Genomic DNA, 56404 nt, shown 5'->3' with positions numbered 1-56404 from the left:
GCGGCGTGGCAGCGCTGACATTGCCTGCAGCTCGAGAACTGGCTCGTCATGCAATCAGGGTCATGGCCATTGCACCTGGGATATTCGAGACGCCGATGATGGCTGGCATGCCGCAAGACGTTCAGGATGCTCTCGGCGCTTCCGTTCCCTTTCCGCCACGGCTTGGGCGACCTTCGGAATATGCGGCACTGGTGCGTCACATTGTCGAAAACCCGATGCTGAACGGGGAAGTCATCCGTCTCGATGGCGCGCTGAGAATGCCGCCGCGGTGACGCAAAATCATCAGGAGAAAATAGATGACTGAACGAGACCCAATCGTGATCGTCGGTTCCGCCAGAACACCCATGGGCGGTTTCCAGGGGGATTTTGCTGGCGTGCCTGCCGCGACACTCGGCGCAACCGCCATCGAAGCTTCGCTTTCGCGCGCAGGATTGGCAAAGGATGCGGTCCAGGAAATTCTCATGGGCTGCGTACTCTCCGCAGGGCAGGGTCAGGCGCCTGCGCGGCAAGCGGCGATTGCCGCCGGTCTGCCGCTTTCAGCTGGTGCTACGACCCTGAACAAGATGTGCGGGTCCGGCATGAAGGCCGTGATGCTGGCCCATGATCTCGTCCACGCGGGCTCTTCGGACGTCGTCGTTGCCGGCGGCATGGAGAGCATGTCGAATGCACCTTATCTCTTGCCGAAGGCGCGCACGGGTCATCGCATGGGGCATGGACAGGTTCTCGACCACATGGTTCTCGACGGCTTGGAAGATGCCTATGAGAAAGGTCGCCTGATGGGCACGTTCGCGGAGGATTGTGCCGAGGCCTACCAGTTTACGCGCGACGCCCAGGACGCCTACGCACTGGCGTCGTTGGAGCGCGCCAGGCGGGCAACGACCGAAGGCCGTTTCGTGTCGGAGATTGCGCCGGTGCTGGTTTCGGTAGGCAAGAGTGAGACACGCGTTTCCATCGATGAGCAGCCGGGAAAGGCGCAGCCGGAAAAGATACCGAAGCTTCGCCCAGCCTTCCGGGAAGGCGGTACCGTGACGGCCGCCAATGCCTCGTCCATTTCGGATGGCGCAGCAGCGCTCGTCCTGATGCGAGCATCGGAAGCCGAGCGGCGTGGTCTAACACCAAAGGCGCGCATTGTCGGTCACGCCAGCTACGCCAACGAGCCCTCCCTCTTTGCAACCGCTCCCATCGGCGCACTGCGTCGGCTCTCGGAGCGGACGGGTTGGGCGTTGTCCGATGTCGATCTCTTTGAGATCAACGAGGCATTCGCGGTGGTCGCCATGGCCGCCATGCGCGACCTCGATCTGCCGCACGATAAGGTCAACATCAATGGGGGCGCCTGCGCGCTCGGCCATCCCATCGGCGCCTCGGGTGCACGGGTTATCGTCACGCTTCTTGCAGCACTGGAGGATAAGCGGCTCGATCGCGGCATGGCATCCGTCTGCATCGGCGGAGGCGAAGCCACCGCCATCGCAATCGAGAGGATAAACTGATGTTGCTCGACGACGTACAGGAACAGATCCGCGAGACGGCACGCGAGTTTGCCGTCAATCGACTGGCCCCTGGCGCTGCCGCACGGGATCGCGATCATGCCTTTCCCCGGCAAGAGCTGACGGAGATGGGAGAACTTGGATTTCTCGGCATGCTCGTGACGGAAGATTATGGCGGCTCGCAAACCGGAACGGTCGCCTATGCGCTGGCATTGGAAGAAATTGCCGCGGCAGATGGAGCGTGTTCGACGATCCTGTCTGTTCACTCCTCCGTCGGCTGCGTGCCGATCTTGCGTTTTGGCACGGAGGAGCAGAAGTCTCGCTTTCTTCCGAAAATGGCATCCGGCGCGTGGATCGGCGGCTTCGCCCTGACGGAAGCGCATGCCGGATCAGATGCGTCCGCATTACGCAGCCGCGCGCGGCTTGATGGCGATCATTACGTTATCGACGGTTCGAAACAATTCATCACCTCGGGCAAAAACGGCAACGTCATCATCGTGTTCGCGGTCACCGATCCGGAGGCCGGCAAGAAGGGCATATCTGCCTTCATCGTGCCGACCGACACACCGGGCTACACTGTCGTTTCCGTCGAGCACAAGATGGGCCTCCATGGTTCCGACACCTGTGCGCTGGCATTCGATGGAATGCGTGTCCCGGTCGAAAACCGGTTGGGTGGCGAGGGCGATGGCTATCGGATTGCGCTCGCCAATCTTGAGGGTGGGCGCATTGGGATTGCGGCTCAGGCGGTGGGCATGGCGCGTGCGGCGTTTGAGGCCGCAACGGCCTATGCCAAGGAGCGCCAGAGTTTTGGCAAACCGATCATCGAGCATCAGGCCGTGGGCTTCAGCCTGGCGGACATGGCAACGCAGATCGAGGCGGCGCGCCAACTCGTGCTGCACGCGGCCAGCCTGCGAGACGCCGGACGGCCATGCCTGACGGAGGCCTCCATGGCCAAGTTGTTTGCGTCGGAAATGGCAGAGAAAGTCTGTTCCGCCGCAATCCAAGTGCATGGTGGTTATGGCTATCTTTCAGACTATCCTGTCGAGAGGATTTACCGAGATGTGCGTATTTGCCAGATTTACGAAGGCACCAGCGAGGTGCAGCGCCTGGTCATCGCAAGACAGCTCTAAGAGCCTCTGAGATCGGTCCGCCTGCAAAGAAAAGGGAGAGCGCTATGTCAGAATGTATCGAGATCAGCCGGGAGGGCCGCGTTGCTCTGATCAGGCTCAATCGTCCGGCGCAGCTCAACGCTTTGAATTCGCAGCTTGCACGCGACATGGTTTGCGCAGTGGAAGAACTCGAATCCGACAAGGACGTCGGGGCACTGGTCGTCACCGGCTCGGACAGAGCTTTCGCGGCGGGAGCAGACATTGCCGAAATGGCGGACAAGAGCGCACAGCAGATGATCGAGGAGGATTTCTTTGCGATCTGGGATCGCTTCACCGGTAGTCGGGTGCCGAAGATTGCCGCCGTAAACGGTTATGCGTTGGGTGGCGGATGTGAGTTGATGATGATGTGCGATTTTGCCATCGCGGGCGAAAGCGCGAAGTTCGGCCAACCCGAAATCAAGCTCGGCGTCATCGCAGGCATGGGTGGGACACAGCGCATGACGAAGCAGATTGGACGAGCGTTGTCGATGGATCTGCATTTGACCGGACGCATGATGGGAGCGGACGAGGCCCTGCGTGCTGGTCTCATTGCGCGCGTCGTCCCCGACGCCGATGTGGTGCCGACTGCCATGGCGGCTGCGACACAGATAGCGGACTATTCGCGTTCTGCGGTGCGTCTTGCAAGAGAGACCGTGATGAGGGCCGAAGAGCTATCGCTGCATGAGGGCATTCTTTACGAGCGCGCCATGTTTCATCGCCTGTTCGGTACGCCTGATCAGCGCGAAGGCATGGCCGCATTTGTCGAGAAGCGCAAAGCAAATTTTCAAAGGGAGCAATAGGATGTCCGGAGAGACCCCAACCGGCATCACACCCAATGAGACGGTTGTCGTCGGTCTGGACGGCGCGTTGGGGCGCATCCATCTCAACCGACCCGAAGCGCTCAACAGCCTCAACCTCGATATGGTTCGTAAAATCTCAGACGGGATTGACGCGCTGGAGAGCAATCCCGCGGTTCGCGCGATCGCCCTGACCGGTGAGGGACGGGCCCTGTGCGCAGGCGGCGACATCAAGATGATTTGGCAAGTGGGTCTAACCGCACCGCAAGAGGCTCTCGCGTTCTGGGCTGAGGAGTATCGCCTGAACGCCCGGATCAGCCACCTGCGCAAGCCCTGGCTGGCTGTTATGGACGGCATCTGCATGGGCGGTGGCGTTGGCTTGTCGGTTCATGGCAGCCACCGTATCGTCACGGAGATAACGCGTTTTGCGATGCCGGAAACCGGTATCGGCTATTTCCCCGATGTCGGCGGCACCTGGGCACTGTCGTGCGCGCCGCAACATCTCGGCTTCTGGATCGGTCTTACCGGGGCGACGATCGGTGCCGCAGATACGATTGCTGCCGGTCTTGCCGACGCCATGGTCCCGTCCGAAGCCCTCCCGGCTCTTTTGGCTGATATCGCATCGGGACAGACGGTGGAAAGCGCGATCAAGGCGCACGCCGGCGATCCCGGTGTTTCGATGCTGAAAGATAATGCTGTTCTGATCGACAGCGTGTTCGCTTCGGGCGACATGGAGGAAATTTTTGCCGCCCTGCACGCGAACGGGTCAGATTTCGCGAAAAGCACCCTGGCACTGCTCGAGGCGAAATCCCCTACAAGCCTGGTCTTGACCTTGCATTTGCTGCGCGCAGCGCAAAGCTCAGCCTCCCTCGAAGCCTGCCTTGATCGGGAATACGCTGCGGACGCATTGATCCTCAATGGCCATGATTTCTACGAGGGCGTGCGAGCCGCCGTCATCGACAAGGATCGCAATCCCATCTGGTCGCCCGCACGACTGGGAGACGTCGATCAAGAGGGGCTCGTTTCCGCCATCAAGCCGCTCCCCTCGCTGTTTGCAACAGCAACTGCGGACGATCTTTGAGGCAAGGAGAATAGATATGGTCCAGTCGATTGCCTTTATCGGTCTTGGTAACATGGGTGCGCCGATGGCCGGTAATCTCGTCAAGGCGGGTTACACCGTCACCGGTTTCGATGTTGCTGAGGCTGCGCGCAAAAACGCGACGGAGCGCGGCGTCCGGGTGGTTGAAACCATCGGTGGGGCGGTCGGCGGCGCGGATGCCGTCATTACCATGCTTCCGAATGGCGAACTGGTGCTGGATGTCTGGAGGCAGCTTGTCGGCATTCTCTCACCCGGAACGCTCGTGATCGACAGTTCAACAATCGATGTGGAAGGTGCTCGGGCCGCGCATGGATTGCTGCCGGAATGCCTCACGATCGACGCGCCGGTTTCTGGTGGAACGGGCGGTGCCGAAGCCGGAACGCTGAGCTTCATGCTGGGTGGAGACGCTGCTGCAATAGAGGCCGCGCGTTCGGTTCTGGAACCGATGGCCGGCCGTATCATCCCTTGTGGTGCGGCAGGTGCGGGCCAGGCGGCGAAGCTCTGCAACAATATGCTGCTCGGCATTTCGATGATTGGCGCGGCTGAAGCCTTCGTGCTTGGAGAGAAACTCGGTCTGGAACATCAGGCACTCTTCGATGTGATATCCACCTCATCCGGTCAATGCTGGTCGGTCAACACCTACTGCCCGGTGCCGGGTCCCGTTCCGACCTCGCCGGCGAACCGTGATTATGCCCCCGGATTTGCGAGCGCGTTGATGCTCAAGGACCTGCGCTTGGCAAACCAGGCCGCAACGGACTCCATGGCGACGACTCCGCTCGGTGCGCATGCCCTAAAACTCTATGAGGCTTTCGTTGCATCAGGCCACGCCCACGAGGATTTCTCGGCGATTATTGCGCTTCTCAGGGCCGCCAGGTCAGCCGATGATGGGAAGACCGGCTGATGGTAGCAAGCCTGCCGGCTCCTCGGGGTAAGATTGACGGCTGCGCATTTTCTTACTCTCCGCGTGGATAGCGCTGGTTTTCCTCAAGCACGTTGAGGTCCATGTGATTGCGCATGTATCGCTCCGACGCTTTTTGCAAAGGCTGGTAGTCCCAAGGATAATAGGCGCCGTTGCGCAGCGCCTTGTAGACCACCCAGCGCCGTGCTTGGCTTTCGCGGACTGCCTCGTCGAAGGCGGGCAGTTTCCAGCGTCGGTCGATCTCTGCTGATAGCGCCGAAAGCACGTCGCGAAAGGCGGGATCGCCGGCAAGATTGGTACGTTCCTCGGGGTCTGTCTCCAGATCGTAAAGCAGTGGTGGATCAGCGTCGCAGACCGAAAGCTTGTAGCGCCCGTCACGAAGAGCGACGAGCGGTGTAATCGAGCCTTCGGCCGCATATTCCATCGGCACGGGGCCACGTGTGCCCCCCCCTGCGGCCAGGGATGCCAGGTCCTCACCATCCGTCCAGCGCTTCAACGAAGTGATGTCGAGCCCGGCCAATCCGCACAGCGTCGGTGTCACATCGAGGGTCGAGACAGGTGCGTCGATCCTTGCAGGCATCCAACCGGGCGCTGCGATCATCAACGGCACGCGCGCGGAGCCTTCGAAGAAGCACATCTTGAACCACAGCCCGCGTTCGCCGAGCATATCGCCATGGTCGGACAAAAACAGGATGATGGTGTCCTCCTCCATCCGGGTGGCTTTCAGGACTTCCAGGATCTCGCCGATCTTCTCGTCGATGTAGGAGATGTTGGCGAAGTAGCCGCGTCGTGCGCGCCTGATTTGCTCCGGTGTAATGTCGAACGCCTTGTGATCGCACGCTTCCAACAAGCGTTTCGAATGCGGGTCCTGATCCTCAAAAGCGATTGCTTCGGACTGCGGATCGAGTGCCGGGCAATCTTCGTAGAGATCCCAAAACCTCCTTCGGGCCACGTATGGATCATGCGGATGGGTGAAGCTGACCGTCAGGCACCATGGCCGTTCATCGAGGCGGCGCGACAGATCATAGAGTTTGCGCGTGGCGTTATAGGCAACCTCGTCGTCATACTCCATCTGATTGGTGATCTCGGCAACACCCGCGCCGGTGACGGAACCGAGATTGTGATACCACCAGTCGATACGTTCGCCGGGCTTGGTGTAATCAGGCGTCCAGCCGAAATCCGCCGGATAGATATCCGTCGTCAGGCGTTCCTCAAAGCCGTGCAACTGGTCGGGCCCGACGAAGTGCATTTTTCCTGAAAGGCCCGTGTAATAGCCTGCCGCCCGCAGATGATGGGCATAGGTCGGTATGTCGGATGCGAATTCGGCGGCGTTGTCATAGACCCTTGTTCGACTGGGCAATTGACCGGACATGAAGGACGCACGGGCCGGCGCGCAAAGCGGGCTTGCCGTGTAGGTATTGGCAAAGCGGACGGACCGCTCTGCCAATGCTTTGAGATCGGGCGCGTGCAGGAAATCCGCAGGTCCGTCGGGGAAAAACGTCCCGTTGAACTGGTCGGCCATCAGGATCAGGATATTGGGACGGGCCATGTCGGGATTTCCGGCTTCAGAGCCCAAGCTTTGCCTTGACGGCGGCATCACCCGGCTTGCCGTCCAATGTCGTCACCCCTTGCAGCCAGCCGTCAACTGAGTTCGGGTTCGCCTTCAGCCAAGCCGTGGCCGCCGCTTTGGAGTCCTCGCCACCCAGAATCGAGCCCATCAGGCTGTTTTCCATATCTATGTTGAACGTCAGGTTTTTGAACAGCTTCGCCGCATTCGGGCACTCCTGAGGCCAGCCCGTGCGCGCCAGCGTATAGACTTCCGCGCCGCCAAAATTCGGACCGAAATAGGCGTCGCCGCCGGAAAGATAGGTGATGTCGATCTTCTTGTTCATCGGATGCGGAGCCCAGGCGAGGAAGACCACCGCCTTCTTGTCGCGACCTGCCCGCTCCACCTGCGCCAGCATGGCCTGCTCGCCGGATTCCACCAATTGCCATCCTTTGAGACCGAAGTCGTTGGCATCGATGATCTTCTGAATGTTCTGGTTCGCAGGCGCGCCCGGCTCGATCCCGTAAATCTTGCTTTCGAACTCCTCTGCATGCTTGGAGAGATCGGCGAAATCCTTCACGCCCTTCTCCGCCATATAGGCTGGCACCGCCAGCGTGAACTTGGCGCCTTCGAGATTCTTCGTCATCACCTCGGCGGCCTTGGCGGCTTTCAGGTCATCGACGAAGGATTTCTGCGCTGGCATCCAGTTGCCAAGAAAGACATCGATCTCGCGGTTTTTCATCGCTTGATAGCCGATCGGAACCGAGAGGGTTTTCACGTCTGCCTCATAGCCCAGCGCATCAAGCAGAACGGAAGCCACACCATTCGTCGCGGTGATATCGGTCCAACCCGGATCACTGAGGCGGACGGTCTTGCAGGCCGCATCATCGGCCGCTTGAAGTGGAGTTGAGAAGGCCACCACCGATAAAAACAGACCAGCGGCTATGCGATGCAGGCGATAATCGATTTTCATTGTGGTTCCCCTTTATTAGTCTCGTTTATTGAACGCAGCATTGTTTTTGCCTGTAAAGCAGGTATTTTTCGATAGTGGGCATAAGGAATTTTAATGTCAGAGCGACCGCTTGATCTTGGCTGGATGCGCATTTTTACCGAGGTGGCTCGTCGTGGCAGCCTAACAGCAGCGGCTGCATCGCTCAGGCTGACCCAGCCGGCTGTCAGCTACCAGATCCGCAGGCTCGAGGATGAACTCAGTGTTGCCCTGATCCGCCGCAAACATCGTGGGATAGAACTCACGGCAGAGGGGCAGCGGCTCTTCGAGGTCGCATCGCGCAGTGTCGACGCCATCGACCTTGTGGCGGGCCAACTGCGTAAAACGGACGAGCGTCAGACGATCCGCCTGCACACGGACTATGCGTTTTCGTCTCTATGGTTGATCCCGCGCATGCACGGCTTTCGTGTCCTCAATCCCGATATCAATATCCAGATCGTCGCGACACAGGATCCGCTGGGGCAGGGTAAGCACGACAGCGACGTGATGGTCATCTTCGGGACAAAGCAGGATGCAGGCGAGGGAGCGGTCCTGCTGCTCTCTGAAAAGGTCACTCCGGTATGTGCGCCCGCCTTGCTAGCGGATAAATCCGCACCTGCGAGCATCGCAGAGTTCTCCAGACGTAAGCTCATTCATCTCGAGAACAATTCTCATACGCACTGGTACGACTGGGCCGACTACCTCACTCAACTCGGCGTGGAGCGAGCACCTGAACACAGCGGCGGCGACATCAGCTTCAACAACTACGCGATGGTCGTACAGGCAAGCATCTGTGAACAGGGTTTCGCGCTCGGCTGGGCGGGATTGATCGATCCTCTGCTGGAGGCAGGTGTGTTGGTAACCGCGGGTCCTAGCCTTGATGCACCGAACCGCGGCTACTGGTTGATGCGACCCAAGAGCAAAGACGTGACGGTGGGTAAGCTGACAGAGTGGCTTATTGGCGAGCGGCACTAAAATCTTTGACGAAGCTTGTAGCAGAGACGCTCAATGCATTCGGCCACCGCCAGCCTTCGTATCGACGTTCCGCAGGATCAGTGCCAGCGGAACCGCGAGTATGGAAATGACCGCCAGGACAAAAAATACGTCGATATAGGCGAGGAAGCTCGCCTGAATTCCGACTTGCTGGCCGATGAGCGCCATGGCCTGGCTTTGTGCGTCCACTACAGAGGAGCCACGCTCCGCGAAGAAGCCCTGCAGGTTCTGCATGGTTTGGTGATAGGCGGGATCCGCGGGATTGACGTGTTCTACCAACCTGCTCTGATGCCACTGCTCGCGGTGAGCCAGTACGTTGGAGGCGATGGAGACGCCGATCGAGCCGCCGGTGTTGCGGGCTGCGTTGATCAGGGCGGACGCCTGGTCTGTCTGGTCGGGTCGCAGACCGTCGTAGGAGGCGGCGGTTATCGGGATGAAGATCAGCGGCAGGCCGAGACCTAGAATGCAGCGGGACCAGACGAAGAAGCTGAAATCCGCATCGGGACTGAGGCGCGTCAGGTCGTACATGGAGAGGGCAACCATCGTCGCGCCAACGGCGATCAGATATTTGGGCTGGATGCGGGACGTCAACTGGCCTGCCATGAACATCATGAACATGGTCACCAGACCGCCTGGGGATAGCGCCAGGCCCGCCCATGTGGCGGTATAGCCATAATTTTCCTGCAGCACCTGCGGCACGAATTGTGTGGTGGCGATGAGGATGGCGCCGATTGCCAGCATCACGATCATGCACGAGCCGAACTGCCGGGTTGCGATGAGACGCACATCGAGCACCGGGTTCTTCGCCGTCAGCAGCCAGGGAATTGAGGCCGCCAGTGCGGCAAAGCAGATGACCGCTGTGACGATGATGAAGGTCGAGTCGAACCAATCCTCGATCTGGCCGCGATCGAGCATGAGTTCCAGCGATCCGAGGAACGTCGCGACCAGCAAGAAACCGATAATATCGAAACGAATGCCGCGTTGGCGCATCTCTTCGCGCTTTTTCTTCTGGTCGTCGGAATCGTTGACCAGGAAATAGACGAGTAGGAAAGCAAAAATGCCGACAGGCCCGTTGATCAGGAAACACCAATGCCAAGAGAGATTGTCGGACAGCCAGCCGCCAAGTGTCGGGCCGACGACGGGTGCGACTACCACGGCGATGCCGAAAATCGCAAAGGCCTGGCCGCGTTTTGCCGGAGGAAAAGCGTCGGTGAGGATCGATTGCGACACTGGCACCATGCCGCCGCCGGCAAAGCCCTGGATCATGCGAAAGACGAGAAGCGACGGCAAATCCCATGCCAGCCCGCACATGACGGAGGCGACCGTGAACATGGCAAGGCAAACGAGGTAGAACCGCTTGCGACCATAACGCTGGGCAATGAAGCTCGAAGCGATCAGCGCGATGGCGTTGGAGACGAGATAGGTGGTGACGACCCAGGACGCTTCGTCGGAACTGACAGCCAACCCACCGGAAATATAGCGCAGAGCGACGTTGGCGATGGTGGTGTCGAGCACCTCCATAAACACGGCGAGCGCCACGACGACCGCCACCAACCACGGATTGGTGCTGCGGCCACTCGCCATTGCGCCGGTTCCGCCTGTCGCTGTCGCGGTTGCCATATCCGGTCCTCGATCCTGATGTCTGGATTAGCCTCTGGGGCGAACGGTCACGGTGGGCTCGACCGACATGCCCGGACCGATGGAGACATCCTTCGGCCAATTATCAACCGTGATCTTCACCGGCACGCGCTGGGTGACCTTCACATAGTTGCCTGTGGCGTTCTCTGCCGGGAGCAGCGAGAAGGCGGTGCCGGAACCCGGCTGCACGGAGTCGACCTTGCCGTGCAGAAGGTGATCTGGATAGGCGTCGATCGTGAGGTCCACCGGCTGGCCGGGGCGCATATCTGCCAGTTGCGTTTCCTTGAAATTGGCCGTGACCCAAATCTCATCCGGCACGAACATCCCAATGGCCTGGCCCGCCTGGACAAACTGTCCCTTCGCACCACTGATCTTCACCACGCGACCAGGCTGTGCAGCGGTGAGCGTCGTGTAGTCGAGGTTCTGGTCGGCGCTCTCCTTCTGGGCCTCTGCCTGCTTCAGGCTCGCCTCGGCGCTGGTGCGCTGTGCTTCTGCGGCGACCTTGTTCTTCATCGCCGAACTGATGTTGGCCTGGGCTTCCGCATATGCCGCCTGAGCCTGGCGCAAGTTTGATTCTGCCTGCTGGGATGTCTGCAGGCTGCCGGCGCCGCCCTGCTGCAATTGGCGCTGTCGGTTGGCCTCGTCTTTCGCAAACTGCAGAGCGGCGCCCGATGAGGCCTCGCGCGCCTTTGCTTCATCGATCGCAGCGGACGCGACATCTATCTGTGCCGTCGCGTTGATAATCGATGCCTTGGCCGCTTCCACCTGGGCCTCGGCCTGATCCACGGCGATCTGATAATCGCGCGGGGCTATTTTGGCGATCACGGCGCCAGCCGCGACATGGGCGTTGTCGGTAACGGCGACATCTTCCAGATAACCGGAGACCTTCGTCGCGAGCGCAAAACTGCGCGCGTCGACAAAGGCGTCGTCCGTCGTCTCGTAAGGATAGAAATAGACAAGCCAGACGAAGTAGGTAGCAATCCCGAGCCCAATCAGACCAACAATGATGAGCGCCGTCCAATAGGGATGTCGGCGTATCACCGATGGCTTCTTGTCTTCCTGCTTTGGTTGTTGACCGTCGGTTTTTGTCTGAAGCTCGCGATCCTGCGGATCGCCGTTTTGCTTCGCTTCGTTTTCGGAAACGGCGCGCTGAGCTTGAACCACGATATGCCTCTAAAAATAAGCTGAATATTCGACCTTAACGCAAGACGTCCTTAAAAGTTCCGGGCAAAGTTGCACCGCAAAAAAATCCTGAGAGTGCCTCGTTTTCTTTGACGCGACGTCCTCTCGGATGACGCTTGCGTGGTCAGAAAGGCACTGAGATTTCACGGGCTGGTGGTGTCCTTGCCGGCGTTGTGAAACTTGTTCTCGCGGCGTTTGCCGAAGAGCCGCAACGTTTCAAGATGCTCGCGCTGCGCGACGTAGAAGGCATTCAAAAACTCCAGTTCCTTGCCTGGCGTCACAGCTTCGGGGTAACCGATCTTTTTGATGATCGCCTGGGCGATCTCAGTGGCCTGCTTGTCGCGCAGACGCGTGTTTGGATCTCTGAGCAGGCCTTCCAGGGTCTGCAACTCATAGCTTCCGTAAATATCCAGCTGTTCCGGCCTGAACTCGAACCCCGCCTGGGTCGCCTTGATGGTGGATGTGGCGGCTGCAAGATCGGGCAGGAGGACTGAGCGGGGATTTTCAATGACGAGGGTCCCAGCCATGAGATCGCCGAGCCGTTGCCGCCGATTGCTGGATAAAGTGACGGCCACCACGATGACCAGCCAGAAAAGGGTTGTCCATGTCAGCCAAACGGGTGATTCTGAAAATATCAGGCCTAAAGGCGTGAATATTTCCACCTCCTTCATGAGATTTCGTGTGGCAATCTGATGCGGCGTCAGGCGGCGTCCTTCGACATTCACGACGCGGATACCGGCGATCCGTTTTCCCAGCGTGCGGCCATTCCAGATCAGTTCTGAGAAAATGTAATAGGGCGTCCGCAACAGGAATCCCAGAAGCGTAATCGCAGTTGCTCTGGCGCTCTCCTCCAATGCGCCACTCAGCGAAAGCACAATGATGCAGCCAAGCGCGATGACGAAGGTCATCACGAAGTCGATGAACTGCGCGCCGAGCCGCGATGCGACAGACGCGATGTCAAGGTGAAGCGCAACGCCTTCCGGCGGCATCAGTTCTTCTACGCGCTTACCGTCGCGAAAGATCAGGCTCATCGCTCGGTCTCTTTCGATGGCGTCCTGTCGCGGCCCGACAAGGTCAGCCAGGCCACCCACAGAGCCCCCACACCCCACCCGATCGCGATCCGCCACAATGGGTCTTGCATGGTCTGACGCAAGAAACCCTCCAGAAAAGCGGCAGCAATGAGCATGATGGCCGCAAGGAAGGCGAGCTTGACGGCATCATGGGCCTGCTGCCGCAAGGCATCTCTGCGGCGCAACGCGCCGGGCAGGAGGACGGCGAGCCCGAGACGTGCGCCACCCGCGCAAGCAATCGCAATTGCCGCAAGTTCCGTGACGCCGTGGATGGAAAGCCAGGCGAACACGTCGTAGCCCAGCCCGTGTTGGGAGAACATGGCGAAAAATACGCCCAGTATCATGCCATTGTAAAAGGTCAGTGCGAAGCTTGGAATGGCGGCGAAGATGCCAAGGGTGAAAATCAAAACGGCAATCGTCGTGTTGTGGGAAAAAAGGTAAGCCATAAAGGCCGCCAACTCGTCGGTGGCGTGCCCCCCATTTCCATAGATCGTCGATCGAAGCAGATCCGCCGAGGCGGAGGGCGTGCGATCACCCGCCAGATCGGCCGGCACAAGCGCATAAAACCAGCTGTGATCGTCGAGATAGAGTTTGTACCCAACGGCGGCCCCTAGGATCATTGCGAAAAAGCCGATGAACAAGGGGAGGTAGGACCGTCGTACGGCCTGCGGAATACCATGGATCAACAGCCGGCTTATCAGGCCACTCACGCTTTCCTGCGGTGCATAGACCACGAGATAGGCGCGCGCGCACAGGCTCTCGAGATAGGATATCAGCGCCTTGTCCAGCGAGATGTCGCGCGCGACGCTGAGCGAATTCATCGCCTGCCTGTAGCCGGAGGTGAGCGAGCGCACCTCATCATAGTTGAGTGTCGCCACGCCGCGCTTTTCGACCCGTGTCACAAGCTGGTCGAGCACCCGCCATTGTGCCTCCCGCTCGGCTCGAAACCGGGCAGAGCGCAGCATGTCCAACGGTGCCGGTGTCTGCGTCGGCACGCTTGGCATGGCTACATTGAGGTCGACATTTGGCCCGGTCATAGCATCTCGCGAGATTTGATTTCGATGTAGCGGCCAATCAGATCGGATGTGAGCGCTTCAGGCGTGCTGTCGAGGCACATCACGCCGAGACGGGAAAGCGTTTCCATGACGGTTCGACGCTCCTGCGAAATCTGTCGCGCGGCAACCGATCGTGCAACGCTGTCCAGCGTCAAGATGTCGGGTTCGATCAGCGTCTTGATACTGGAGTCACTCAGCGCGATGTAGAGGATGAAATGCTGCTTCGCCAAGGTGCGGATCGTTTCCACCATCAGTTCGGCCGTCGTACTGTCCACGAAGTCGGAAAAGATGATGATGAGCGAGCGCCGCTTCAATTGACCGGCGAGATAGGTAAGGCCGAGCGTATGGTTGGTTTCGTGCGCCTCGTAGCGCAATGTCGCACAGGCTGATTGCACCCTGGTGAAAGCGGCACGCCCAGGCGTGGCGGGCAGGAACAGGCGGGGCCGGCTGTCGAAATTGTAGAAGCCGACCAGATCACCGGCCTGTCCAGCTGCCCAACACGTTGCGAGTGCGGCATTGATGGCGCGGTCGAGCTTTGCGATACCGGCAATTTTTTCGGCCATCAGGCGCCCGGAATCGACGCATAGAATGATTTGCTGATTGCGCTCGGCCGTCAGGTCCCGCACGACAAGGCTGCGCATGCGCGCGGAGCGCTTCCAATCGATGCTGCGCGTGTCCATGCCAACTGCAAATTCGCGCAGTTGGTGGAACTCAGATCCTTGTCCACTTAGCCGCATGTCTTTGCTGCCAGCCTCAAGCGGCAGGATCTGTGTGTTGATCGCTCCCGACAGCACGGGCGAAATGTCGGGCGCGACGGTGATCTTGCGGGCGATGGGTGCGCGAACAACGACTTCAAGCAGCTTTAGCCGTGAAGTCCATTTCAGCCAGATCGTTTCGACCATGAACACCCCGCGGCGCGTCAGGCGGATATCCATGGACGACGTGGTTGTCGCTTTTCGGTTGGCTTCGTGATCAAAAGTGGTGACGTCCTGCGCCACAAGCTCGGGCGGCAGATCAAGCCGGGCTTCCATCTTGGAGGGCAAGGCGCCGCGATGCGGCGATAGCTCCACAGACAATTGCACATTGTGGCCGACGAAGCCTCGGCTCGGCAGATCAAAGGCGATCTCGATCCGCTTCGACCAGACCGATAGCGCAATATCGAGCAAGACCGCTGTCCCCACGATGCCCCAAAGACCCATGATCACGATATCGACGCCGGGCCACCACACGGCCGTCAGCACCGTCAGCGCGGTCATGATCAGAACGAGAGCAATGAGCGAGGAAGACGGGCGCATTTATCGCGGTGCATCCATACGGTTCAGGATGGTGCGAAGCACGTCTTCGGTCGTTCGGCCATCGATTTCCGCTGCGGGAGAGAGAATGATGCGATGGCGCAAGGCTGGCACTATCAGTGCCTGAACGTCGTCCGGTAGGCCGTATTGACGTCCCCCGAAAGCTGCCCGCACGCGCACCGCTGCCGATAGCGCGTCGGCTGCGCGTGTCGAGGCGCCTTGAAGGATCTCCGGATCGGAGCGCGTCGCCCGGACGAGATCGACAATATAGGTGAGGATGCTGTCGTCGAGATGAATGCTGTCGATCAGCGCCCGGCCTTCCGCAAGAATGGAGCTGGTGACGAGCGGCCGAATGCCCACTTCGTTCAGTTTCGTCTGGATCGGTTGACCCGCATGGCGTTTGAGGATGGCGATTTCTGTCTCGCGATTGGGAAAATCGATGACGAGTTTGAAGAGGAAGCGATCGAGCTGCGCTTCCGGCAGGGGGTAGGTGCCATGCTGCTCGATGGGGTTCTGCGTGGCGAGCACGAAGAAGTCCAGGCCAAGCGGATAATCGGTGCCGTCGATCGTCACCATGCGCTCATTCATTGCCTGCAAAAGGGCGGACTGCGTCTTTGGAGGCGCTCGGTTGATTTCATCGGCAAGCAGGATGTTGGTGAAGACCGGGCCCTTGGTCAGATGGAACTGACTGGTCTGGAAGTTGAAGAGGTTTACGCCCAAAACATCGCTCGGCATCAGGTCCGGCGTGAATTGAATGCGCCGGTACTGCAGGTCCATGACGGCCGAGACCGAACGTGCGAGCAAGGTCTTGGCGGTGCCGGGTGGTCCCTCGAGAAGGCAATGTCCGCGCGCAAAGATCGAGATCAGGATCATATCGATGAGGGCGTCCTGCCCCTGCACGGTCTTGGCGATCTCGCCGCGGATCGCGACAACCAGATTGCGAAACTCATCTAGATTCAAGCTTGATGCTCCCTAGTCGTTTTTTAAATGTTTCAAGATGCCGATGCAGATCGGGCTGGGTCATGGATTTGCCGCGGTTCATAAGCTCTTTCGATATCGCTTCGAAAGCCTCGGCACTGGAACGGTCGCGCAAGGCAAGATGGCGAAACATTCGTTCGATACCGGCATCGTTGGCTGCATGTGGTCCAAACAAGAGGCCGGCTTTGTCGGCTAGCAGGTTGTGAACAAATTGCGCGGTCATGCGTCCGTCATTGCCGGACAGGCGCAAAAGCCGCGCGGTCGCTTCGGTGGCCGCAGCTTTTGACAGATCGGATGTCGCCTCGTTCGTCAACGGTTTGCCGAAACGGACCGCGCCTCTCCAGAAACAGACAGCAGCCACGAGGATGATGGCACCCCAGATGAACCATAAGTGAAATGCGAGAAAACGATCTGGATCAGCGGCGTTGGACGCAACTGCGTCGGCTGTCGCAAGATAGACGGGGCGCCTGCCGAAAAGGCCGCGCAACTCGTCGATCATGGAGATGGCAAAATCGGCATTTTCGCCGAGCGCCAGCCCATGATTATTGAGGAGATCGGGATCAGAAAGAACATAGAACTCAAAGTCGAAAGTACATTTTAGCAGCAGCGGGCCCGCTTGAAGCCCAGCCATTTCCTCGCAGTTCGAGGGGGTTTGGTCGCGGGAAAAGACCTGTGCTTGATAGATCCTGATCGTCTCGACACGGTGTCTTAGAATGGACTGTTGCGCCTGCCTGAAACGCGGTCCCGTCCTTTTGATGTGAAGATTGGGGATACCGATCCGGGCGAGGGCGTCGGCAATGTCGGATGACGGTATCAGAGCGTCTTCACGCGCAACGCCTTGCTCAAGACGATCGGCTCGCCATTTTGGTAATACGATCAGAGTTGGGGTGATGCTGGGTTTGTCGCCGAAGACCGCTGAATGCGTACGTCTGTCGCCATTGCCTATTATCCGACCGGCTCTAGACCAAGGCAGCGGCACGATGCGGAGCGAGGCGCGCGAGACTGGCGAGTTGGTCGACGGGTCGGTGCGCGCAACCTGGATGCCCGAGGACCGCAGCCAGACTTCCAGTCCCCTATAGCCGGTGGGGGAGCGATCAAAATCTGCGTTCTCCTGAGCCAATCCTGCGCCGGCATGCGTCAGTGCGCTAAACAGCACGACCAAAAGGAGGATCAAGCGGGACCTAAACACGAGCCGAATCTCCACTGAAAAGCAGAGGCTGTGCTACCTGCAACAGTTCCGAAAAATCGCTTTCCGCAGGGACCTTCCCACCATAATGGGCGAGTTCAGTCTGTAAAAGCAGACGCCGCAACTCATCCCGATGCTCCATCTTCTTGGGCAGTCTAACAAACACCGTTCGTTCGGTATCCGAACGTAAGACATGCGTTCCCGTCCGCTTGGCCGATTGAAGCAGGCATTGCCTCAGCAATTGCACAAGCGCCTCCCTTCGATCCGGCATTGCGGCGATGTGTGCCAGGAAATCGCGTGGCTTTTCGTTGGCGTCACGTGCGGTGCTTTGCCAGTTTTCCGGTTTCTCGCTTCGGTTCGGCTGCGTCGCCGTCGGTGCGCGCGACAACAAGACACCGCCGCTGCCGAAAAACATCCACAGGACGATGATGGCAACGAGGACGATGAGGACGATAAGCACACCCAGAAAGCCGCCGAGGGCAGGCGGGCTCGACACCGCCGGTGGCACCTCGGAAGGCTTAGGGACCTCCGGCTTTGCCTGGGTCGGGCCCTCGGGATAGGTCAGCGTACAGCGCACTCCATTTTGGAGGCACTGTGCCTTGTAATTTTCGGCGCTCCCAAACGGCTCTTGAGCCACCGCTCCCACCGGAGCGGTCGCAACTGACCATAAGAGAGCCAGCCACAACAAAGGCTTCAACTGGCGTTTCAGGCAAACACCTCTGCGGAGGACAGCGGGGTCAGAGGGTCTAGGCCAAACTTGTTGGGACCTTTTGTTCCGGGAAGGATAACGAGTATAAGTATTGCAAGACCTATAATAGGGCTGATGGGGGGGATCATGCTCGCAACTATTAAGCCTAGATACCACCAGCCGGAAAGATTCCTGTCATGGAACCGGCGAACAGTAACGGATATCTGCGGCAGAAACATTCCGAGGAACAGTAGCCCCGATACGATCATCATTACGATGACGGAGGATGGAATACCTTCTTCTTGATTGTGGCCCAGTGAAAGCAATCCCATGATCACCAAGCAGAAGAACCCCACGAGATAGTAGAAAAGCTGAAACCACCAAAATTCAGATCGGCTGGCTCTGCCAGAGAAGGTGGCATATTTCTCTTTAAGAACCGTCCGAACCGCTTCTTTAAAACCCATTTTACACCCCGTTTGCCCCAATCGCTGATCGTCAGCGACCTATCAAGATTTTTGTCTCTATAGCCTTTCGGCCCTTGCCGAAGTCTCACGCAGTTTGCGCTCATCTTTCTCAGCCGCCGCAACGCACGCAAGACGGCATAAGCGTGAATGTCTTTCCACATCTCGCGACGAACGAAGCCAACCTTTGCTCCGATCCTGCATCGATGCACGTCAAAACACGCTCAGATTGTGTTTAAGACACTTCGATCATTCAGCATTACGTTTTACTGCCAGCGGGTTTGGCTGCCCCGCGTGTCTTCAATCATTAGTGCAAAATCGTGATACTTCAACAGGAAGACACTTTATTTTCCAACGAAAACACAGGATTAGCTGCGCGAAATATAAGTGTAATCTCACGATATTTCTGCGTAATAGCGCTAATCGCCGAAGAATAAAAACATCAAAGATTATCAATTTCGGGTTGATATCAATAAAGGTCGGAATCGAAGAATTGAATTGTTTGCCTGTATTACCATGCGCCAACTTTTGTTAAATTATTTATATTTGCCTCCCAAAGTTTTGAGACGGATTTGCATGGTTCGCTGAGCCTTCATCCACCGTAATATCTGTACCACCTGCCGCGACCTTCCATTGGTTCGAAAGGGTACGAAAGCGCCTGATAGCGAATATCATGGTTGATGAGGTGGAACCGACTTTCGTTGGGTCCATTGTAGCTTTGAGCTTGGCTTCGCCAACGCCTCTGCATCGCGCACGCGTGCAGTTCTTCCATTCATCAAACCACAAAGGATTTGGCTATGACCGAGCGTAAGCAAGGGAACCATTCGCCGAGCACTGACAATTCTCTTCACGAGCTCGCGCCCGGCTCCGGCCAGGCAAGCTTTGAAGAGCAGCGTGGCAAAGGCGACGAACTGCAGCAGACGATTGGTGCGGATGGTGGGGAAGGCGCAGCCTATCTGACCGACAATTTCGGCCACCGTATTTCGGACAATCAGAACAGCCTCAAGGCGGGGAGTCGGGGTCCCACCCTGCTGGAGGATTTTGTCCTTCGCGAAAAGATCTTTCATTTCGACCATGAGCGGATCCCTGAGCGGATCGTGCATGCCAGAGGGTCGGGCGCGCACGGCGTGTTCGAATGCACCAAGGCCATACCACACCTGACCAAGGCGTCCATCTTCCAGGAGGCAGGGAAGAGCTGTCCTGTTTTCGTGCGTTTTTCGACGGTCGCCGGTGGTGCCGGCTCTGTCGACACGCCACGTGATGTCAGAGGCTTCGCTGTGAAGCTCTACACCGAAAGCGGCAATTGGGATCTGGTCGGCAACAACATTCCGGTCTTCTTTATCCAGGATGCCATCAAGTTTCCGGATCTCATCCACAGCGTCAAAATGGAAGCGGACCGGGGTTACCCTCAAGCGGCTTCGGCTCATGATACGTTCTGGGATTTCGTCAGCCTGATGCCGGAATCGATGCACATGATCATGTGGGCAATGTCGGATCGCACGATCCCGCGGTCCTTCCGCCACATCGAGGGCTTCGGCGTTCACACCTTCCGTCTGGTGAACGCTGAAGGCGAAAGCAAGTTCGTTAAGTTTCACTGGAAGCCCAATCTTGGCCTGGCGTCTACCACCTGGGACGAAGCCGTAAAGATTGCCGGTGCCGACCCGGATTTCCAACGCCGCGATCTTTTCGAATCCATCGACCAGGGCGATTTCCCTTCGTGGGATCTCGGGATCCAGGTGTTTGATGAAGAATGGGCTCAGAAGCAGCCCTATGACGTACTGGACGCCACCAAACTTATTCCGGAAGAGGACATTCCTGTCGAGATCATCGGTCGGATGACGCTCAACAGAAACGTCGACAACTTCTTTGCCGAGACCGAGCAGGTCGCGTTTCTGCCCAGCAACATCATTCCGGGTATCGACTTCAGCAACGACCCACTGCTTCAGGGCCGACTGTTCTCATATCTCGACACGCAGAAGTCCCGGCTCGGCACGACGAACTTCCATCAAATCCCTGTCAACGCGCCGAAGTGCCCCTTCCATAACTTCCAGCGCGACGGCATGATGCAGACGCTGGTTCCCAAGGGCAGGGCCAACTACGAGCCGAACAGCCTGAACCAGGCAGGCGAAGACAGCGGACCACGCGCGTCTGTCGCAACCGGCTTCTCGACATTCGAGACCAATGACGAGCGAAACAATCCGGCCCAGAAGCTTCGCCAGCGTGACGAACTTTTTGCCGATCACTACAGCCAGGCTCGTATGTTCTTTCGGTCGCAGACGGAGAGCGAGAGAACGCATATCGTCTCCGCGATCGTGTTCGAACTCTCGAAAGTGCAACTCGCGCATGTCCGGCAAAACGTCGTGTCGAACCTGCGTAACATCGAGGAAGACTTGGCGCGTCGGGTCGCGGATGGTCTGGGTATCGATCTTCCCGCAAAGTCCTCGCCGAAAAGAGAGCCGATCGACATGCCGGTCTCAGACGCCTTGTCGATCCAGAAGAACGCTCTGGAGACCCTGGAAGGGCGAAAGATTGGCGTGCTGATCGATGATGGCTCCAACAAGAGCGCGGTCGACAAACTCCTGAACGAGATCAAGCAGCAAGGTGGAACACCCTTCGTTGTTGCCAGGAAAGTCGGCGGCGTCAAACTCAATGGCGGTACGATGCCCGCCGATGGTCAGCTTGCAGGATCGCCTTCCTTCCTGTTCGACGCGGTCGTTTCCATTCTCGCTCCGGAGGCTGCACAGAAGCTGACGAAAGAGGCCGCGGCAATCCAGTGGTTCATGGATGCCTATGCTCACTGCAAGACGATCGGTTACTGTCCTGCCACCAAGGCATTGCTCGACAAAGCAAATGTCGAAATGGATGAAGGTGTCGTCCCAGTCGACGATTTTCTGACGGTCGGCGCCAAGCGCCACTGGGATCGTGAACCGCTGGTGCGCGATCTTCCCTGACAAATGCATGAGAGGGGTGGCGTTGCTTCACGCCACCCCTCTAACGTTTTTCGCTCTTTTATCTTTCGGGCAACTCGTCCGATAGACGAAAAACTTAAAGCGCCGCTCGCACAGAGGCGCGTTCAACGATCTCGGTTTTCAGGACAACCTTACGCGCAGTTTCCGTTGCCCCATTCAAGCGCCTGACGAGAAGTTCGGCCGCTGTCGCGCCGAGATCGTAGACAGGCTGGCGCACCACCGTCACTGGCGGCGACGTCACCGATGTCCAGTCCGCATCGTGGAAGGACACAAGCGACACGTCGTCCGGGATTGTAAGACCCAACTGGCGGTGGACTTTGAACGCTTCGAGCGCGATCATGCTGTCCGAGGCAATAATGGCCGTTGGGCGTTGCGGCGATTGAAGCATGTCGGTGACGATCCGCCGGGTCTGGTCGGGTGTCACGGCACCGACGCGCACCCATTTCGCCATATCGCTCAGGCCGGCCTCTTCGCAGACACGGAGGTACCCTTCTATGCGCCGTCGCACGGAAGCGGTGCTGATATCCTGAAGGGTGCGGAAGTTATGGTCCGGTGTGTCGCAGGCGGTGACATAGGCAATGCGGCGGTGGCCGAGTGAAACCAACTGCCGCGTAATGCTCTCTGCAGCATGCCGGTCATCAGCAATTACGGTGTCAACAGCAAGAGTATCGCTCCCACGGTCGAGCAGCACCAGCGGCAACCCCGAACGCACAGCCTCGTGCAGATGCTCGACGTCATCATCCTTGGCTGGCGAAACGATGAGACCATCCACCCGCTTGGAGAGCAAAGTGCGAATGGCTGCCTTCTCCGCGTCGATGTCCTCACCGGAGTTGCTGAGAATGACCGTAAAGCCAGCCTGTCGTGCGATGTCGGTGATACCGCGAACGGCAAGGCTGAAAAACGGGTTTTCGATATCGCCGACCACGACACCGATCGAACCCGAGCGGCCGGTGGTCATGCTGCGGGCAAGCTCGTTCGTTCGATAACCAAGAGCGCGGGCTGCCGCCGTGACGACCTCACGCACGCGGTCGCTGACAGTTCCGTATCCGCCTAGAACACGCGCGGCCGTTGCTTTCGAGACGCCGGCTTTGCGCGCGACGTCGGCCACAGTGACGGAAGAGTTCTTGGGCGGGCTTTTGTCCATAAATGACAGCCTTACAAGAGAACTTGACGACTGGCAAATGCGAAGCTAACAATTGCTAAATATGAAAGAGACCGGTCTCTTTTAAAATGAGACCGGTATCAATCCAATAAGAAGACTTTCAGCATGCGAACTGCATGGGCCGGGATTGGTGGCTTCGCGCCGTCTTCCGGATGGGACCCACGCGCCTTGACGACATCGCAAACAACAACTCCAGAGGACACGACGCCAATGCGACTGACTGAAGCTTTTACATCTCCACTGACCAAGATGCGTGCCGCGGCCGTCGCGCTCACCTTCGGTTTGATCGCCGCCGCAACACCAGCGCTCGCCGATAATCCGTTGGGCCTTATCGACCAGAATACCATCAGCGTCGGGACCATGGGCGACGCCAAGCCCTACGCTTTCACTACGGCAGACGGCAATTTCACTGGTTTCGACATCGAACTGTTTCTCAATATTGCCGAGCGCATGGGCTTCAAAAAAGACCAAGTGATCTTCACGGGTCAGGAATTCTCGGCATTGATGCCGTCAGTGGCGAACGGCCGCTTCGACGTCGCTGCAGCCGCGATCGGTACAACGGCCAAGCGCAAGGAGACCGTTGATTTCTCCGACGGTTATCTTGCCGGCTTCCTCAGCGTCCTGACCTCCGAGGATATCAAGGATGCTGCGGGTCTCAAGGGCAAGCGCCTCGGCGTCGTCCAGGGCACACTTCAGGAAATCTATGCCGAGAAGAACTTTGCCGGCACCGATCTCGTGAAATTTCCGGACAACAACTCCGCCGTTTCGGCCCTGAATAACGGCACGGTCGATGCCCACTTCCTCGATTTTGAGGCGGCAAAGGATTATTCCACCCGCTATCCGGCACTGAAGATCGCCGTCAACATTCCAAGCTTCGATGCGCCTGCTGGCTTCGTCATTCGCAAGGGTAATGACGCCCTGCGCGAGGCGATCAACAAGGCGCTGAAAGAGGCGATGCAGGACGGGACCTGGAAGAAGCTCCACGAAAAGTGGTTCCCGGGAACGCCCATGCCTGCGACATATCTTCCCAAGCAGTAATGCCACCTTCCGGTTCGGCCTTTACCGGTCGAACCGGCCTTTCTTTCTAAAGTGTGTGGCGATCATTTGAATTCGCTCCTTCCACTTTAGGTCCTTCTTCTGTCGCGTGTCGTTACCGCAAAACCGGTGGCCACTTTTGGGCGACATGCTCTAGGGATTTCTGATGAACTGGCTTGAAAACCTGCGCCGCAGCTTCCTTGACTGGAACGCCATGGCCGAAGTGCTGCCAACCATGATCACGGTTGGTTTAAAAAACACGCTGATCCTTGCTGCGACCTCGACGGTGCTTGGGGTGGTCATTGGCATGGTGCTTGCCATCATGGGTATTTCCCGCTCGCCTTGGCTGCGCATTCCCGCCCGGCTCTACACCGACATCTTTCGTGGCCTTCCGGCGATCGTTACCATCCTGTTGATCGGGCAGGGCTTTGCCCGCATCGGCCGCGAACTTTTCGGTCCATCCCCTTATCCGCTCGGCATTCTGGCGCTCAGCCTGATCGCCGGCGCCTATATCGGCGAGATTTTCCGCTCCGGTATTCAGAGCGTCGATCGTGGCCAGATGGAAGCGTGCCGCGCCCTTTCGATGAGCTATGGTCAGGGCATGCGCATTATCGTCGTGCCGCAGGGTGTTCGCCGTGTGCTGCCGGCACTGGTCAATCAGTTCATCGGTAACGTCAAGGATTCGAGCCTTGTCTACTTTCTCGGCCTTCTGGCCTCCGAGCGCGAGATTTTTCGTGTCGGGCAGGACCAGGCGGTTGTGACTGGCAATCTTTCCCCCTTGCTGCTGGCCGGTGTGTTCTACCTGATCGTGACCGTACCGCTTACCCACGTCGTCAATATGATCGATAATCGGCTGCGGCTTGGCAAGCAGCGTCCTTCGACCATCACCAGTGGCCTTGAGGAAGTGAGTGAGCTCGATGGTGCGTCCCGCGCCACCGGCACCGTCTTCAAGGGCGGTGGCCTTGATGTGCGCAGTCTTGGGATGGCGTATGGCGATCTCGATGTGCTGAAGGGCGTCGATCTTTCGGTAAAGCCGGGCAGCGTCACCTGCATCATCGGTCCCTCTGGCTCAGGGAAATCCACCCTGTTGCGTGGGATCAACCGGCTCGTCGAGCCGAAGAGCGGCGATATTCTCCTCGACGGAGAAAGCATTCTGGGCATGAAGCCGGAGAGGCTGCGCCGTCGGGTCGGCATGGTCTTCCAGCACTTCAATCTTTTTCCCGATCACACGGCGCTGGAAAACGTCATGTTGTCTCTGACGAAGATCAAGGGTCTGCCCGCAGCCGAGGCTGAGCGTATCGCCAAGGCGAAGCTCGCCGAGGTCGGCCTCGCAAGCCGCCAGCATCATCGCCCGGGCGGTCTGTCCGGCGGGCAGCAGCAGCGCGTCGCCATTGCGCGTGCGCTGGCCATGGAGCCTGAAGTCATCCTTTTTGATGAGGTGACGAGTGCGCTTGATCCGGAACTGGTCAAGGGCGTTCTCAATCTCATGGCAGATCTTGGCACGCGTGGCATGACCATGGTCGTCGTGACGCACGAGATGGGTTTTGCCCGCCGTGTCGCTGATCAGGTTGTCTTCATGGATGAGGGACGTGTGGTAGAGGCAGGCACGCCGGAGGCAATATTCGACAACCCGCAGAGCCCGCGCCTTCAGCGCTTCCTCGCGGAAGTGCTCTGAGTATCAGGAGAAAATAAGATGACACAAATGATCAAATGGGGAGTGCTGGGCTGCGCAGGCATCGCTGCCAAGGCTGTTATTCCCGCCATCCAGTCCAGCTGTTTAGGGCGCGTTGCAGCCCTTGCCTCACGGGATGCCGAAAAGGCAAGCGCAATGGCGACGCGCTTCGGCATCGAGAAATCCTATGGCAGCTATGAGGATCTGCTGTCCGATCCGGACATTGACGCCATTTACAACCCTTTGCCCAATCATCTCCACGTTCCCATGACAATCAAGGCGTTGGAGCATGGCAAGCCGGTGCTGTGCGAGAAGCCGATCGCGCTCAATGCAGCGCAGGCGAGCGAACTGGCGGAGGCGCAAAAGGCCGCCAACCTGCCGGTAGCAGAAGCCTTCATGGTTCGGCACCATCCCCAATGGAAGAAGGCGAGGGCGATGGTTGCGGAAGGACGCCTTGGCGATGTCAGGGCCATCCAGACGATCTTTGCCTATTATCTCGACGACCCAAAGAATGTCCGCAACCAGGCCGATATTGGCGGCGGCGGCCTGTTCGACGTCGGTTGTTACGCCATCAACACAGCGCGCTTCCTGTTTGACGCCGAGCCGCTACGGGCCATTGCGCTGATGGAGAACGATCCGGTTTTCGGCACGGATCGGTTGACCAGCGGATTGCTGGCATTTCCGGAAGGAAGGCAGCTTGCCTTCACTTGCTCCACGCAATTGTCGCTCACGCAGAAGGTGACGGTCCTTGGAACGCGCGGTCGTCTGGAAATCCCCATCCCCTTCAATGCACCAGCCGATCAACAAACCGTGCTGATCTTCGACGACGGGCGGGACCTCGCAGGCGGCGGCCGACAGGAGATCGTGATCGAGCCTGTCGATCAGTACCGCGAACAGGTCGATGCCTTCGCCGAAGCGGTGCTCTCCGGCACGTCACTCGAGACGGGACTCGACGACGCGATCGCAAACATGAAGGCGATCGACGCGCTCTTCCGATCCGCGACCAGCGGTCGTTGGGAAGACGCCTGAGGCGGTTCTTACACCCATAATCACAATCGAATGAAAGCCTATCCCATGACTGACAATATCATCTCGACAGCCGTCATCATCGGCGCCGGTATCTTTGGCGTTTCCACAGCTGTCCAACTGGCGCGCCGTGGCGTCAATGTGACGATCCTCAATGACGGCCCACCTGCCAACGGCGCCTCCGGCCGCTCGCTCTCCTGGCTGAATTCGGCGCGCATGCGCTCCGAGCCGTATCACCGGTTGCGCGTGGCGGGCATCGATCGCTATCGCACGCTCGCCGCGAAGAACCCGGACGCAGACTGGCTGCGCTTTGACGGTGGACTGACCTGGGATGCCGATGACGAGCGAAACGAAATCGACGCCGCCTATCGCCACGAGGTTTCAATTGGCTACGACGCACAGCGGCTTTCGGCGCAGGACGTCTCCCGCGTTGTGCCCGGTCTCGACACCAGCAGCATTACCCCGCAAGGCGCGATCTTCAATCCCGGCGAAGGCTGGGTCGACCTGCCGACACTGATCGGTTTGCTGCTGAAGGAGTTTTCCGAACTCGGCGGCGTTGTCGTCACGGATCAAGGTGCTGCCAAGGTGGTGATCGAAGGAGGTCGCGCAATCGGGGCGCAAACCTTCAAGGGCGATCTACACCGCGCGGACGCCGTTGTTCTCGCGACCGGTCCGGCGGTGCCGAAAATGGCTGCTGAGAACGACCAGACCATCGGCGACGACACACCTATCGCCCTTCTCGTTCAGACCAAGCCCCTGGCTCATCCTTTGCGTGCCGTGCTGAACACACCGCGTGTTGCTGTTCGTCCAGCGCCTGGCGGCACGTTCTCGCTCGATGCGGACTGGGCGGCCGACGAGGGTGTAAGCGTTAGCGCAGACGGTAGCTACCAGGTCCACGAGAGTGTGATTGCCGAGTTGCTGGCCGAGGCTGCCAAAGTGATGGAGGGTAACCCCCAACTCGAGGTCGCTTCCGTTGGTGTCGGCGGAAAGCCGATCCCGGGCGATGGCGAGCCGGTAGTCGGGGCGATGAAAGACATACCAGGCTACTATGTCGCCTTCAGCCACAGCGGCGCGACCCTCGGTCTTATCGTCGGCGAGTTGCTGGCCTATGAGGTCGCGAGCGGCGCCGAACATCCAATGCTGGCGACCTTCCGGCCCGGGCGCTTTAAGCCCGTCTGAGCTTGGATTGGCGCTGTTGAGATAATCAGCCTGCCACGATGTGGCGGGCTGAAGCAGATGAAGTCAGGCGAGCGGTCGCCATTCAAACGCGAGCGTTTCCTTGAATGCGAAACGCTCGATATGACGTTGGACGACATCCTGGAGAACCGTCAGGTCTTCGCTTTTGTGCGCAGCGACCTCGATGACCAACTGGGTATCGTTTGCACTGAGGCGCGCGTCACCGAGCGGCAGAGCGATCTTCGATGAAACCGGCGTGAACTCGGTCTCAAATTTGTGTGCCCAGTGCTTCGACAATTGCTGCAGATAGCGGCTCGCGTGCTGGGTGGCGACTTCGACTCGACTGCTAGACATAAATGCATACTCCTCAAGAGCGCCACGCCATTCTGTGCAATGGGAAACGACGAACGCACCTTCGAAATCCCAAAGATGAGTAAGCCAGTCAAGTCATTATCCAAAATCAAGGCGGATATGCCTGCGAGATGATAGCCGTTTGGGATGGAGCGCAACGAGGCCTAGTCAGCAAGTCTGTGAGCAGACCACACGACGTCTCGACCTCCCTCTGTCAGATCCCTTGAATATCGGCCAAGAGCTCGGCATTCTTCGAGTTCTTGCGATAGAAAACCGGCGGTTGGCCGAGTGGCGCTTCCACTGTCACCTCCTGACCGCCATCATGCACCGAGCCGGTCCATACATGCACCCACTCAGCGTCTCGCGGCAGGTAGACGGTGCGCTCGCTTTGTCCCGCTTGCCAGACCGGCGCGACCAGAAGGTCTTCTCCGTAGAGATAGGCGTCCTGAATGTCATACGTTCTGCGGTCGTCCTCGTGATGCAGGAAAAGCGGGCGTTGCACGGGCAGGCCGGTTTCGGCCGCTTGTCTGGAGAGAGTCTTCAGGTAGGGGGCCAGGTGAACATAGATCGATGTCATGCGGGCAAAGTGCGCGAGGACGGTTTCGTCCTGGTCGATCTGTAGATTGTCGCGCGGGCGGTTGCCCTCGTGGGTGCGCATGACTGGGGTGAAGGCGGCCATTTCGGCCCAGCGCATCAGGAGTTCTGCTGTGCGGACATTGCCAAACAGGCTGGTATAGCCGCCGATATCCGAGTGGTGGTAGGCATTGCCGAGCAGGCCGGAGGAGAGCGCGCCGGAGATGACCGTAACGAGGCCGTCATGCCTTGTGAAATCCACCGACTGGTCTCCGCCCCATAGCAACGGGCAATGCGCCTGGACCCCGGTGAACCCCGCGCGCATGAAAAACAGTGCCTCGCCGGTCTTGCCACGACTTGCGACTGCCTTCGCGTTCACCTCGGCCCAGATGGTCGGCCAGGCATTGTGCATCAGCTTGGCATCTACTCCGTTGGAGAGGTGAATGTCGATCGGAAGGTACTCGCCGAAATCCGCCATCCAACCGGAGAGGCCATAATCGAGCATGTTCTGGCCAATGATCGTTTCGGCAAACCAGTCCATTGCTTCAGGGTTGGTAAAATCCACCACGCCGCAGTCGAACTCGCCGAAATCGACCAGCGCCGTTTCACCGTCGTCGTTCCTGGCAAAGTAACCCTTCGCTTCGGCCTCCGGGAAGAAGGAGCCATCGACGCAAAGATAGGGGTTCACATAGCCGAGGAAACGGATGTCGTTGCTGGCAAGCGCGTCGATCTTCTGGCGGAGCGCCGGATAGCGTTCCTCGTTGGCTTTCCAGTCCCAAAAAAGCCTTGCGCCGAACGAGGTGTGGCGCAAGCCAACCCAGTCTTCGCACCACAGACCGGAGACTTTCACACCCGCCGCACGGATTTTCTCAAGCCGCGCAAAAGATTGCTCGCCATCCTTGAGGCCGATGATCGCGCCATTATAAATCCACTCGGGAAGTTCCGGTTGACGGCCGAAGCGCAGAGAGAGTTGCCCGACCAGTGCTTTGAAGCTGTCTGCTGCGAAAAACTCCAGGCGCTCCGGCACCGCCCAGACTTCGATCTCGTGAAAACCTTTATGACGGAAGTCGAAGACGGAGTAGGCGGTTGTTTCCACATGCAGCGCGTAGCGACGCGAGGAGACATAGGTCGGCTGCGGGTAGTTGGTGTGATAGTAGTCGCCGCCCGCCTTGCTGGTGACGTCCGCTTTGAAGGTGAGTTCCGTTGTTTTGTCGCGTCCGACGCCAGGTTCCGATGTCCAGAGCGGGAACTTGCGGCCACGCATATTGAAGTATGACATCTGCTCGCCGCCACCCCAGACGCATTCGTCCTTTTCGGCGGCGACCCGCAGCCAGAAGCGGTTGATAGATGGATCGAGTGCTTCGGTCCTGACGCTGTTGTCTGCGATGGTCAAGCGGAGCCTCGGCGGTTGGCCTTCTCCCGTCGAGAGGGTGACGCTGTCGCTCTCGACGTCTGCGTGGCTTAGCGCAACGCGCTCCACCACGTAATCTTCGATATCGAAATTGCCGCGATACATATCCATGCGCTCTTCGCCCTTGCCGACAAAGATGCAAGAGGCATCGGTCGAGTGGCGGAGAACGGTGCTTCCGTTGATGGCCAGTTCGAAGCCGTCGGGTGTCTTTTGGAAATGCATGGCAAACTCTCTCGATGTGGAGCGCTAGCGGCGCTGGAGAGAACGCTTGCATGCGCTCTCTCGGATAACATTGCGGCGACTAGCCCTTGATGCCGCCCGCGGTCAGGCCGGAGACGACACGTTCCTGGAAAATCACGATGAGGATCGCAACGGGGACGATACCGACGACGAGCGCTGCGGAAATGACCGGCCACGGGAAGGCGAACTCGCCTTGATAGAGCTGGATACCCACCGGCAGGGTTCGAAGCGACGGATTCGAGTTGAAGGACAGCGCCAACAGGAACTCGTCCCACGCATTGACGAAGGCGAGAATGCCTGCGGTGAAAACCCCCGGCGCGCAGAGCGGAACGACAATCTTGAACAGTGCGCCGATACGGGTGCAGCCATCGATCATCGCTGCGTTTTCGAGGTCACGCGGGATACCCTCGAAGAAAGAGACCAGCATCAGAGTGCAGACGGGTAACGACAACACGGTGTAGGGAAGAACAAGCGCAATCCAGGTGTTCAACAGATTCAGCGTGCGCATGATTTCGAAGAGCGGCACCAAGAGCGTCACCAGCGGAAAGGTGGAGACAGCAATGATGGCAGAGAGGATCAGGCCGCGATAACGCAGGTTTAGCCGCGCAAGCGCGTAGGCTGCCAGCACCGAGATGAAGAGCGTTAGGCAGGTGGAGAGCAGCGCGACCATGAAGCTGTTAAACAGGAAGATGTGCAATGGCTGGTCGGAAAATGCCTGCATATAGTTTGCAAGTGTTGGCGCGTGCGGCAACCATGTGATCGGCTTGGCCGTCAGTTCCGCTTCGTTCTTCAGTGAGGTGAAGAGAATCCACAGCGCCGGGAACATGCCATTGATGAGAAGTGCGGCTGCAGCGAACAGCCGAAGCGGCCGGCCCGCGAGCATGGAGGAAAGACCGGGAGATGTTACAGTGCTCATGGCTCAGTCCTTCGTCCTGATGGCGCGCAGATAGATGACGGTCACCACCATGGAAAGTGCAAACATCACGACAGCCAATGCCGATCCATAACCGAGATCGAGGAACGACACCGTGTTCTGGTGGATATACATGGCCAGCGTTGCCGTGGACGTGCCTGGGCCGCCGCCTGTCATCATGTATGGAATGTCGAAGGTCTGGAGGGCCGTAATGGTTCTGAAGATCAGCGCAACGACGATGGCCGGCTTCAACAGGGGCAGGGTAATTTCAAAGAACTGACGAATCCTGCCTGCACCGTCCACGTCCGCTGCCTCGTAGAGCGAGCGCGGAATCGTCTGTAGGCCGGCAAGAATGATCAACGCCATGAAGGAAGAGGTCTTCCAGATGATCGTCAGGCAAATGGCCGCGAACGCCCAGTTGGGCGAGTTGAACCAGATAATCCCTTCGAAACCGAGGCGGTTAAGCACATCATTGACGACACCATACTCGGAATGGAAGAACCACGCGAAGATGAGACCTGCGAAGGAAAGTGGCAGCGCCCAGGGGATGAGAAGCGAAAGGCGAACAGGCCATTGCGTGCGGAAGGGAAGATTGGCAAGCAGCGCCAGTGCCAGTCCCATCAGCAGCGCACCTGGAACGGTAATTAGGGTGATCAGCACCGTGTTCCAGGTCGTTTCCCAGAAGACTGGATCTTCCAGCATTAGACGGTAGTTATCGAGGCCGACAAACTTAGCCGGCAGGCCGGACGTCAGGGAAAGGCTGAACAAACTCGTGTAGCCGAGTTTCAGCACCGGATAGACGATGATGAGCGCTAGCAGGATGCCTGCAGGCGCTAGCAAGAGGACGGCAAGCGCGCGATCGCCAAGATCGAGCCAGTTCGTCCAGCGAGGAGCGGGTTTTTCCGCACCATGCGTGACGTGCAGAGACGAGGTCATCACCGTCGCATCTCCCAAACGAATGTGAATTGATGTTTAAGGGAGTGCCGGCAACTGCGCGGCACTCCCCAAAACCTTAGCGGATGATACGCTTCAGGCGCGCTTCGATTTGCGCAGCGCCATCTTCAGGCGTGGTAACGCCAGCAAGGACGGCATTGACAGTCGTACGAATGACTTCGCTCACCTCGTTGTAGCGCGGGGTGACCGGGCGCGGCTTGGCGGTCTCGACCACCTGCAGCGCATCGGCGAACCAGGGTGCCGCCTTGAGCACGGCTTCGTCCTTATAGGCAGCAGGGTATGTTGGCAGCAGCGAGCCGTTGACCGCCATGAAGGTGGACGTTTCCTGGCTTGAGAGGTACTCGACCAGCTTCTGTGCCTCGTCCTTGTGGTTGGAATAGGCTGAAACGCCCCATTCCCAGCCGCCAAGGCAGGTGGCCTGTTCGCCACCGGAAACAGCTGGGAGGCGGGCAACGCCGACCTTGCCGACGACCGCCGAATCCTTGCCCTGAGACTGTGCCCAGGCATAGGACCAGTTGACGGCGAAGACGACGTTGCCGGCCTGGAATTCCTTGCGCGTATCATCCGTCGCGACTTCGGCGATATTCTTCTTCGCTACACCCTGATCCACGAAGCTCTTCCAGAGCTTGAGCGAATTGACCGCTGCCGTCTTGTCGAAGGTCAGCTTGCCGTTCTCCACAAGGTTCTTGCCCTGGCTCCAATAGGGCAGGAGGAAGGTGCAGACAGCACCCTCGATCGCCTTACCCTGGAAGGAGAGGCCCTGGAGGTCCGGGTTCTTTTCGCCTTCAGCGATCTTTTTGACCGCAGCCGTCAGTTCATCCCATGTCTTTGGCGGGGCGATGCCGTATTTGTCCAGCAGATCCTTGCGATAATAGAGGAACATCGAGTCAGCGAAGGCAGGCAACGCGACGACCTTTCCATTCACGGTATTGGCATCCGCATAGGCAGGCAGATAGGCCGACATGTCCTTGCCCTCGAACGGCACAGTCCAGCCTGCGGCAGCGAACTGCGCCGGGCGGATGACGTCGAGGATCAGCACGTCAAGCGACGGGTCCTTGGCTGACATGATGGTGTTGAGATACTGTGCCTGGGCTTCCGACGTGTTGCCGCCTGTTTCGATCGCGACCTTCGTGTCCGGGTTGGCCGCCTCGAACTTGTCGAGCACCTGGCGCCAGACCTGCGGTTGATGCTGGCTTGAAATATAGACCTTGAGATCTGCGGCAGATGCCAGAGATGTCGTCAGGCCGAGTGCCAGCAGTGCGCCCGTGATAATCTTGATTGTCATTCCATCCTCCCGTTGAACCTTGACTACGCGGACGTTTTTATCGTCCTGCTTTTAATTGATGACCCGCTCGCTTTGTGCATCGAACAGATGAATTCGCGATGGATCGATGCCGATGCGGATCGTCTCGCCCACTGTGGGTCGTGCGTCGGGTGCCATGCGCGCCGTCAGCATATCGTCGCCGATCTTGAAGTGGACGAGCGTGTCAGAACCCAGCGGTTCTACCACCTGGACTTCCGCCGACATCACGGCAGCATCATCGACGACGCCACCAAAGTGCTCTGGACGGATACCGACCAGTATCTCCTGCCCATCCAGCGCATCTGCCTTGCCGAGATTAAGTCCATTGCTGAAGAGGCTGTCGCCATTGCCGAAGAGAACCTTGCCTCCTGACATTCGGGCGCGGGCAAAATTCATCGCCGGCGAGCCGACGAACCCGCCGACGAAGGCGCTCTGCGGCTTGTTGTAAACCTCGTCCGGCGTGCCGACCTGCTCGATCTCGCCACCCTTCAGAATGACGATCCGGTCGGCGAGAGTCATCGCCTCCACCTGGTCGTGGGTGACGTAGATGATCGTCGTGCCGATCTGCTGATGCAGACGCTTGATCTCGGTGCGAACCTGACCGCGCAGTTTGGCATCGAGGTTCGATAGAGGCTCATCGAAAAGGAAGACCTGCGGCCGGCGGACGATCGCCCGGCCCATGGCCACGCGCTGGCGCTGGCCGCCGGAAAGCTGGCCGGGGCGCCGGTCGAGCAGATGTGCGATGCCAAGCATTTCCGCAACTTCATTGATCCGCTTATCGGCGTCACTCAGTGCAACGCCGCGAACCTTCAGGCTGAAGCCCATATTCTCGCGCACGGTCTTATGCGGGTAAAGCGCATAGTCCTGAAAGACCATGGCGATGTCGCGCCCGCGCGGCGGCAGATTGTTCACAACCGTGTTGCCAATGCGGATTTCACCGCCGCTGATGCTCTCGAGCCCGGCCACCATACGAAGCGTCGTGGACTTGCCGCAACCGGATGGACCCACGAAGACTACGAACTCGCCGTCGGCAATCTCCAGATCGATGCCTTTGACGATGCAAAGCGAGCCATAGCTCTTTTCCAGTTTGCGCAGGCTTACCGAAGCCATTCATTCCTCCCAAGCTCGTCATTGCCGACGAGTTCCTTGACAAAAATCATAGCTGCGAAAAAAAAGAAATCAATAGTGTATCAATTTTATTCCCGTGCGGATGTTTCGTTCCAGTTTTCGTTGATTTTGCGAGATAATTTTCGCTATGCCGGTGCAGCATAGGCATATCGGTCTTTACCGGAGTTCTCACCGCAATCTGCTGACATAGCGGGCAACGGTATGGTCATACCATGTGTGAGACACCTCGGCCTTTTCTCCATTGTGCGAGTGGCTGATGCGCAGGACATGCGGCAACAGATCGCCGCTTGCAGGGCGGAAGGTGGCAGGCGACCAATCAGGGACGTGGCCAAGATCGATATGGTCCTCCGCCTTGGCGATCCAGAGGTTCAATCTCGTGCGGTAATAGAGGTAGAGCGATTCGGACAGATCTTCCGGTACGATCGAATCGACATAACAACCGTCGAGCCAAATCTCCTCGATGGCAGCAACCTTGCCCCCAATCTTTCGCAGGCGGCGAATGCGATGCCCCTGCAATGACCTGCCGAAGGGAGGAAGGCTTGGATTTTTCGTCTCAAGGCTGACGCTTAGAATCTCTGCCGTTGGCAAGCCGCCACCTTCAATGAGTTCCAGCCGGAACAGGGCATAGACACTCTGCGGATCGTTGATTGCTCGGATGTAATTGCCTGAGCCTTGAATGCGCTCCAGCAGGCCACGGCTCTCCAGTTCGGCCAGCGTTTTTCGCAAGGTGCCGACGGCAATCCCCAGCTCTTTTGCCATGTCTCTTTCCGGCGGAAGTTTCTCGCCATCAATCAAACGCCCCGCCGCAATATCACGCACCAATGTCTCGGCGATCTGGAGATACATGGGCAGACTTCCCTTGGAGCTCTTCATTTTCAACGCCTTTCCTCCCGCGGCATAAAAAATTGATACATCATTGATTTACATCAAGGCCGATGATATTCAAATAGGCATTGGACGTTTTGGGAGAATTTTTTATGACCGTTGTGCCCGTAACCTCAGCTGACCTCGACGCTGCCGAGGTGTCCTGGTTTTCGGCGCTCTGCTCCGATGACTACGAGTTTCTTGGCGTGCCAGACGGTCGCTTGCGCTCCAACTGGGATCATTGCTCCTCCATCGTCAAGAAAGCCGAAGAGCTTGGCTTTCGCAACATTCTTTGCCCGTCTTCTTATCAGGTGGGACAGGATACGCTGAGTTTCGTTGCCGGTTGTGCGCCGATCACTGAGGAGATTAACTTCCTCGCCGCAATCCGTTGTGGTGAGATGCAGCCCATCATGTTGGCGCGCACTGTCGCGACGCTCGATCACATGCTGAAAGGTCGTTTGACGCTGAACGTCATCAGCTCCGACTTTCCGGGGGAGGTCGCCGACAGTGCCTATCGCTACAAGCGCAGCCACGAGGTGGTCGAAATCCTGCGTCAGGCGTGGACGCGTGATGAAATCAATCACGATGGCGAAGTCTATCAGTTCAAGAATGTCACGACCGAACCCGCACGCCCTTATCAGCAGAATGGTGGACCGCTGCTCTATTTCGGGGGCTATTCGCCGGATGCGCTGGAACTCTGCGGTGCCCAATGCGACGTTTACCTGATGTGGCCTGAGGTGAAGGAACAACTGGCCGAGCGCATGCGCGCCGTGCATGCACGTGCCGAAGCCCATGGCCGCACGCTGGATTACGGTCTGCGTGTACATATGATCGTCCGCGACACGGAAGCCGAAGCGCAGGAATACGCCGAACATCTCGTCTCGAAGCTCGATGACGAATATGGACGTCAAATCCGTGCCCGCGCGCATGACAGCATCTCGCTAGGCGTCGCCCATCAGGCAAAGGCTCGCGAACAGGCTGACCAGTTCGGCTACACCGAGCCGCATCTCTGGACCGGTGTCGGGCGCGCCCGTTCGGGATGTGGTGCAGCACTTGTCGGTTCCACCGATCAGGTCCTGACGAAGCTTGAGGAATATCAGAAGATGGGCATTCGTGCCTTCATCTTCTCCGGTTATCCGCATCTTGACGAGGCCGAGCACTTTGGCCGTAGGGTTCTGCCGCAAATGAAAACCTGTTCGCTGCCGCATGCGCGCGGCCGGGTTCCTGCAGAAACCCCTGCAACACCTCTTGGCAATGGAGAGCGCCACTAATGCAACGCATCGATATCACACCCGGGCTTTCCTTCAGCCGCATCGTTTACGGCATGTGGCGGATCGGCGATGACACCGACACCTCGCCGCGCCATGTGCAGGCGAAGATCGAGGCCTGCCTGGAACAGGGCATCACCACCATGGATCAGGCCGATATTTATGGCGGCTACACAGCGGAAGCCATCCTGGGCAATGGCCTACGAGAGGCGCCTTCGCTGCGCGACAAAATCGAAATCGTGACGAAATGCGGCATCGTTGCTCCCGCCGGCCGCCATTCGGCTGCCCGCGTCAAGCATTACGATACGGGTGCGAAGCACATCAATGAGTCCGTCGAAGCCTCGCTGCGCGACATGAATACAGATCGTATCGATCTGCTCCTGATCCACCGTCCGGATCCGATGATGGATCCGGAGGAGACCGGTGAGACGCTGGATGCGCTGGTGGCCTCCGGCAAGGTCAGGAGTGTCGGCGTATCGAATTTCAGGCCATGGGATTTTTCGCTGCTGCAATCCAACATGACGGAAGAGCTGGTCACCAACCAGATCGAGATCAGCCTTGCTGAAACCTCTGCCTTCACCAATGGCGATCTCGCCTATCTCCAAGAGCGTGCGCTGCCAGTCATGGCCTGGTCGCCTCTGGGCGGTGGGTCGCTGATGGGGAAAGACGGTCCATTGTCCGAGGCGCTGGAGCGTATCGCCCAGGAGAAGAATGTGGATGCGGCAGCTGTTGCCGTGGCCTGGCTGCTGGCCCACCCGGCGAAGATCCTGCCAGTGATGGGAACCAACAACCTGGCCCGTATCGCTGCCATTTCGGATGCCGAAAAGGTCGAAATGGACCGCCAGACATGGTTCGAACTCTATACGCTGGCAAATGGTCGTGAGGTGCCCTGATGACATCGATGAGCAGTGTGAACACGCAGACCGAGCATCTCTTCGTTCCGGACGCGACGACCGCGCGAAGCTTCCGCAATGCGCTTGGAAACTTTCCAACGGGTGTGACGGTGGTGACGGCCGATACGGCCAACGGGCCGCTTGGCATGACGGTCAACAGCTTCTCGTCCGTGTCGCTGGACCCACCGCTGGTGCTCTGGTCTCCAGCAAAGACCTCAACCCGCCACGACTTCTTCATCGGCGCGACAAATTTCGCCATCCATGTTCTGGACGCCGAACAGGACGCGCTTTGCTCACGCTTTACCCGCGGCGGTCGCGGCTTTGAGGAACTGGATTGGGAGCGAAATTCAGAGGGAGTGCCGATCATTCCGGGGACATTGAGCCGCTTCGAATGTGCCCAGGCGTCAGTTCATGACGCGGGCGACCATTCGATCATCATCGGTCGCGTTCTTCGCGCCGCCCATCGTGAGGGCGACCCATTGTGTTTTGCCCGCGGTGCCTTCGGACGCTTCACCGTTAACGCGTGACGCTGTCGGTACTCAGCCCTGAAACAGCGCCAAAACCGCAGAGATCACCGTCGCGCCGCCAATCGGCGCGACGAGCGCCAACACGGCGTTGAAGGCCAGCACCCAAATCAGAACCTTCTGCTCGCGCTCAGAAAGCTGCCGATACTCCGGTTTCCGTGGTGGCGGTTCGGGTTGCTGTCGATAGTAGCCTTCCAAATCACGATACATGCCGTTTCCCTCGCATCGTATTCATAACTATACTACCAACGGCTCGGTCTGGATCACAAGATGGACCGACAAATCGAAGATCTCTGAAACGCATTCCTTTTTTGTTGTCGATGCACCAACTGGTGCATGAAAACCATACGCTTGTCGGATGGTAAGCGGCGCTTGCGGCGCCACTCACCTTGCCTATTCGTGGCCTAGAACAGGTCTTGAGGAATGGGAAGACGGTCATTTTTCGGCGCAGGTCCGAGCTTTGACGTTGGTAGGCGCACGGGCCTTGCCCATTCCCGCCGCGCGTCTTCCGAGAGAACGAGGCCGTGGCCGGGGCGATTGGGTGCGTAAGCATAGCCATCGCGAATTTCGATCGGCGTTTCCACTAGATGATCGTAGTTCTGGAAGGAGTATTCCAGCCATTCCACTTCAGGCAGAGCTGCCGCCATATGGATGCCGACTTCCAGGAACGTGTTGCCGAGGCTGACGGGGATGCCCATTTCGGCGGCGAGCCAGCCGATACGCATGACATCCGTGACCTGGCCATGAACATTCAGAAGGTCGGTACCATGGTTCTCCAGAAGGATGCGCTTTCCCGGCATGTCGAGATACTCGCCGCTGTTGATTTGAGTCCAGTTGACGGCGTGGCGTAACGTCCGCAGCCCCTCAAAATCATGACGCAAAATCGGGTCTTCGACCCAAAGAAGATCGTGGCCCGCATCTCGAATGGCTGTCAATTTGACCAGCGCCTCTTTTGAATTCCAGGCTTCGTTGGGATCGATCATGACCAGCGACCCGGCCGGTACCGATTCCCTCAAAAGCTCCAGTCGTCTCAGGTCCCGCTGAAAGTCCGGGTGGCCGACTTTTATCTTGAAAGCTGTGTATCCAATGCTGGCCGCATAGGAGAATAGAGCGCGAAATGCTTCGTCGCTGAGGTGAAAATCAAGTCCGCTTGCATAGGCGCGGACGCGGTCTCGTCTGCTTCCAAGAAGCTGGTGAAGCGGTAGGCCCGCTTCTTTTGCTGCAAGGTCCCAGAGAGCAACCTGCAGCGCTTCGTGGAATGGTAAGAAAAAGGCGCGCTGATTTCCGCCACGAGGTCTATTGACGCGATGCACGATACCTACGGCCTTTTGCCCCTTAATCGTCGGCCAAACTTCGGTTTCGAAGACCGTTTCAATCTCTGCCTGATCGGGCAGGGGATAAAACAGCGACTGAATGAACCCCAGTCCGACCTCACCGCTTTCGGAGACCAGTTCCAGGGCGGCGACATTGGTATCGTCGATACGAACCTGACTATCGCCAATTACTCTGTCGCGGGCAAACTGAAATCGCGTTATACGGAATTGAGAAATAGACATGATGCGCTCTTTGATCGTTTAATGACATGCACTGATCTATCAGAAGGAAAAATTTTGTCATCATGAAAAACATGCCGGAGCGAAGAAGTGCGAGTTCGAACGGAGCGACGTCGGGTGCTCCGCGCCTGAGCGATGTCGCTTATGAGCGTATCCTCGAAAGCCTCTTCGAACGAAGGGTGCCGGTGGGAGCGTTCATTTCGCAAAATGAACTATGTGCGATCGTGGATGTGCCGGTCGCCCCGCTGCGTGACGCGTTGCGGGTGCTGGAGACGGAAGGCATTCTGACAATCCATCCCCGCTCCGGCATCCAGTTCATCCGGCCTGGACTTGAATTGACACGCTCCACCTATCAATTCCGATCAATCGTAGAGCGCGCCGCCGTGCGGGTCTTTGCCGAGGAGGGGGATGAGAACGTCACAAATGCTCTGGAAGTCCGGCATTCCAGGCTTTTGCGCCGTGTCGAACGCGATGGGATAGGGCCGGATCAGATCCAGGAGATGGATGCTCTGGAAATGGAATTGCATGGGCAAATCATCCAGGCGTTGCGCAATCCTTTGATCGAGAGTGCGTATAGACGCATGCACAATTATCTCAGATTGCTGCGTCTGGAGCGAAAGGTCACGCCACCCATCATGACCCGAACGCTCAAGGAGCACCTCGATATTCTCGAGGCTTGCGGCACGAGAAATCCCGACGCTGCGGAGAAAGCTCTTTATGCCCATTTTCAGGCGGCCATGCAGCGTAACCTCGGCTTGGTCTGATCTGCCATCGCGAAATAAAGGCGGCGGGCACTGTCCTGTGTTGCTTACCTCAAAGAAGGGTGTTAGGTTCTACTGATAGATCAGAGAGGGAGTCTGATCTTTTGGGAGGTTTTCATGCAACTTAGCAAACGCGAATTCTTGGCCGCGAGCGCGGCGCTGGCCCTGGCCGCAGGCCTGCGTAACGCCAATGCCGCCACGTCCATCAGCTACTGGCATCATTTCGCCAGTCAGTCGGAGATGGCAGGGCTGGCCAAAATCATTCAACTCTTTGCAGCAGCACATCCGGATGTGTCGGTCACGCAGGAGAACATCCCCAATTCCGAATACATGGCGAAAGTGTCTTCGGCGGTTGTTGCCGGCGGCCGACCGGACACCGGCATGGTGATCGCCGAACGTATTGCCGACTTGACGGCGATGGACGCCCTCGTCGATATTTCCGAGCGCGTCAACGCGTGGGATGGTAAAGCCAATCTCCCGGAAAACCGCTGGGCGGGCATGTCGCATGAAGACGCGATTTACGCGGTTCCGGCCTATGCATTTGTTGACTGGATGTATTACCGCAAGGACTATTTCGAGGAGGCGGGCATTGCCGGTCCTCCGAAGACCTTCGAGGAATTTCTGACGGTTAGCCGCAAGCTGACGGACCCTTCCAAGAACCGCTATGCATTCGGTATGCGCGGTGGTGCGGGTGCGTTCAAATACGTCATCGACGTGATGGAGGCCTTCGGCTCGCCGATCGTTAAGAACGGTCAGGCGGCCATCGACAAGCCGGCTGCCGTGGAGGCAATCACCTTCTATGCCGATCTGTTCCGTAAGGAAAAAGTTGCGCCGCCAAGTGCGCCGAACGATAGCTACCGCCAGATCATGGAAGGTTTTAGAACCGGTCAGACGGCGATGATCTGGCATCATACGGGCTCGCTGATCGAGATTTCGACCGCTCTTAAGCCCGGCGTGCAGTTCAGCACGGCGCCCATGCCAGCGGGGCCGAAGGCGCACATTGCACGCGTAGCCTACGCTGGCAACGGCATCTTCAAGGAAGACAATATCGAGGCCGCGTGGAAGTGGATCAGTTTCTGGGGTCAGACCGACGCGGCAATCGCCCTTCTTGAAGCCACCGGCTATTTTCCCGCATCCACAGCCGCGTTGAAGGATGAGCGAATAACAGGAAATCCGATCTATGGCGCGGCAACACAGACGCTTGATTTCGGCCGTCTCCCGAACGGTTTCGTGGGTGCTGCGGGATGGTCTGAGAACGTCGTCAATCCCACCTTCCAGGCGGTTCTGACGGGGCAACTGGAGCCAGGTCAGGCTGTCGATCGCATGATAGAAGGGCTTGAAGCCGCCCTTCGCTAACCGCCTTCAGGCGCGGGACGTCCAAGCGTACCGCGCGCCAAGCAGGGACGGCGTCCAAGCCGCATGTTCATGACCTCACATTCCAGACGCCCGTTTCTCAGCAGCCTCGGAGAAATCTCGGAGACGCGATACTGGGTGTATCTTCTTTTGCTCCCGAGCCTTCTGTTACTCTTTCTCGTCGTCGCCTATCCGACGATTTATGGCTTCTTCATCAGTGTCCGCGAGATGCGTCTGACACGACCAGGCCTTAACGGCTGGGTGGGGATGAAGCACTATGCTGCGATGATGTCGGACCGCGTTTTCTGGATTTCGCTGAAGAATACGGCGATCTGGGTGGTCGCAGCGGTGACGATCGAAATGGCTCTGGGCTTCGTTGCAGCCCTCGCGTTGAACCGCAACCTGCCGGGAACGAAGATTTTCGGCATCCTCATTCTTCTTCCCTATTTTCTTCCCAATGTTGTTGCCGGACATATGTGGGCGCTGCTTCTCGATCCGCGTCTTGGCGTCATCAATGATATTCTGGTCCGGCTCGGTATCTTGAGCACCTACAAGGCTTGGTTTGCAGATCCGAATACCGCTTTGGCTGCAACAATCCTCGTCGAGGCCTGGCACGGTTTCCCGTTCTTCGCGCTTCTCTTTCTCGCTGGCCTTAAAGGTATTCCGGAAGACTTGTACAAGGCAGCCGCGGTGGACGGCGCAGGCGCTTTTACCAAGTTCAGATTGATCACTGTGCCGATGTTGAAGACGGTCATCACAGCTGCCGTGATCCTGCGTGTCATCAGCCTTGTGAACTCGCCTGATCTTCTGCTGGTTCTGACCGGCGGAGGGCCTGGCAATTCCACGCAAGTCCTTTCGCTCTACGCTTTCCAGACAGCGTATCGCGACTTCAATTTTGGCTATGCGGGTGCTTTGTCCGTGGTGATGTTCTTCATCCTCATGGTCTTTGCAACGATTTACATCCGCCTGGCGCGCATCACGAAGGAATGAGCGATGTTTAAAAGCAAACGCCAAAGGCGCATGGCGGGCGACATTCTGACCTATGTCGTTCTGTTTACCCTGGCAGGGTTTTGTCTTGGGCCGATGGTCTGGATGTTCCTGACGTCTTTGAAGCCGGAGGCCGATATCGTTACCTCTGAGATGCAGTATATTCCCCGGCACGTCACATTCGAAAACTACGTGGCGATCTGGACCCAGTCGAATTTTCCAGTGCTGATTACCAACAGCTTGATCGTCACCACCATCACGGTCGCGATCTGTGTCGTGGCGGGAACGCTCGCGGCCTACGCCTTCGCGCGCCTCACCTTCCGCGGGCGCAACAACATCATGCTGGGATACCTGCTGGTCCGCATGTTTCCCGCAGTGATGATGATCATTCCGCTTTACGTCATGATGAGGACGGTGGGGTTGGTCGATAGCAGGTTTGGCCTGGCGCTGGCCTATACGAGCTTCCTGCTGCCGCTGTTCGTCTGGATGCTGAAAGGCTTCTTCGATGCCGCGCCCAAGGAGCTTGAAAGCGCAGCACGTATCGACGGTTCGACGCGTCTTGGCGCCATGGTCCGCATCGTTCTGCCGCTGGCGCGAAACGGTCTTGTCGCAAGCTCGGTTTTCATCGCCATCGCCGCGTGGAATGAATTCATCTTCGCTTTGATGCTGACCACGGGGCAGGGGTCTCGAACCTGGCCTGTCGGCCTTCAATTGATGGTCGGGGAATTCCAATTGCCCTGGGGCGTTCTGGCCGCAGGCGGCATTCTCAGCATTCTTCCCGTCATGCTGCTCTTTGCAATCGTTCAGCGCGCAATGGTTCAAGGCCTGACGGCCGGGGCCATCAAGGGCTAAAGGAACAGTTTCATGGCAACACTTTCCCTCAACAACGTCCGCAAATCCTACGGTGCACTCGAAGTCCTGCATGGCATAGATATCGAGTTGGAGGATGGCGGATTTCTGGTGCTTCTTGGCCCGTCCGGCTGCGGCAAATCCACCTTGCTCAACATCATTGCCGGACTTGACGAAACCTCCAGCGGTGACATCGCCATAGGCGGGCAATCGGTCTCCGACCTGCCGCCCAAGGACCGTAACATCGCTATGGTCTTCCAGTCCTATGCGCTCTATCCCACCATGTCGGTGGAGCGGAACATCGGCTTTGGTCTGGAGATGCGCGGAACGCCGGCAGATCAGCGCCTTGAAGCGGTGAAACGTGCGGCAGAGATGCTGCAGGTCAGCCACCTCCTGGACCGTAAGCCCGCCAATCTCTCAGGCGGTCAGCGCCAACGTGTAGCAATGGGCCGCGCCATCGTCCGCGATCCGGATTTGTTCCTGTTCGACGAGCCGCTCTCCAACCTCGATGCGAAGCTTAGGGTCGAGATGAGAACCGAGATCAAACGGCTTCATGAGCGATTGGGAACGAGCATCGTCTACGTGACCCACGACCAGATCGAAGCCATGACGCTCGCGACAAAAGTGGCGGTCATGAAAGGTGGACATATCCAGCAACTGGCAGATCCGCGTACGATCTATGAGCGCCCTGCCAATATGTTCGTTGCTGGGTTCATTGGCTCGCCAGCCATGAACTTCATCAATGGTCGCCTGGCAAAACACGGCTCTGGCTGGCTGTTCGAGGCACAAGGCGTTGCGCTTGATTTGGGTCCCACCGATAGCAATTGGTCTGAGAAAGACGTCATTCTCGGTGTGCGACCCGAAGAGTTCAAGATTGCGCGCGGCGATGAGGTGACACCATTTTCCGGAAGGATCGATGTGGTGGAACCGACAGGACCGGATACGATGCTGACCGCCCTGATTGGTGATCAGACGGTTGTTGCGCGTGTAGAGCCCCGCTTTTCAGGGAAGCGAGGAGACGGCATTCGCTTTGCTGTCGATGTCGCGAGTCTCAATCTCTTCGATCCGCAGACACAGCTAAGACTGGATTGGCGATGATATCCTTCTATAGTCGCCTACAGCGACTTGGTGAATAACCGACACGCTTATCGAACGCATTGGAGAAATACTGGCTAGAATTGAAGCCGCAACTCAACGCAATTTCGGTCACGCCGGTCGTGCTGGGCTCCTGCAAGAGGCAGGATCAACAAAATGCACATAGCCGTCTCGGACCAACATACGGGTTGCTGGTCGAGTGTAATTGCCAGGGCCGGCTGACGATGCGTTGGGGCGGATAGAAGTAAAAAGCGGACCGGCAGAAGGGGACTTCGAAATGGTCCCCTTTGCCTGTTACGCTAAATCATGTGATAGAGCGGATGGGGCGTGAATTACTTGACCCCGCCCGAGATGAAGGCCTGCAATTCGGGCGTCTTCGGTTGCTCGAACAATTCCTTGGACGGTCCCATCTCCCAAATCTTGCCTTGGTGCATGAACACGGTCACATCTGCCACGCTACGTGCGAAGTTCATTTCGTGTGTCACAAGCAGCATTGTCATCCCTTCCTTCGCGAGTTGCTCCATCACGAGCAAAACTTCACCGGTCAGCTCGGGATCGAGCGCCGACGTCACCTCATCGAAGAGCATGACCTTTGGCCGCATCGCCAGAGATCTCGCAATCGCCACGCGTTGCTGCTGCCCTCCAGATAGCATGTCGGGATAGGCATCGAATTTCTCGGAAAGTCCGACCTGGGCAAGCACCTTGCGGGCCAGCGCTTCCGCTTCCTCATGTCCGACGCCCTGCGTGATCCTGGGTGAGAGCGTGATGTTCTGACCGACCGTCAGGTGAGGAAAAAGATTGTAGCTTTGGAAGACGATGCCGACATCTTTGCGAAGCTCTCTGAGCTTTGCCTGGTCCTGTTCGACTTTGTGGCCAGCGACTGTGATGCTGCCTGCTTGAAACTGTTCAAGCCCATTGATGCAGCGAAGCATGGTGCTTTTGCCAGAGCCACTCCGGCCGATGACGGCGACAACCTGTCCGGCGTCGACGGTAAGTGAAACGCCCTTCAATACCTCGAGCGCACCATATCGCTTGTGAACCTGATCAATTGCTACGACCGACATGAAGGACCCTTTCAAGATAGCGGCTGAGACGCGACAGCGGGAAGCAGATCGCGAAATAGAGGATGGCAACCACGAGGAAGACCTGAAACGGCCTGAACGTCGCGTTGTTGACGAGCTGTCCAGCACGAGAAAGCTCCACGAAGCCGACGACGGAAACGATGGACGTATTTTTAACGAGTTGGACAAGGAAGCCGACCGTTGGCGGCAGCGAGATGCGCAATGCTTGCGGAAGGATGATGTAGCGGTACTGTTGGAAACGCGTCAGCGCCAGAGATGCTGAAGCCTCCCACTGCTGCTGGGGGACGGCCTGGATGGAGCCGCGCCAGATTTCCGCGAGATAGGCGGAGACGTAGATCGACAAAGACAGGGAAGCTGCAAGCAGCGGTGGAAGTTCAAAGCCGAAAAGCGTCAGTCCATAATAGGACATGAAAAGGATCATCAAGACCGGAATGGACTGGATGACGGTAATGTAACCCGCAGCGATGCTCCGAAGCACCCAATTTTGCGCCAATCGCATGATGGCGAAGGCACCACCTGCAAGAGACCCGATTGCAAAGGCGATGCCTGTCAGAAGCACCGTCCAGCCAGCAGCACGCAGAAGAAACAGAAATTCGGGCCAACCAAATGTCGACATCAGGCGATCCCTTCCTTGACGGTCACTGGTGGGGTGACTTTCACGCGGCGGCGAAACAGCCATTGGCCGAGCCACACCAGAATTAGTTTCAGCGTCAGTGCAAGGACGAGATAGATGATCGTGACCACGATATAGGTTTCGAAGCTGCGGAAGGTGCGTTGTTCAATGATCGAGGCAGCGCCTGAGAGTTCCGGCACCGAGATGAAGGAGCATATGCTGGAGGCCAGCAGCATCAGGACAAACTGGCTCGACAAGGCGGGCCAGATCTTGGCAAAGGCTGGCTTCAGCATCACGTAGCGGAAAACCTGGATGCGGCTGAGAGCCAGCGACATTCCAGCCTCCACCTGCGAGCGATGGATCGAGTCCACACCGGCGCGGATAATCTCTGTCGCATAGGCGGAGAGGTTGAGCGTCATGGCAAAGAGCGCTGCCTGGGTGCCGGACATGCGAAAGCCGATCAGCGGCAGACCAAAGAAGATCATGAACAGCTGAACGAGGAAGGGCGTGTTGCGCAACAGTTCGACATAGGAATCGACGCCGAAGCGGACTGGCCCGTTGCCGAGCGTTCGAAGCCCTACGAGGATGACTGCCACCAAAGTGCCGAGAACGATTGCCGTTGCCGACAGGCCGATCGTCAAGACGATACCGCGCAGGATGAGATCGGATTCGGCAAAGACCGATTCGAAGTGAAGTGTAAAATTCATGAGATGATGTCCTCCCGAGCATCCATTGCCGGCGCGCACCCTTTAATGAGGCGCGCCGGGAATTTTCCGGTCCGGATGGGAGCGTTTAAGGTGAAATGGCGCTTCACCTCGCTGCACTCCACTATTGCCATCTGGCATGTCCGGACGCGTCGCCGCTTCAAACGGTTGCCGGAAGCTGCTTAAAACGTCGGAAGCGTTGGCAGAGGAGTGCCGACCCACTTGCGAGCAATGGCATCCAGTTCACCATTCTGCTTGATGTAGTAGATGGTGTTGTTGAGCCACTGATGAAGGTCATAGGCATCTTTGCGAACGGTCATGGAATTTGGTTGCATACCGAAGAAGAACTTCACTTCCGTTGTGGTATCGCCACGTGCGCGGATGGCGGCATTTGCCTGTGCGTCCGGCCCGGCGATTGCCTGAACCTGTCCAGAAAACAGCGCCTGCATGGTCGTCGCATCGTCATCGAAGCGGAGGATGGTCAGGCCAAGCTCTTTCTCGCGGTTGACGAACTCCCGTTCGACGCTCGAGCCTCGGTTTACGCCGACCGTCATGCCCTTGAGATCGTCCCACTTTTCGATCTTGGTATCTTTATTGGAATAGATGCCAACCTGGAAGGCACTGTAGGGAATGGTGAACATCACGGCTTTCGCGCGTTCAGGCGTGGGGGCCAAGGTCGCGATCAGAAAATCCACCTTGCCGGACTCCAGCGCGGGAATACGGGCAGGAGGAGTGAGTTGAACCATGGTGACCGAGACACCGAGATATTTGCCCACGAGCGTTGCGACATCGGCGTCATATCCGATGGGATTGCCTTGGGCGTCCACCGAGCCGAAGGGTGGTGCGCCGACGAGAACACCAATCTTCACCGAGCCGCGCTTGACGATCTCATCGACGCTTTGCGCGCTCGCTGAAAAGCTCGTGAACATTCCGGCGCAAACCGCAATCGCAGCCGCTGCAATTTTAAAAGATTTCAAGAAGCTCATCACTCTCTCCCTTGTTTGATTGAGCTGTCATTCCCGGGCGGCTTTCGACGACCGGACGTCCTTGCCCTTAGTGGGCGGCCTCCTTTACGATGTTGACGCAGTCGCGGCCTTGCAGCCGACGATTGACGTTTTCCGCAATAGTATGCTGACGGCGTTTGATCGTGCCGTTGGTCCAGCCCGACATGTGCGGCGTCATGACCACATTATCGAGTTCGTGAAAGGGAAGCGCTGAAGGCTGTTTCGTCCGCTGGTCAGACGTCGGGTAGGCATACCAGGTGTCGATGACGGCGCCGCCAATCTTGTGGGTCTTCAAGGCGTCGTAAAGCGCCTGTTCATCGATGGTCGGACCGCGTCCGACATTGATGATGACGGCATTGGGCTTCATGGCGGCGAAAGCACTGGCACCAACGATGCCACGTGTGGCGTCGATCAACGGGACCGAGACGACGATAAAATCCGCGGTCCCCCAAAAATTGTCCAACTGGTCCAGCGTGAATGACTGATCCACCAGATCCGGCACATCCACGGGACTGCGATTGGCAACGCTGACCTGCATTTCGAAGGCTTTGGCGCGCTTGGCAACAGCTTTGCCAATATGGCCGAAGCCAAGCAGGCCGATCGTTTCACCGCATATCTCGCCGTGTAGGCGGTCGCTGGAGCCGGACCAATATGCCCATTCACCGCGACGCAATTTCTCGTCCGCATCACGCAGAGGTACGTGACGATTGAGAATAGCACTGAAGATATATTCTGCGATGGCGGGGTCGTGCCCGAAACAGTTACAGACAACGGCACCCTTCGGCATCAGATCCAGATTGACCGCGTCATACCCTGCGCCTGGAACATGAAACAGGCTCAATCGCTCCGGTTTCGGTAAAGAGGCATCGTATTTCACGCCGACAATAATATCGGCCTGGCGATAGGTTTCCTTTTCGGCCTCGCTCGTGAGGACATCCGGCAGGATCACAATCTCTGCTCCATCCTGCACCAGCTTTTCAAAATCATTGCTGAAACACGCGGCGTTCTCACCGTGAAAAACGATCCGTGGCGACATATCTGCTCCTCCCACACTTATGTCTTCAATTCAAAAACCGGCAACGCCGACAAACCGCATTGGCTTATGTGCGAATGCGCTCCCCCGTTTTTGCTGCAAAAAATATCGCCTGACCGAGGTCGATGGTGGCCCATACCGGCTGCCCGATCGAAAGATCGCAGTAACCTGGAACGGTCACCATCACCGCATCAAGGTCGCCATCCTCGTCATGAGCGGTACGACCATCCTTCAGGCGAACGGCTATGACGGAGTCCGCGCCAACGTGCTCGACCATAACCACGTCGCCACTCAGGGCGCCTTCGACAGGTGCGCTCGACACTGTGACGGCGTTGGGTCTGACGCCCAGCAGGACATCGGATGCGGTCTGTGTCGCAGGCGGTGTGAGTGGCAGAATGGTCGAACCAACGGTCAGTTCGTTGCCTCGCCTGTTGGTGACGATCAGGTTCATGGGCGGTGTGCCAATGAAACGCGCGACGTAAGTGTTGGCTGTATCGGTGTATATTTCCCGGGCAGTACCGAATTGCTGGATGACGCCATCCCGCATCAGGGCGATTTTCGTGCCCATGGTCATTGCCTCAACCTGGTCATGCGTCACGTAAACGAAGGTTCCGCCTATCTCCTTGTGAAGCCGCGAGATCTCCGAACGCATGGATGTCCGCAATTTGGCATCGAGGTTGGACAAAGGTTCGTCCATCAAGAACACTTCAGGCTCGCGTACCATGGCGCGCCCAAGTGCAACGCGCTGGCGCTGCCCGCCCGAGAGCGTACGCGGAAAGCGATCCAGCATTTCCGTCAATCCGAGGATCTTGGATATCTTCGTCACCTTTTCGACGACGCGGGGAGAGTTTTCGATCCGGCGTTTCGCCATACCGCCGATTATGGGCAGGTGATGCCAAAGACGAAACTCCTGCATCAGCAGAGGAAACGACATGTTTCGGCGTACGGAAAGATGGGGGTAAAGCGCATAGGACTGGAAGACGAAGGCGATATCACGGTCTCCCGGGGGCAACTGATCAACCCTCTTGCCGCCAATGACAATCTCACCTCCGGAGATGCTCTCCAGTCCAGCCAGCATTCGCAGCAATGTCGACTTGCCGCAGCCGGATGGTCCCAGCAGAACGAGGAAATCCCCTTCATTGATGGAGACGTTAATGTCGCGAATGACTTCCTTCGCACCGAATTTTTTCGAAATATTGTTGAGTTCAATAGCAGACATGACGTGCTCCCATCAGCCTTTGACACTACCAGCGGTCATTCCCGAGACCACATAGCGTTGGGCGAAGAGGTAAAAGACGATGGCTGGCAGGGTGTAGATGACGCCAACTGCCATGACCGAGTGAATGGGTGTGGAGAGTTCACCGACGAAACTTGCAAGACCGACCGATGCTGTACGCAGGGCCTCACTGCTGACGAGAGTCTGGGCAAAAACGTACTCGTTCCAGCCGTGGAAAAAGGAGATCACGGCAGCGGCAGCAAGGGTCGGGGCAATCAGTGGGATGACGATGCCCAGCACGATATCCAGTCTGGAACATCCATCAACGCGTGCCGCTTCTTCAATCTCGAGGGGAATGCCATCGATCGCGCCCTTGATGATCCAGGTGATGACGGGCACGACGAAGGCTGTGTTGGCAAGGATCAGCCCCGTGATCGAGTTCAACATGCCGAGGTCTCCAAAGATCGAATAGAGTGGCACGACCAGCATGGCTTCCGGCAGCATCTGTGTGGCAAACAAGGCAAAGCCAAGCAGCGCCAAACCCGCAAAGCGGAAGCGTGACAAGGCATAGGCCGGCAAGACGGCGAGCAAAATGCTGAGGACCGTGGTGCCTGCTGCAACAAGAAAGCTATTCTTCAGCCAGGTGGCGACGGGGATCGTATTGAAGACATCGACATAGGTGCCGAGTTGCGACCAGTCGGGTAGCAGGCGAGAGGAGGATGCGAACAGCTCCGACGAGGGAGTCGTAGAGGTGACGAACATCCAGTAGATCGGAAAGGCCGCGAAACCCAGCATGAACAGAACTGAGAGGATACGCAGGTGCTGACCATTTCGTAGCGTCGTCATCAGCGTTTTCCCTGTGCCTGTTCGGTCATCTGCGTGACCTTGAAATAGATGACGGTCACGAGCAGGGCGATGGAAAGACCGATCATGCCGATAGACGCTGCCGCGCCGAGATCGCGGTAGACGAAGCCCTGCCGATACAATTCTATGACGAGCGTATTGGTCGCGCCGATCGGGCCGCCTTGGGTCATCAGCCAGATCAAGTCGAAACGGCGCAAGGACCAGATGGTAACGAAAAGCGTCAGCATCAGCACAGTCGGCTGGATGGTCGGCCAGGTTGCCGTCTTGAAAATGTTCAGGCGATCTGCCCCGTCGATGACCGCAGCTTCCTTGAGTTCCTGGGGGACACCCTGCAACGCAGCGAGAATGACAACCGAAGAGAACGGAAATATCTGCCAAATTGTCGTCAGCAGGATTGCGGGCAGTGCGAGCTGGGGATCATCCAGCCAGTTTTCGCCGCCGAAGGGCAGACCGAGACCGGTCAGCACACGGTTGAAAATGCCGTATTGCGAATTGAATATCCAGGTGAAGACGAGGGCTACGGCAACCGACGGTGCTGCCCAGGGAATTGTTATCAGCGCGCGCGCAATGCCGCGACCAAAGAAAGGCGAATCGAGAAGAAGGGCTGACCCCAGTCCGACGCCGATCGCAAAGACGACGCAGGCCACGGTATAGATCGCCGTCACCGACAGGACTTTCCAGAGCTCACCGTCCTCGATCAGGAACCGATAGTTGTCAAAACCCACGAACGGATTGACGCCCGGTGTCAAAAGGTCGGTTGCGGTGAAGCTCATATAGAACTGCTGAACCAGCGGATAGAACTGGAAAAGCAGCAGGTAGATGCCGACGGGTGCGGCAAAGAGATAGGGCGTCCACGGATGGCCGTCGAGCCTTGCTCGAACGATTTGGGCGCGTTTCATCATTGACCTCGATCAGGAAACGAGTGGGTTTGCGGAGGCTTGATGGGAAGCCTCCGCATGTCACGTCACCGCAGTACACGCCGCTCGACCAGCGACTGTGCACGATCCATCGCTTCTTTCGGGTCCGCGTTTTCAAGAAGGACCTTCAAAACCTCTTCAAGCACGATTTGCTGGATTTCCGGCGTCTTTCCCTCGTGACCCATGACGAGTTGCGGAAGAGCATTTTGCATCTGCTCCTCATAGACCTTCAGCCACGGTTGTTTGGCTTGCTCTTCAGCAGACATGGCAAGCTTGGTGCCGACGCCGGTTCCCATCGCGGCCTGAAGGCTCTTCTGGTTCTCCGGCGCGTAGGCCCACTTGATGAAAGTGCCGGCCGCATCCTTGTGCTTCGTATTGGCATTGACGACGAGTGCCGTCATGATGAGGCCCTGTGCTTTGTCCGGAAAGGGCGAAGGAGCGGCTGCAAAGGGCAGTTGCGGCGCATTTTGATGGAATATGGCCGCTACGCCGCCATTGTCGATGTTCATGGCAATCTTGCCTTCCCAGAACATGCGACGATAGGTGGCGGCATCGGCGCCCTTCGGGGTAACGCCTGCGTCATAAACCTGCTTGTAAGCGGTGACGCCCTTGATGACGTCGGGACTGTTGAGCGTCAGTTTCCCGTCCTTGTCGCTCCAGCGTCCGCCGAAGCCAAAGACATAATTGCAGAGGTCCTGCCAAAAACCCGCACGCTCCGCCATCGTTGCGCGATAGGCGTAGCCGAAAGTCCCGTCTTTGGTTTTCTCCTTGGCTGCCGCCAGGAAGCTGTCGAAATCCTTCGGCGGTTCGGGGAGGATGTCCTTGTTGTAGAGCAGGGCGTAGCCTGTCGTATCGAACAACAGACCGTAACGAACGTCCTTGACCTTCATGAAGCGATCCGGACCAAGAAAATCATAGGCCTTGTCGTCGATCATATCGTTGAGCGGCATGAGTCGCCCCGACGGGATGGCCGCAAAAAAATCCGTCTGATCGAAGCGAATGAGGTCCGGGCCGCCGCCTCCGCCCATCTGGGTGAAGACAGTGTTGGCGAGGCTGGAGAAGGGGATCGCAATGGGTTCGACTTCGACCTGATCCTGACTTGCGTTGAAGGACTGTATCCACGCCTTCACGCGGTCGCCGCGCCCTGCTTCGGCAAAGACGGCGGCGGCGAAGGTGATCTTGTCCTTCGCGAATGCCGGTGCCGCCCATGGGGCGATGACTGCCATCATACTTGCCGCGAGAAGTGCCTTTGCTGCTCTTTTCATTTGTGTTCCTCCCTGAGTGATCTGCGGCACCTCCCAGCACCGCATTCGCAATAACATTTTGTGAAATTTCAATGGACTGGGTAAAGTTATGCTGTCCTCTGACCGGTATCGGCCCCGCACTCGCTCCTTCAGATCTCACTCAAATCTTGAAAATCGGCTCAATGCTACAATCAAGCAGCCTCGGATCGATGCCGGCTTCCATCTCAACGAACATGGAATCGACAAAGCCGATCAGGGCATCGGTGGCAGAAAGAGCTGTATCCAGATGCCGGTTCGCCACCGCATTCAGCACGGACAAATGGCAGTCGATCGTCGTCGACAGATCGGCTTGCCCATGGGTGATCGTGTGATGAATGAAACCGATGCGGCGGTAGATCGTGTGCAGGGGCCGCAATGTGTGCTCGAGAAAGGGTTCGTCTGCTGCAGCCAGTAAGATCTGGTCGATACGACGATCCAGCACGTTGAATTCACCGAGCGTGATCTCGTCGCGACGTTCGCGCAAGGCACGTTCTATGTGCAGCATCTGATTGCGATGAGACAGGCTTGCGCGCTCGATTGCCAGTCTTACCACGAAACGTTCCATGTCTCTGCGCAACTGCAGCAGAAGACGCTCTCGTGCGAGATCGATGGGCGCTACCCTTAGTCCGTGACGTGGCAGGACGATCAAAAGGGTGTCCGCTGCAAGGCGGCTAACGGCATTGTGGACAGGCGTGCGGCCCAATCCAGTGGCATCCTGGAGCTCCTGCAAGGTCAACTGCCTGCCGGGCTTAAGCTCGCAATTGATCAGCAGTTCCTCGATACGCTCATAGGCAAGATCGAAGAAATTGACTCTGTTTGCCCGCTTCGGCTTAGCGCCTTCGGTCACGAGCGCGGGTTTGGTCTGCTTGCGTGCCATCTCCGGTCTCCTCCCCGTCGCGGTCATGAAAGTCAGCGTATCAGTCGTATAAAACATGTTGTGAAATTTCACAAGCGATATTATTGTCCATTCAGAGGCTGGCTGGGAGGCTTGCCTTCTTGTCGGAATGAGATCGGGCGCGCAGCGGCGCGGCACGGGAGGAACGAATGAAAATTACGTCTATCGAGACGTTGCGAACCGAAGAGTTCGCAAACGTGCTGTGGGTTCGCGTCCATACCGATGCGGGAATTATCGGACTTGGCGAAACCTTTTATGGTGCAGGCTCGGTCGAGGCCCACATCCATGATGTGCTTGCAGGACGCCTGCTCGGTCGCGATCCCCTGAGAATCGAGGCACATGCGCGCGAGCTCGTGAACCTGCCGATGGCGCAGGCGTCCACTGGTGCTGAATACCGTGCGGCATCCGCGATCGATCTTGCTCTGTGGGATATATTCGGGAAAGTGTGCGACCAACCGGTGCATCAGATGCTAGGTGGTCTCTGCCATGATCGAATCCCGGTCTACAACACCTGCGCGGGTTACGGTTATGTCCGCTCGAACAAGATCAAGCCGGTCGATACCTGGAATTTCCGCGACAATTCAGAGGGGCCATACGAAGACCTCAAGGGCTTCATGACCGATGCGGGAGCGCTCGCGGAGAACCTTCTGGAGCAGGGTATTTCCGCCATGAAAATATGGCCGTTTGACCCTGCCGCCATCGAGAATGATGGCCGTTACATCACAGCGGACCAGCTTCGAGCGGCCATCAAGCCGTTTGAGCAGATCCGCGCCCGGGTCGGTGATAAGATGCGGATCATGGTGGAGTTTCATAGTCTGTGGAACCTGCCCACCATCAAGAGGATTGCCCGTGAACTGGAAGCATTCGACCCGACCTGGTACGAAGACCCGATTCGAATGAACTCGGTTTCGGCACTTTCAGAGCTTGCAGCGTCAACGAGCGTACCGATTTGCGCCTCCGAAACGCTGGGTTCACGCTTCCCTTATAAGGACATGCTGGAGTCCGGCGCCATCGGCATCGTCATGACCGATCTCGTCTGGACTGGTGGTCTGACGGAGGGCCGAAAGATCGCTTCCCTTGCCGATACATACCACCGGCCCTATGCACCACATGACTGCACGGGCCCGGTCGCCTATGCCGCTGCCGTTCATTCTTCCTTCTCGCAGACCAACACGATGATCCAGGAATCGGTCCGGGCTTTCTACACGGGCTGGTATAAAGAGCTTGTCACCCATGTTCCTGTCATCGAGAACGGATTTGTCCTGCCAATGGAAGGACCAGGCCTCGGCACCGAATTGTTGCCGCAGGTTTTCGAACGTTCGGACCTGACGGTTCGCCGCAGCACGCTTTGAAGAGGAAACGATGAGCAACCATTCCATTTTTGATCTTACGGGTCTTACAGCACTGATAACGGGCTCTTCACGCGGGCTCGGCCGGGCCATGGCGGAAGGCCTTGCCGTGGCGGGTGCCCGTGTTCTCATTAACGGCACTGACCCGTCCCGCGTGACGGAAGCGGTGGCGGAATTTCGCAAGGCAGGGCACGAGGCGGAGGCGGCGGCCTTCAACGTGACGGCTGAGGATGAGGTGAAGGCGGCGTTTGACGGGTTCGACGCGGCAGGAATTGCCGTGGACATTCTCGTCAACAATGCCGGTATCCAATATCGCAAGCCTATGGTCGAGCTTCAAACAGTGGACTGGCAGAGAGTCATCGATACCAACCTCACAAGCGCCTTCGTCATCGGGCGCGAAGCGGCAAAGCGGATGATCCCCCGCGGTTACGGCAAGATCGTCAATATCGGCTCGCTGACCAGCGAACTCGCCCGCGCGACTGTTGCGCCCTACACAGTGGCCAAAGGTGGCATCAAGATGCTGACGCGGGCCATGGCGGCGGAATGGGCGCAGCATGGCATTCAGGCCAATGCCATCGGTCCCGGCTACATGCTGACCGACATGAATCAGGCGCTGATCGATAATCCCGAATTCGACGCCTGGGTGAAGGGTCGCACGCCATCGAAGCGCTGGGGCAAGCCGGAGGAGCTGATCGGCACGGCAGTCTTCCTGTCCTCATCGGCCTCCGATTACGTCAATGGCCAGATCATTTATGTGGACGGCGGGATGCTGGCCGTTCTCTAGAGCGCCGCGCGTCCCTTTGGATGCACGAGGGACGCTTTATCTCTTTAAATCTACGCGTCGTCTTTTCCGAAATGGA

General features: G+C 57.9%; 54 protein-coding genes (1 of these 54 running past the window's edge). 22 read left to right on the top strand and 32 right to left on the bottom strand.

Annotated elements, in window-relative coordinates:
- The 6 genes in view from ACTJKV_RS19010 to mmsB are tightly spaced (at most 44 nt apart) and all read left to right on the top strand, a layout consistent with a single transcriptional unit that may run on beyond the window.
- Window positions 1–272, top strand: partial view of an SDR family NAD(P)-dependent oxidoreductase gene (locus tag ACTJKV_RS19010; protein WP_144622437.1) — the 3' end only. The gene continues 496 nt to the left of window position 1, outside the view; only the last 272 of its 768 coding nucleotides appear in the window; its start codon lies beyond the left edge, outside the window; its stop codon occupies window positions 270–272.
- Between the two features lie 24 nt (window positions 273–296).
- Window positions 297–1487: an acetyl-CoA C-acyltransferase gene (locus tag ACTJKV_RS19005; protein ID WP_313557615.1), complete on the top strand. Its 1191-nt coding sequence runs from the start codon at window positions 297–299 to the stop codon at window positions 1485–1487.
- Window positions 1487–2614 carry an acyl-CoA dehydrogenase family protein gene (locus ACTJKV_RS19000; RefSeq protein ID WP_313557617.1) on the top strand — a complete coding sequence of 376 codons (1128 nt, stop codon included), beginning with the start codon at window positions 1487–1489 and terminating at the stop codon, window positions 2612–2614. The genes ACTJKV_RS19005 and ACTJKV_RS19000 overlap by 1 nt, the downstream gene beginning before the upstream one ends.
- Before the next feature lie 44 nt (window positions 2615–2658).
- Window positions 2659–3432 (top strand): enoyl-CoA hydratase-related protein, encoded by a 774-nt coding sequence (locus ACTJKV_RS18995; protein ID WP_313557619.1) that lies wholly within the window; start codon window positions 2659–2661, stop codon window positions 3430–3432.
- 1 nt (window position 3433) lies between these two features.
- Window positions 3434–4510: an enoyl-CoA hydratase/isomerase family protein gene (locus ACTJKV_RS18990; protein ID WP_313557621.1), complete on the top strand. Its 1077-nt coding sequence runs from the start codon at window positions 3434–3436 to the stop codon at window positions 4508–4510.
- A 16-nt stretch (window positions 4511–4526) separates the two neighbouring features.
- A complete protein-coding gene (mmsB, locus tag ACTJKV_RS18985) occupies window positions 4527–5429 on the top strand; it encodes a 3-hydroxyisobutyrate dehydrogenase (RefSeq protein ID WP_313557623.1) in 903 nt (300 codons plus the stop codon).
- A gap of 52 nt (window positions 5430–5481) precedes the next feature.
- On the opposite strand, the gene betC is transcribed toward mmsB, so the two are convergent.
- Both betC and ACTJKV_RS18975 read right to left on the bottom strand, forming a co-directional pair.
- Entirely contained in the window at window positions 5482–6996 is a 1515-nt protein-coding gene (gene betC / locus ACTJKV_RS18980) for a choline-sulfatase (RefSeq protein ID WP_440599310.1), read from the bottom strand.
- Window positions 6997–7012: 16 nt separating this feature from the next.
- Window positions 7013–7966, bottom strand: coding sequence for a choline ABC transporter substrate-binding protein (locus ACTJKV_RS18975; RefSeq protein WP_313557627.1), 954 nt, complete (start codon window positions 7964–7966; stop codon window positions 7013–7015).
- Between the two features lie 93 nt (window positions 7967–8059).
- Here ACTJKV_RS18975 and ACTJKV_RS18970 point away from each other — a divergent pair, with 93 nt between their 5' ends.
- The gene (locus ACTJKV_RS18970) at window positions 8060–8956 is read left to right on the top strand and encodes a choline sulfate utilization transcriptional regulator (RefSeq protein ID WP_440599309.1); all 897 of its coding nucleotides are present in this window, start codon (window positions 8060–8062) and stop codon (window positions 8954–8956) included.
- Window positions 8957–8986: 30 nt separating this feature from the next.
- Here ACTJKV_RS18970 and ACTJKV_RS18965 read toward each other — a convergent pair whose 3' ends face one another.
- From ACTJKV_RS18965 to ACTJKV_RS18925, 9 genes are all read right to left on the bottom strand, one after another.
- Entirely contained in the window at window positions 8987–10594 is a 1608-nt protein-coding gene (locus tag ACTJKV_RS18965; protein WP_313557630.1) for a DHA2 family efflux MFS transporter permease subunit, read from the bottom strand.
- A gap of 27 nt (window positions 10595–10621) precedes the next feature.
- Window positions 10622–11776, bottom strand: coding sequence for an HlyD family secretion protein (locus tag ACTJKV_RS18960; RefSeq protein WP_313557631.1), 1155 nt, complete (start codon window positions 11774–11776; stop codon window positions 10622–10624).
- A 161-nt stretch (window positions 11777–11937) separates the two neighbouring features.
- On the bottom strand, window positions 11938–12825 hold the full coding sequence (locus tag ACTJKV_RS18955; protein ID WP_440599308.1) for an RDD family protein: 888 nt from the start codon (window positions 12823–12825) through the stop codon (window positions 11938–11940).
- The gene (locus ACTJKV_RS18950; protein ID WP_440599344.1) at window positions 12822–13868 is read right to left on the bottom strand and encodes a stage II sporulation protein M; all 1047 of its coding nucleotides are present in this window, start codon (window positions 13866–13868) and stop codon (window positions 12822–12824) included. The genes ACTJKV_RS18955 and ACTJKV_RS18950 overlap by 4 nt, the downstream gene beginning before the upstream one ends.
- 29 nt (window positions 13869–13897) lie before the next feature.
- Window positions 13898–15214, bottom strand: coding sequence for a DUF58 domain-containing protein (locus ACTJKV_RS18945; RefSeq protein ID WP_440599307.1), 1317 nt, complete (start codon window positions 15212–15214; stop codon window positions 13898–13900).
- Entirely contained in the window at window positions 15215–16171 is a 957-nt protein-coding gene (locus ACTJKV_RS18940; RefSeq protein WP_062442177.1) for an AAA family ATPase, read from the bottom strand. It abuts the gene before it with no gap.
- Window positions 16158–17378, bottom strand: coding sequence for a hypothetical protein (locus tag ACTJKV_RS18935; protein ID WP_440599306.1), 1221 nt, complete (start codon window positions 17376–17378; stop codon window positions 16158–16160). Before ACTJKV_RS18935 ends, ACTJKV_RS18940 begins: the two co-directional genes overlap by 14 nt.
- Window positions 17371–17871: a hypothetical protein gene (locus tag ACTJKV_RS18930; protein WP_440599305.1), complete on the bottom strand. Its 501-nt coding sequence runs from the start codon at window positions 17869–17871 to the stop codon at window positions 17371–17373. The genes ACTJKV_RS18935 and ACTJKV_RS18930 overlap by 8 nt, the downstream gene beginning before the upstream one ends.
- Window positions 17872–18080: 209 nt before the next feature.
- Window positions 18081–18527, bottom strand: a complete 447-nt coding sequence (locus tag ACTJKV_RS18925) for a DUF805 domain-containing protein (protein ID WP_440599304.1) — start codon at window positions 18525–18527, stop codon at window positions 18081–18083.
- Window positions 18528–19321: 794 nt separating this feature from the next.
- Between ACTJKV_RS18925 and ACTJKV_RS18920 the strand changes: the two genes are divergently transcribed.
- On the top strand, window positions 19322–21475 hold the full coding sequence (locus ACTJKV_RS18920; protein WP_440599303.1) for a catalase: 2154 nt from the start codon (window positions 19322–19324) through the stop codon (window positions 21473–21475).
- A 94-nt stretch (window positions 21476–21569) separates the two neighbouring features.
- Here the strand turns inward: ACTJKV_RS18920 and ACTJKV_RS18915 are convergent, their stop codons facing one another.
- Complete coding sequence (locus ACTJKV_RS18915; RefSeq protein WP_440599302.1) at window positions 21570–22637, bottom strand: LacI family DNA-binding transcriptional regulator; 1068 nt, start codon at window positions 22635–22637, stop codon at window positions 21570–21572.
- A 228-nt stretch (window positions 22638–22865) separates the two neighbouring features.
- On the opposite strand from ACTJKV_RS18915, the gene ACTJKV_RS18910 reads away from it, so the two are divergent.
- The 4 genes from ACTJKV_RS18910 (at window position 22866) to ACTJKV_RS18895 (ending at window position 27567) form a co-directional block, all read left to right on the top strand.
- Window positions 22866–23693 (top strand): ABC transporter substrate-binding protein, encoded by an 828-nt coding sequence (locus tag ACTJKV_RS18910; protein WP_062442189.1) that lies wholly within the window; start codon window positions 22866–22868, stop codon window positions 23691–23693.
- A 163-nt stretch (window positions 23694–23856) separates the two neighbouring features.
- Window positions 23857–25365 carry an amino acid ABC transporter permease/ATP-binding protein gene (locus tag ACTJKV_RS18905; RefSeq protein ID WP_112956858.1) on the top strand — a complete coding sequence of 503 codons (1509 nt, stop codon included), beginning with the start codon at window positions 23857–23859 and terminating at the stop codon, window positions 25363–25365.
- Window positions 25366–25383: 18 nt separating this feature from the next.
- Window positions 25384–26391: a Gfo/Idh/MocA family protein gene (locus ACTJKV_RS18900; protein WP_440599301.1), complete on the top strand. Its 1008-nt coding sequence runs from the start codon at window positions 25384–25386 to the stop codon at window positions 26389–26391.
- A gap of 45 nt (window positions 26392–26436) precedes the next feature.
- Window positions 26437–27567 carry an NAD(P)/FAD-dependent oxidoreductase gene (locus tag ACTJKV_RS18895; RefSeq protein WP_440599300.1) on the top strand — a complete coding sequence of 377 codons (1131 nt, stop codon included), beginning with the start codon at window positions 26437–26439 and terminating at the stop codon, window positions 27565–27567.
- Between the two features lie 63 nt (window positions 27568–27630).
- Here ACTJKV_RS18895 and ACTJKV_RS18890 read toward each other — a convergent pair whose 3' ends face one another.
- The 7 genes from ACTJKV_RS18890 to ACTJKV_RS18860 form a co-directional block, all read right to left on the bottom strand.
- Window positions 27631–27918 (bottom strand): DUF2218 domain-containing protein, encoded by a 288-nt coding sequence (locus tag ACTJKV_RS18890; protein WP_440599299.1) that lies wholly within the window; start codon window positions 27916–27918, stop codon window positions 27631–27633.
- 211 nt (window positions 27919–28129) lie between these two features.
- A complete protein-coding gene (locus tag ACTJKV_RS18885) occupies window positions 28130–30121 on the bottom strand; it encodes an alpha-glucosidase (protein ID WP_440599298.1) in 1992 nt (663 codons plus the stop codon).
- A gap of 79 nt (window positions 30122–30200) precedes the next feature.
- Window positions 30201–31055: a carbohydrate ABC transporter permease gene (locus ACTJKV_RS18880; RefSeq protein ID WP_113261296.1), complete on the bottom strand. Its 855-nt coding sequence runs from the start codon at window positions 31053–31055 to the stop codon at window positions 30201–30203.
- A 3-nt stretch (window positions 31056–31058) separates the two neighbouring features.
- Window positions 31059–31988 carry a carbohydrate ABC transporter permease gene (locus ACTJKV_RS18875; protein ID WP_440599297.1) on the bottom strand — a complete coding sequence of 310 codons (930 nt, stop codon included), beginning with the start codon at window positions 31986–31988 and terminating at the stop codon, window positions 31059–31061.
- Between the two features lie 76 nt (window positions 31989–32064).
- Window positions 32065–33291: an ABC transporter substrate-binding protein gene (locus tag ACTJKV_RS18870; RefSeq protein ID WP_440599296.1), complete on the bottom strand. Its 1227-nt coding sequence runs from the start codon at window positions 33289–33291 to the stop codon at window positions 32065–32067.
- 51 nt (window positions 33292–33342) lie between these two features.
- On the bottom strand, window positions 33343–34419 hold the full coding sequence (locus tag ACTJKV_RS18865; protein WP_440599295.1) for an ABC transporter ATP-binding protein: 1077 nt from the start codon (window positions 34417–34419) through the stop codon (window positions 33343–33345).
- Window positions 34420–34605: 186 nt separating this feature from the next.
- The gene (locus ACTJKV_RS18860; RefSeq protein WP_440599294.1) at window positions 34606–35310 is read right to left on the bottom strand and encodes a GntR family transcriptional regulator; all 705 of its coding nucleotides are present in this window, start codon (window positions 35308–35310) and stop codon (window positions 34606–34608) included.
- 104 nt (window positions 35311–35414) lie between these two features.
- Between ACTJKV_RS18860 and ACTJKV_RS18855 the strand changes: the two genes are divergently transcribed.
- From ACTJKV_RS18855 to ACTJKV_RS18845, 3 genes are read left to right on the top strand one after another with little or no spacing between them, the layout of a single operon-like run.
- Window positions 35415–36572, top strand: a complete 1158-nt coding sequence (locus tag ACTJKV_RS18855; protein WP_440599293.1) for an LLM class flavin-dependent oxidoreductase — start codon at window positions 35415–35417, stop codon at window positions 36570–36572.
- On the top strand, window positions 36572–37462 hold the full coding sequence (locus ACTJKV_RS18850; RefSeq protein ID WP_440599292.1) for an aldo/keto reductase: 891 nt from the start codon (window positions 36572–36574) through the stop codon (window positions 37460–37462). Before ACTJKV_RS18855 ends, ACTJKV_RS18850 begins: the two co-directional genes overlap by 1 nt.
- Window positions 37462–37989: a flavin reductase family protein gene (locus tag ACTJKV_RS18845; protein ID WP_112956847.1), complete on the top strand. Its 528-nt coding sequence runs from the start codon at window positions 37462–37464 to the stop codon at window positions 37987–37989. The genes ACTJKV_RS18850 and ACTJKV_RS18845 overlap by 1 nt, the downstream gene beginning before the upstream one ends.
- 12 nt (window positions 37990–38001) lie before the next feature.
- Here ACTJKV_RS18845 and ACTJKV_RS18840 read toward each other — a convergent pair whose 3' ends face one another.
- Together ACTJKV_RS18840 and ACTJKV_RS18835 are read right to left on the bottom strand one after the other, a co-directional pair.
- Entirely contained in the window at window positions 38002–38196 is a 195-nt protein-coding gene (locus ACTJKV_RS18840; protein ID WP_343107206.1) for a hypothetical protein, read from the bottom strand.
- Between the two features lie 194 nt (window positions 38197–38390).
- The gene (locus ACTJKV_RS18835; RefSeq protein WP_440599291.1) at window positions 38391–39542 is read right to left on the bottom strand and encodes a mandelate racemase/muconate lactonizing enzyme family protein; all 1152 of its coding nucleotides are present in this window, start codon (window positions 39540–39542) and stop codon (window positions 38391–38393) included.
- Between the two features lie 71 nt (window positions 39543–39613).
- Between ACTJKV_RS18835 and ACTJKV_RS18830 the strand changes: the two genes are divergently transcribed.
- From ACTJKV_RS18830 to ACTJKV_RS18810, 5 genes are all read left to right on the top strand, one after another.
- Window positions 39614–40303 carry a GntR family transcriptional regulator gene (locus ACTJKV_RS18830; RefSeq protein WP_112359855.1) on the top strand — a complete coding sequence of 230 codons (690 nt, stop codon included), beginning with the start codon at window positions 39614–39616 and terminating at the stop codon, window positions 40301–40303.
- A gap of 114 nt (window positions 40304–40417) precedes the next feature.
- The gene (locus ACTJKV_RS18825; protein ID WP_112956844.1) at window positions 40418–41656 is read left to right on the top strand and encodes an ABC transporter substrate-binding protein; all 1239 of its coding nucleotides are present in this window, start codon (window positions 40418–40420) and stop codon (window positions 41654–41656) included.
- 69 nt (window positions 41657–41725) lie between these two features.
- On the top strand, window positions 41726–42643 hold the full coding sequence (locus ACTJKV_RS18820) for a carbohydrate ABC transporter permease (protein WP_112956895.1): 918 nt from the start codon (window positions 41726–41728) through the stop codon (window positions 42641–42643).
- Window positions 42644–42646: 3 nt separating this feature from the next.
- Complete coding sequence (locus tag ACTJKV_RS18815; RefSeq protein ID WP_112956843.1) at window positions 42647–43492, top strand: carbohydrate ABC transporter permease; 846 nt, start codon at window positions 42647–42649, stop codon at window positions 43490–43492.
- Between the two features lie 12 nt (window positions 43493–43504).
- Entirely contained in the window at window positions 43505–44587 is a 1083-nt protein-coding gene (locus ACTJKV_RS18810) for an ABC transporter ATP-binding protein (RefSeq protein WP_440599290.1), read from the top strand.
- A 7-nt stretch (window positions 44588–44594) separates the two neighbouring features.
- Here the strand turns inward: ACTJKV_RS18810 and ACTJKV_RS18805 are convergent, their stop codons facing one another.
- The 11 genes from ACTJKV_RS18805 to ACTJKV_RS18755 form a co-directional block, all read right to left on the bottom strand.
- The gene (locus ACTJKV_RS18805) at window positions 44595–44723 is read right to left on the bottom strand and encodes a helix-turn-helix domain-containing protein (RefSeq protein WP_440599289.1); all 129 of its coding nucleotides are present in this window, start codon (window positions 44721–44723) and stop codon (window positions 44595–44597) included.
- Between the two features lie 193 nt (window positions 44724–44916).
- Window positions 44917–45648 (bottom strand): amino acid ABC transporter ATP-binding protein, encoded by a 732-nt coding sequence (locus ACTJKV_RS18800; RefSeq protein ID WP_113267302.1) that lies wholly within the window; start codon window positions 45646–45648, stop codon window positions 44917–44919.
- Window positions 45629–46282, bottom strand: a complete 654-nt coding sequence (locus tag ACTJKV_RS18795) for an amino acid ABC transporter permease (RefSeq protein ID WP_440599288.1) — start codon at window positions 46280–46282, stop codon at window positions 45629–45631. Before ACTJKV_RS18795 ends, ACTJKV_RS18800 begins: the two co-directional genes overlap by 20 nt.
- Complete coding sequence (locus ACTJKV_RS18790) at window positions 46282–46986, bottom strand: amino acid ABC transporter permease (RefSeq protein WP_440599287.1); 705 nt, start codon at window positions 46984–46986, stop codon at window positions 46282–46284. The genes ACTJKV_RS18795 and ACTJKV_RS18790 overlap by 1 nt, the downstream gene beginning before the upstream one ends.
- Window positions 46987–47165: 179 nt before the next feature.
- Entirely contained in the window at window positions 47166–47969 is an 804-nt protein-coding gene (locus tag ACTJKV_RS18785; protein ID WP_113261275.1) for a transporter substrate-binding domain-containing protein, read from the bottom strand.
- A gap of 67 nt (window positions 47970–48036) precedes the next feature.
- On the bottom strand, window positions 48037–49023 hold the full coding sequence (locus ACTJKV_RS18780) for a 2-hydroxyacid dehydrogenase (RefSeq protein WP_440599286.1): 987 nt from the start codon (window positions 49021–49023) through the stop codon (window positions 48037–48039).
- A gap of 64 nt (window positions 49024–49087) precedes the next feature.
- On the bottom strand, window positions 49088–50239 hold the full coding sequence (locus ACTJKV_RS18775; protein WP_440599285.1) for an ABC transporter ATP-binding protein: 1152 nt from the start codon (window positions 50237–50239) through the stop codon (window positions 49088–49090).
- A 12-nt stretch (window positions 50240–50251) separates the two neighbouring features.
- Window positions 50252–51082, bottom strand: a complete 831-nt coding sequence (locus ACTJKV_RS18770) for a carbohydrate ABC transporter permease (RefSeq protein WP_113179055.1) — start codon at window positions 51080–51082, stop codon at window positions 50252–50254.
- Window positions 51082–51999: a carbohydrate ABC transporter permease gene (locus ACTJKV_RS18765; RefSeq protein ID WP_440599284.1), complete on the bottom strand. Its 918-nt coding sequence runs from the start codon at window positions 51997–51999 to the stop codon at window positions 51082–51084. Before ACTJKV_RS18765 ends, ACTJKV_RS18770 begins: the two co-directional genes overlap by 1 nt.
- Window positions 52000–52064: 65 nt before the next feature.
- Window positions 52065–53282, bottom strand: coding sequence for an ABC transporter substrate-binding protein (locus ACTJKV_RS18760; RefSeq protein WP_440599283.1), 1218 nt, complete (start codon window positions 53280–53282; stop codon window positions 52065–52067).
- A gap of 139 nt (window positions 53283–53421) precedes the next feature.
- Window positions 53422–54177 (bottom strand): GntR family transcriptional regulator, encoded by a 756-nt coding sequence (locus ACTJKV_RS18755; RefSeq protein ID WP_113179053.1) that lies wholly within the window; start codon window positions 54175–54177, stop codon window positions 53422–53424.
- A gap of 167 nt (window positions 54178–54344) precedes the next feature.
- Between ACTJKV_RS18755 and ACTJKV_RS18750 the strand changes: the two genes are divergently transcribed.
- Both ACTJKV_RS18750 and ACTJKV_RS18745 read left to right on the top strand, forming a co-directional pair.
- Window positions 54345–55547, top strand: coding sequence for a mandelate racemase/muconate lactonizing enzyme family protein (locus ACTJKV_RS18750; protein WP_113273517.1), 1203 nt, complete (start codon window positions 54345–54347; stop codon window positions 55545–55547).
- A gap of 10 nt (window positions 55548–55557) precedes the next feature.
- Window positions 55558–56328 (top strand): SDR family oxidoreductase, encoded by a 771-nt coding sequence (locus ACTJKV_RS18745; RefSeq protein ID WP_440599282.1) that lies wholly within the window; start codon window positions 55558–55560, stop codon window positions 56326–56328.
- Window positions 56329–56404 lie beyond the last annotated feature (76 nt).

The sequence above is a fragment of the Agrobacterium sp. 22117 genome (genome assembly GCF_052045735.1).
Classification (GTDB): Bacteria; Pseudomonadota; Alphaproteobacteria; order Rhizobiales; family Rhizobiaceae; genus Agrobacterium; species Agrobacterium cavarae.
This window is presented reverse-complemented; position numbering and strand designations above follow the sequence as displayed.

What these genes read in the sequence shown, in the direction of transcription:
- ACTJKV_RS18910 (WP_062442189.1), top strand. Translation starts at nt 22,866, where the DNA reads ATGCGACTGACTGAAGCTTTTACATCTCCACTGACCAAGATGCGTGCC.
- ACTJKV_RS18975 (WP_313557627.1), bottom strand. Translation starts at nt 7,966, where the DNA reads ATGAAAATCGATTATCGCCTGCATCGCATAGCCGCTGGTCTGTTTTTA.
- ACTJKV_RS18810 (WP_440599290.1), top strand. Translation starts at nt 43,505, where the DNA reads ATGGCAACACTTTCCCTCAACAACGTCCGCAAATCCTACGGTGCACTC.
- ACTJKV_RS19005 (WP_313557615.1), top strand. Translation starts at nt 297, where the DNA reads ATGACTGAACGAGACCCAATCGTGATCGTCGGTTCCGCCAGAACACCC.
- ACTJKV_RS18860 (WP_440599294.1), bottom strand. Translation starts at nt 35,310, where the DNA reads ATGAAGAGCTCCAAGGGAAGTCTGCCCATGTATCTCCAGATCGCCGAG.
- ACTJKV_RS18890 (WP_440599299.1), bottom strand. Translation starts at nt 27,918, where the DNA reads ATGTCTAGCAGTCGAGTCGAAGTCGCCACCCAGCACGCGAGCCGCTAT.
- ACTJKV_RS18905 (WP_112956858.1), top strand. Translation starts at nt 23,857, where the DNA reads ATGAACTGGCTTGAAAACCTGCGCCGCAGCTTCCTTGACTGGAACGCC.
- ACTJKV_RS18820 (WP_112956895.1), top strand. Translation starts at nt 41,726, where the DNA reads ATGACCTCACATTCCAGACGCCCGTTTCTCAGCAGCCTCGGAGAAATC.
- ACTJKV_RS18750 (WP_113273517.1), top strand. Translation starts at nt 54,345, where the DNA reads ATGAAAATTACGTCTATCGAGACGTTGCGAACCGAAGAGTTCGCAAAC.
- ACTJKV_RS18990 (WP_313557621.1), top strand. Translation starts at nt 3,434, where the DNA reads ATGTCCGGAGAGACCCCAACCGGCATCACACCCAATGAGACGGTTGTC.
- ACTJKV_RS18855 (WP_440599293.1), top strand. Translation starts at nt 35,415, where the DNA reads ATGACCGTTGTGCCCGTAACCTCAGCTGACCTCGACGCTGCCGAGGTG.
- ACTJKV_RS18995 (WP_313557619.1), top strand. Translation starts at nt 2,659, where the DNA reads ATGTCAGAATGTATCGAGATCAGCCGGGAGGGCCGCGTTGCTCTGATC.
- ACTJKV_RS18800 (WP_113267302.1), bottom strand. Translation starts at nt 45,648, where the DNA reads ATGTCGGTCGTAGCAATTGATCAGGTTCACAAGCGATATGGTGCGCTC.
- ACTJKV_RS18780 (WP_440599286.1), bottom strand. Translation starts at nt 49,023, where the DNA reads ATGTCGCCACGGATCGTTTTTCACGGTGAGAACGCCGCGTGTTTCAGC.
- ACTJKV_RS18875 (WP_440599297.1), bottom strand. Translation starts at nt 31,988, where the DNA reads ATGACCTCGTCTCTGCACGTCACGCATGGTGCGGAAAAACCCGCTCCT.
- ACTJKV_RS18950 (WP_440599344.1), bottom strand. Translation starts at nt 13,868, where the DNA reads ATGCCAAGCGTGCCGACGCAGACACCGGCACCGTTGGACATGCTGCGC.
- ACTJKV_RS18760 (WP_440599283.1), bottom strand. Translation starts at nt 53,282, where the DNA reads ATGAAAAGAGCAGCAAAGGCACTTCTCGCGGCAAGTATGATGGCAGTC.
- ACTJKV_RS18920 (WP_440599303.1), top strand. Translation starts at nt 19,322, where the DNA reads ATGACCGAGCGTAAGCAAGGGAACCATTCGCCGAGCACTGACAATTCT.
- ACTJKV_RS18765 (WP_440599284.1), bottom strand. Translation starts at nt 51,999, where the DNA reads ATGAAACGCGCCCAAATCGTTCGAGCAAGGCTCGACGGCCATCCGTGG.
- ACTJKV_RS18965 (WP_313557630.1), bottom strand. Translation starts at nt 10,594, where the DNA reads ATGGCAACCGCGACAGCGACAGGCGGAACCGGCGCAATGGCGAGTGGC.
- ACTJKV_RS18845 (WP_112956847.1), top strand. Translation starts at nt 37,462, where the DNA reads ATGACATCGATGAGCAGTGTGAACACGCAGACCGAGCATCTCTTCGTT.
- betC (WP_440599310.1), bottom strand. Translation starts at nt 6,996, where the DNA reads ATGGCCCGTCCCAATATCCTGATCCTGATGGCCGACCAGTTCAACGGG.
- ACTJKV_RS18775 (WP_440599285.1), bottom strand. Translation starts at nt 50,239, where the DNA reads ATGTCTGCTATTGAACTCAACAATATTTCGAAAAAATTCGGTGCGAAG.
- ACTJKV_RS18755 (WP_113179053.1), bottom strand. Translation starts at nt 54,177, where the DNA reads ATGGCACGCAAGCAGACCAAACCCGCGCTCGTGACCGAAGGCGCTAAG.
- mmsB (WP_313557623.1), top strand. Translation starts at nt 4,527, where the DNA reads ATGGTCCAGTCGATTGCCTTTATCGGTCTTGGTAACATGGGTGCGCCG.
- ACTJKV_RS18900 (WP_440599301.1), top strand. Translation starts at nt 25,384, where the DNA reads ATGACACAAATGATCAAATGGGGAGTGCTGGGCTGCGCAGGCATCGCT.
- ACTJKV_RS18880 (WP_113261296.1), bottom strand. Translation starts at nt 31,055, where the DNA reads ATGAGCACTGTAACATCTCCCGGTCTTTCCTCCATGCTCGCGGGCCGG.
- ACTJKV_RS18865 (WP_440599295.1), bottom strand. Translation starts at nt 34,419, where the DNA reads ATGGCTTCGGTAAGCCTGCGCAAACTGGAAAAGAGCTATGGCTCGCTT.
- ACTJKV_RS18915 (WP_440599302.1), bottom strand. Translation starts at nt 22,637, where the DNA reads ATGGACAAAAGCCCGCCCAAGAACTCTTCCGTCACTGTGGCCGACGTC.
- ACTJKV_RS18770 (WP_113179055.1), bottom strand. Translation starts at nt 51,082, where the DNA reads ATGACGACGCTACGAAATGGTCAGCACCTGCGTATCCTCTCAGTTCTG.
- ACTJKV_RS18955 (WP_440599308.1), bottom strand. Translation starts at nt 12,825, where the DNA reads ATGAGCCTGATCTTTCGCGACGGTAAGCGCGTAGAAGAACTGATGCCG.
- ACTJKV_RS18785 (WP_113261275.1), bottom strand. Translation starts at nt 47,969, where the DNA reads ATGAGCTTCTTGAAATCTTTTAAAATTGCAGCGGCTGCGATTGCGGTT.
- ACTJKV_RS18835 (WP_440599291.1), bottom strand. Translation starts at nt 39,542, where the DNA reads ATGTCTATTTCTCAATTCCGTATAACGCGATTTCAGTTTGCCCGCGAC.
- ACTJKV_RS18970 (WP_440599309.1), top strand. Translation starts at nt 8,060, where the DNA reads ATGTCAGAGCGACCGCTTGATCTTGGCTGGATGCGCATTTTTACCGAG.
- ACTJKV_RS19000 (WP_313557617.1), top strand. Translation starts at nt 1,487, where the DNA reads ATGTTGCTCGACGACGTACAGGAACAGATCCGCGAGACGGCACGCGAG.
- ACTJKV_RS18795 (WP_440599288.1), bottom strand. Translation starts at nt 46,282, where the DNA reads ATGTCGACATTTGGTTGGCCCGAATTTCTGTTTCTTCTGCGTGCTGCT.
- ACTJKV_RS18895 (WP_440599300.1), top strand. Translation starts at nt 26,437, where the DNA reads ATGACTGACAATATCATCTCGACAGCCGTCATCATCGGCGCCGGTATC.
- ACTJKV_RS18945 (WP_440599307.1), bottom strand. Translation starts at nt 15,214, where the DNA reads ATGCGCCCGTCTTCCTCGCTCATTGCTCTCGTTCTGATCATGACCGCG.
- ACTJKV_RS18815 (WP_112956843.1), top strand. Translation starts at nt 42,647, where the DNA reads ATGTTTAAAAGCAAACGCCAAAGGCGCATGGCGGGCGACATTCTGACC.
- ACTJKV_RS18825 (WP_112956844.1), top strand. Translation starts at nt 40,418, where the DNA reads ATGCAACTTAGCAAACGCGAATTCTTGGCCGCGAGCGCGGCGCTGGCC.
- ACTJKV_RS18790 (WP_440599287.1), bottom strand. Translation starts at nt 46,986, where the DNA reads ATGAATTTTACACTTCACTTCGAATCGGTCTTTGCCGAATCCGATCTC.
- ACTJKV_RS18830 (WP_112359855.1), top strand. Translation starts at nt 39,614, where the DNA reads ATGCCGGAGCGAAGAAGTGCGAGTTCGAACGGAGCGACGTCGGGTGCT.
- ACTJKV_RS18840 (WP_343107206.1), bottom strand. Translation starts at nt 38,196, where the DNA reads ATGTATCGTGATTTGGAAGGCTACTATCGACAGCAACCCGAACCGCCA.
- ACTJKV_RS18850 (WP_440599292.1), top strand. Translation starts at nt 36,572, where the DNA reads ATGCAACGCATCGATATCACACCCGGGCTTTCCTTCAGCCGCATCGTT.
- ACTJKV_RS18870 (WP_440599296.1), bottom strand. Translation starts at nt 33,291, where the DNA reads ATGACAATCAAGATTATCACGGGCGCACTGCTGGCACTCGGCCTGACG.
- ACTJKV_RS18745 (WP_440599282.1), top strand. Translation starts at nt 55,558, where the DNA reads ATGAGCAACCATTCCATTTTTGATCTTACGGGTCTTACAGCACTGATA.
- ACTJKV_RS18885 (WP_440599298.1), bottom strand. Translation starts at nt 30,121, where the DNA reads ATGCATTTCCAAAAGACACCCGACGGCTTCGAACTGGCCATCAACGGA.
- ACTJKV_RS18925 (WP_440599304.1), bottom strand. Translation starts at nt 18,527, where the DNA reads ATGGGTTTTAAAGAAGCGGTTCGGACGGTTCTTAAAGAGAAATATGCC.